Source organism: Methanobacterium congolense (assembly GCF_900095295.1).
GTDB classification, from domain to species: Archaea; Methanobacteriota; Methanobacteria; order Methanobacteriales; family Methanobacteriaceae; genus Methanobacterium_C; species Methanobacterium_C congolense.
The window spans coordinates 749,729-795,000 of sequence record NZ_LT607756.1 but is presented as its reverse complement, the minus strand read 5'-3'; the positions used below and the strand labels follow the sequence as shown (position 1 = coordinate 795,000).

The 45,272-nt window shown below is 38.8% G+C and carries 42 protein-coding genes (2 of these 42 running past the window's edge); 14 read left to right on the top strand and 28 right to left on the bottom strand.

The genetic code is table 11. The features are described from left to right. Positions 1-761 carry the 3' portion of an FAD-dependent oxidoreductase gene (locus tag MCBB_RS03815; RefSeq protein ID WP_071906529.1) on the top strand. 439 nt of this gene lie to the left of the window's left edge, so the window shows 761 of its 1,200 coding nt (coding positions 440-1,200); its start codon lies beyond the left edge, outside the window; the stop codon is at positions 759-761. A gap of 278 nt (positions 762-1,039) precedes the next feature. On the opposite strand, the gene MCBB_RS03810 is transcribed toward MCBB_RS03815, so the two are convergent. The 3 genes from MCBB_RS03810 to MCBB_RS03800 form a co-directional block, all read right to left on the bottom strand. Continuing rightward, positions 1,040-1,645, bottom strand: coding sequence for an acetate uptake transporter (locus tag MCBB_RS03810; RefSeq protein ID WP_071906528.1), 606 nt, complete (start codon positions 1,643-1,645; stop codon positions 1,040-1,042). 60 nt (positions 1,646-1,705) lie between these two features. Further along, complete coding sequence (acs, locus tag MCBB_RS03805) at positions 1,706-3,607, bottom strand: acetate--CoA ligase (protein WP_071906527.1); 1,902 nt, start codon at positions 3,605-3,607, stop codon at positions 1,706-1,708. A 205-nt stretch (positions 3,608-3,812) separates the two neighbouring features. Next, positions 3,813-5,345 carry a M6 family metalloprotease domain-containing protein gene (locus tag MCBB_RS03800; RefSeq protein ID WP_071906526.1) on the bottom strand — a complete coding sequence of 511 codons (1,533 nt, stop codon included), beginning with the start codon at positions 5,343-5,345 and terminating at the stop codon, positions 3,813-3,815. 244 nt (positions 5,346-5,589) lie between these two features. Here MCBB_RS03800 and MCBB_RS12345 point away from each other — a divergent pair, with 244 nt between their 5' ends. From MCBB_RS12345 to MCBB_RS03790, 3 genes are all read left to right on the top strand, one after another. Continuing rightward, positions 5,590-5,724 carry a FliH/SctL family protein gene (locus tag MCBB_RS12345; RefSeq protein ID WP_269454995.1) on the top strand — a complete coding sequence of 45 codons (135 nt, stop codon included), beginning with the start codon at positions 5,590-5,592 and terminating at the stop codon, positions 5,722-5,724. A 107-nt stretch (positions 5,725-5,831) separates the two neighbouring features. Next, on the top strand, positions 5,832-8,069 hold the full coding sequence (locus tag MCBB_RS03795; protein ID WP_231916428.1) for a DUF4350 domain-containing protein: 2,238 nt from the start codon (positions 5,832-5,834) through the stop codon (positions 8,067-8,069). A 74-nt stretch (positions 8,070-8,143) separates the two neighbouring features. Then, positions 8,144-8,557, top strand: coding sequence for a hypothetical protein (locus MCBB_RS03790; RefSeq protein ID WP_071906524.1), 414 nt, complete (start codon positions 8,144-8,146; stop codon positions 8,555-8,557). A gap of 222 nt (positions 8,558-8,779) precedes the next feature. Here the strand turns inward: MCBB_RS03790 and thsA are convergent, their stop codons facing one another. The 18 genes from thsA to MCBB_RS12340 all read right to left on the bottom strand — a co-directional run bounded on the left by thsA (position 8,780) and on the right by MCBB_RS12340 (position 25,728). Next, positions 8,780-10,405: a thermosome subunit alpha gene (thsA, locus tag MCBB_RS03785; RefSeq protein ID WP_071906523.1), complete on the bottom strand. Its 1,626-nt coding sequence runs from the start codon at positions 10,403-10,405 to the stop codon at positions 8,780-8,782. Positions 10,406-10,591: 186 nt separating this feature from the next. Then, on the bottom strand, positions 10,592-11,464 hold the full coding sequence (locus tag MCBB_RS03780) for a transglutaminase-like domain-containing protein (RefSeq protein ID WP_171899080.1): 873 nt from the start codon (positions 11,462-11,464) through the stop codon (positions 10,592-10,594). A 563-nt stretch (positions 11,465-12,027) separates the two neighbouring features. Continuing rightward, positions 12,028-12,534, bottom strand: a complete 507-nt coding sequence (locus MCBB_RS03775) for a hypothetical protein (RefSeq protein WP_071906521.1) — start codon at positions 12,532-12,534, stop codon at positions 12,028-12,030. A gap of 5 nt (positions 12,535-12,539) precedes the next feature. Further along, positions 12,540-13,109 carry a phosphatase PAP2 family protein gene (locus tag MCBB_RS03770; protein ID WP_071906520.1) on the bottom strand — a complete coding sequence of 190 codons (570 nt, stop codon included), beginning with the start codon at positions 13,107-13,109 and terminating at the stop codon, positions 12,540-12,542. A gap of 321 nt (positions 13,110-13,430) precedes the next feature. Continuing rightward, on the bottom strand, positions 13,431-14,348 hold the full coding sequence (locus MCBB_RS03765) for a hypothetical protein (RefSeq protein WP_071906519.1): 918 nt from the start codon (positions 14,346-14,348) through the stop codon (positions 13,431-13,433). 148 nt (positions 14,349-14,496) lie between these two features. Continuing rightward, complete coding sequence (locus tag MCBB_RS03760; RefSeq protein WP_071906518.1) at positions 14,497-15,012, bottom strand: hypothetical protein; 516 nt, start codon at positions 15,010-15,012, stop codon at positions 14,497-14,499. A 141-nt stretch (positions 15,013-15,153) separates the two neighbouring features. Beyond that, positions 15,154-15,705, bottom strand: coding sequence for a hypothetical protein (locus tag MCBB_RS03755; protein WP_071906517.1), 552 nt, complete (start codon positions 15,703-15,705; stop codon positions 15,154-15,156). 542 nt (positions 15,706-16,247) lie between these two features. Beyond that, the gene (locus MCBB_RS03750) at positions 16,248-16,886 is read right to left on the bottom strand and encodes a hypothetical protein (RefSeq protein WP_071906516.1); all 639 of its coding nucleotides are present in this window, start codon (positions 16,884-16,886) and stop codon (positions 16,248-16,250) included. A gap of 207 nt (positions 16,887-17,093) precedes the next feature. After that, positions 17,094-17,774: a hypothetical protein gene (locus MCBB_RS03745; protein WP_145976005.1), complete on the bottom strand. Its 681-nt coding sequence runs from the start codon at positions 17,772-17,774 to the stop codon at positions 17,094-17,096. A gap of 443 nt (positions 17,775-18,217) precedes the next feature. Then, positions 18,218-19,264 carry an aspartate-semialdehyde dehydrogenase gene (gene asd / locus MCBB_RS03740; protein WP_071906514.1) on the bottom strand — a complete coding sequence of 349 codons (1,047 nt, stop codon included), beginning with the start codon at positions 19,262-19,264 and terminating at the stop codon, positions 18,218-18,220. A 5-nt stretch (positions 19,265-19,269) separates the two neighbouring features. Next, entirely contained in the window at positions 19,270-20,424 is a 1,155-nt protein-coding gene (locus tag MCBB_RS03735; RefSeq protein ID WP_071906513.1) for a phospholipase D-like domain-containing protein, read from the bottom strand. Positions 20,425-20,440: 16 nt separating this feature from the next. Continuing rightward, the gene (gene dapB / locus MCBB_RS03730; RefSeq protein ID WP_071906512.1) at positions 20,441-21,262 is read right to left on the bottom strand and encodes a 4-hydroxy-tetrahydrodipicolinate reductase; all 822 of its coding nucleotides are present in this window, start codon (positions 21,260-21,262) and stop codon (positions 20,441-20,443) included. 394 nt (positions 21,263-21,656) lie between these two features. Beyond that, complete coding sequence (dapA, locus tag MCBB_RS03725) at positions 21,657-22,547, bottom strand: 4-hydroxy-tetrahydrodipicolinate synthase (RefSeq protein WP_071906511.1); 891 nt, start codon at positions 22,545-22,547, stop codon at positions 21,657-21,659. Further along, on the bottom strand, positions 22,544-23,764 hold the full coding sequence (locus MCBB_RS03720) for an aspartate kinase (protein WP_071906510.1): 1,221 nt from the start codon (positions 23,762-23,764) through the stop codon (positions 22,544-22,546). The genes dapA and MCBB_RS03720 overlap by 4 nt, the downstream gene beginning before the upstream one ends. 198 nt (positions 23,765-23,962) lie before the next feature. After that, the gene (locus MCBB_RS03715) at positions 23,963-24,151 is read right to left on the bottom strand and encodes a 30S ribosomal protein S17e (RefSeq protein WP_071906509.1); all 189 of its coding nucleotides are present in this window, start codon (positions 24,149-24,151) and stop codon (positions 23,963-23,965) included. Next, on the bottom strand, positions 24,144-24,449 hold the full coding sequence (locus tag MCBB_RS03710) for a chorismate mutase (RefSeq protein WP_071906508.1): 306 nt from the start codon (positions 24,447-24,449) through the stop codon (positions 24,144-24,146). Before MCBB_RS03710 ends, MCBB_RS03715 begins: the two co-directional genes overlap by 8 nt. Next, on the bottom strand, positions 24,442-25,362 hold the full coding sequence (locus tag MCBB_RS03705; protein ID WP_145976004.1) for a shikimate kinase: 921 nt from the start codon (positions 25,360-25,362) through the stop codon (positions 24,442-24,444). Before MCBB_RS03705 ends, MCBB_RS03710 begins: the two co-directional genes overlap by 8 nt. 240 nt (positions 25,363-25,602) lie before the next feature. Continuing rightward, on the bottom strand, positions 25,603-25,728 hold the full coding sequence (locus MCBB_RS12340) for a hypothetical protein (RefSeq protein ID WP_269454994.1): 126 nt from the start codon (positions 25,726-25,728) through the stop codon (positions 25,603-25,605). Positions 25,729-25,885: 157 nt separating this feature from the next. Between MCBB_RS12340 and sppA the strand changes: the two genes are divergently transcribed. The 9 genes from sppA to MCBB_RS03660 all read left to right on the top strand — a co-directional run bounded on the left by sppA (position 25,886) and on the right by MCBB_RS03660 (position 33,488). Then, positions 25,886-26,806, top strand: coding sequence for a signal peptide peptidase SppA (gene sppA / locus MCBB_RS03700; RefSeq protein WP_071906507.1), 921 nt, complete (start codon positions 25,886-25,888; stop codon positions 26,804-26,806). Between the two features lie 70 nt (positions 26,807-26,876). Next, complete coding sequence (locus MCBB_RS03695; RefSeq protein ID WP_071906506.1) at positions 26,877-27,134, top strand: MJ0307 family thioredoxin; 258 nt, start codon at positions 26,877-26,879, stop codon at positions 27,132-27,134. Positions 27,135-27,271: 137 nt separating this feature from the next. After that, positions 27,272-28,399, top strand: coding sequence for a cobalt-precorrin-5B (C(1))-methyltransferase CbiD (gene cbiD / locus MCBB_RS03690; RefSeq protein WP_394327147.1), 1,128 nt, complete (start codon positions 27,272-27,274; stop codon positions 28,397-28,399). A 328-nt stretch (positions 28,400-28,727) separates the two neighbouring features. After that, the gene (gene moaC, locus MCBB_RS03685) at positions 28,728-29,204 is read left to right on the top strand and encodes a cyclic pyranopterin monophosphate synthase MoaC (protein ID WP_071906505.1); all 477 of its coding nucleotides are present in this window, start codon (positions 28,728-28,730) and stop codon (positions 29,202-29,204) included. Beyond that, positions 29,201-29,494 (top strand): hypothetical protein, encoded by a 294-nt coding sequence (locus tag MCBB_RS03680; RefSeq protein WP_071906504.1) that lies wholly within the window; start codon positions 29,201-29,203, stop codon positions 29,492-29,494. Before moaC ends, MCBB_RS03680 begins: the two co-directional genes overlap by 4 nt. Before the next feature lie 124 nt (positions 29,495-29,618). Continuing rightward, a complete protein-coding gene (locus MCBB_RS03675; RefSeq protein ID WP_171899079.1) occupies positions 29,619-31,694 on the top strand; it encodes a DEAD/DEAH box helicase in 2,076 nt (691 codons plus the stop codon). Continuing rightward, on the top strand, positions 31,691-32,206 hold the full coding sequence (locus MCBB_RS03670) for a DUF2115 family protein (RefSeq protein ID WP_171899078.1): 516 nt from the start codon (positions 31,691-31,693) through the stop codon (positions 32,204-32,206). Before MCBB_RS03675 ends, MCBB_RS03670 begins: the two co-directional genes overlap by 4 nt. Before the next feature lie 99 nt (positions 32,207-32,305). Further along, positions 32,306-32,824: a DUF2115 domain-containing protein gene (locus tag MCBB_RS03665; RefSeq protein ID WP_231916396.1), complete on the top strand. Its 519-nt coding sequence runs from the start codon at positions 32,306-32,308 to the stop codon at positions 32,822-32,824. A gap of 130 nt (positions 32,825-32,954) precedes the next feature. Further along, the gene (locus tag MCBB_RS03660) at positions 32,955-33,488 is read left to right on the top strand and encodes a DUF2115 domain-containing protein (protein ID WP_071906500.1); all 534 of its coding nucleotides are present in this window, start codon (positions 32,955-32,957) and stop codon (positions 33,486-33,488) included. 249 nt (positions 33,489-33,737) lie between these two features. On the opposite strand, the gene MCBB_RS03655 is transcribed toward MCBB_RS03660, so the two are convergent. Next, on the bottom strand, positions 33,738-34,292 hold the full coding sequence (locus MCBB_RS03655; RefSeq protein WP_071906499.1) for a LabA-like NYN domain-containing protein: 555 nt from the start codon (positions 34,290-34,292) through the stop codon (positions 33,738-33,740). A 286-nt stretch (positions 34,293-34,578) separates the two neighbouring features. Between MCBB_RS03655 and MCBB_RS03650 the strand changes: the two genes are divergently transcribed. Then, positions 34,579-35,571, top strand: a complete 993-nt coding sequence (locus MCBB_RS03650; protein WP_071906498.1) for a hypothetical protein — start codon at positions 34,579-34,581, stop codon at positions 35,569-35,571. Positions 35,572-35,668: 97 nt separating this feature from the next. Here MCBB_RS03650 and MCBB_RS03645 read toward each other — a convergent pair whose 3' ends face one another. The 6 genes from MCBB_RS03645 to MCBB_RS03620 all read right to left on the bottom strand — a co-directional run. Beyond that, a complete protein-coding gene (locus MCBB_RS03645; RefSeq protein WP_071906497.1) occupies positions 35,669-36,664 on the bottom strand; it encodes a tetratricopeptide repeat protein in 996 nt (331 codons plus the stop codon). A 466-nt stretch (positions 36,665-37,130) separates the two neighbouring features. Continuing rightward, the gene (locus MCBB_RS03640; RefSeq protein WP_071906496.1) at positions 37,131-38,321 is read right to left on the bottom strand and encodes an MFS transporter; all 1,191 of its coding nucleotides are present in this window, start codon (positions 38,319-38,321) and stop codon (positions 37,131-37,133) included. Between the two features lie 162 nt (positions 38,322-38,483). Next, complete coding sequence (locus tag MCBB_RS03635; RefSeq protein ID WP_071906495.1) at positions 38,484-39,971, bottom strand: class I SAM-dependent DNA methyltransferase; 1,488 nt, start codon at positions 39,969-39,971, stop codon at positions 38,484-38,486. Next, positions 39,965-41,182 (bottom strand): restriction endonuclease subunit S, encoded by a 1,218-nt coding sequence (locus MCBB_RS03630; RefSeq protein ID WP_071906494.1) that lies wholly within the window; start codon positions 41,180-41,182, stop codon positions 39,965-39,967. The genes MCBB_RS03635 and MCBB_RS03630 overlap by 7 nt, the downstream gene beginning before the upstream one ends. A 52-nt stretch (positions 41,183-41,234) precedes the next feature. After that, positions 41,235-43,358, bottom strand: a complete 2,124-nt coding sequence (locus tag MCBB_RS03625; RefSeq protein WP_071906493.1) for a KAP family P-loop NTPase fold protein — start codon at positions 43,356-43,358, stop codon at positions 41,235-41,237. 66 nt (positions 43,359-43,424) lie between these two features. Further along, positions 43,425-45,272: the 3' portion of an endonuclease NucS domain-containing protein gene (locus MCBB_RS03620; RefSeq protein WP_071906492.1), read on the bottom strand. It continues 60 nt past the right edge of the window; the window shows 1,848 of its 1,908 coding nt (coding positions 61-1,908); its start codon lies beyond the right edge, outside the window; it ends in the stop codon at positions 43,425-43,427.

The following is a 45,272-nucleotide window of genomic DNA, read 5'->3' as shown; positions in this document are numbered from 1 at the left end:
GTCCAAAGGATGCTAAATGGACAAGCCTTGAATATATTGAGGATGCAAAGAAATCAGGTACAAGGGTGGTTGAGAACACAGAGGTCACAGAACTGATCATTGAAGATGGTGAAGTTAAGGGTGTTAGAAGCCGTGAAAAAGAGTTCTACGCAGATGAGGTTGTTTTAGCTCCAGGTGCAGTTGAAACACCACGTATTTTGAGAAGAGCTGGACTCGATGCAGGTGATAATTTCTTCGTTGACACCTTCGTGACTGTTGGAGGTATTCTGAAGGGTGTGGAGTTCAACAAGGAGGTTCAGATGAACGCTCTCATTAAAAAATCTGATGACGTTATCCTGGCCCCCCACTTCTCTGAGATACTGGTTGAAAAGCTCAGTTCCCATGGTGCCCGGACCAGGGACATAATCGGACTGATGGTCAAAATAAAGGACGAAACTTCAGGTAAGATCCGGGAAGGTTCTGTAGTCAAGTACAGCACTGCAAACGATGTGGCCCTTCTAGCAGAGGGTTCGGCACTTGCAGGTTCCATACTCACGGAGGTTGGTGTTGATCCAAACACATTAAAATCAACCCATGCACGTGGAGCCCATCCCGGTGGAACAGCTGCAGTTGGTTCAGTTGTTGATAAAAATCTTGAAACAGAAATTTCAGGGCTCTTCGTTGCAGATGCAAGTGTTCTGCCTGAAGCTCCTGGAGCACCACCTGTACTGACCATAGTGGCCCTTGCAAAGAGGTTGGGTAAGTATTTGGGTCAGAATTAGGGAGTTAAACATTTAATAATCATTGATCCATATCATTCATTTTACCCTTTAAATTTTGATTTTTTGATTTAATAATGAATTTAATTTTAATAAATTTCATTACAGGATTTTTTTATTTTTTTGGATACTTAGACAATACAGTTTCAGTGATCTAAAAAAAGATGAAATTAAGTGATCCTGAAAAAATCAGGACCACTTTTCTGACTGTTTTTAAAGGAGGCGGTTTTTACAGCCGTTATTTTAAATTAAGTTGGAATATTCTCTTGGAATTTTTAAGTTTACACTGGAAGAACCTTCCTACCGTACTCTCCATTTATAACCTCTGCAAGTCCAACGTAAACTGCACTGAGCCCTGTGAATATACCCTCGTAACCTGCGATCACTGTTATGGTTTTTATACCTGTGATTTCCCCTGCTGTGAGTAAGAAAAACAGCACTGCAAGGCTTATGAATACTACTTGTAATCCTCTTCCTTTTTTCAGTGTTGCGAAGAACATCACCATGGTAAAGAGGCCCCACATGAAGAAGTATGCTGCAAGGGAGGTGGAGTCTGCTGCCTGAACCGGTGATTTTCCAGCCATGTTGAAGAAGGTTGTCTGGGGTATCATGAGGAGAAGGACAAGTGACCACCAGAAGAGGCCGTAAGATCCAAAGGCCACCAGTCCAAAGGTGTTGCCCTTTTTGTACTCCATCCAAGCTGCCATTATCTGGGCTATTCCTCCATAGGCAAATCCCATTGACAGTACCATGCTGTTCAGGGGATAGAACCCTGCATTGTGGAAGTTCAGAAGCACCGTTGTAAGTCCAAATCCAAGTAGTCCCAATGGTGCAGGGTTTGCAGTTATATCCCTGAGTTCTACTGCCTTTTCTTCTTTTTCAGCCATAATTCATACCCCAAATGTCTTAATTTCATCTCCCATGATTATATCCTTCAATATTTTAAGTTATTCTTCTAGGGTGGATGTGTCTCCAACATCTTCTCCACTTTCCCGTGCTCTGAGAACCCTCCGCATGATCTTTCCGCTTCTGGTTTTTGGGAGGGTTTCAACCTGTTCAATTTCTCCAAGAACTGCAACTGGTCCAAGTTCATATCTAACGTGTTTTTTCAGGTCTTCTATGAGTTTTGTTTTAAGCTGGTATCCTTCTTTAAGGATTAAAAAGGCTTTTATCACCTGTCCTTTAACTGGATCTGCTTTTCCTATGACTGCTGCCTCTGCAACTGCAGGGTGGCTTACGAATGCGGATTCAACCTCTGCCGTACCTACCCTGTGACCTGCAATTTTCAGGACGTCATCGGATCTTCCCTGTATCCAGAAGTATCCATCTTCATCCTTACGTGCCATGTCCCCTGCCTTGTAGACACCAGGTATCTGGTTCCAGTAAACATCTTGGAATCTCTGCTCATCTTTGTAGAGTGTTCTGAACATGGATGGCCATGGATTTTTTATGACCAAATAGCCTCCCTTTCCAAGGGGTACTGAGTTTCCATCTTCATCCACTATATCTGCATCTATACCTGGGAATGCCATGGTTGCTGAACCTGGTTTTAATGGGGCTGAAGGTAACGGAGATATGAGGTGCATTCCGGTTTCTGTTTGCCACCATGTGTCCATTATGGGTGCCTTTTCCTTTCCAATGTTTTTGTAGAACCACATCCATGCTTCTGGGTTTATTGGTTCTCCAACCGTTCCAAGTATCCGGAGTGAGGATAGATTGTAAAGGCGTGTGTATTTGCTTCCAAACCTCATAAGATGTCTTATAGCTGTTGGTGCTGTGTAAAATTTGGTTACACCATACTTCTCAATGATACTCCACCATACACCTGGGTCTGGATAGTCAGGTGCTCCCTCGTAGATTAGGGTTGTGGTTCCAAGGAGCAGTGGTCCGTATATTGCGTAGCTGTGTCCTGTGATCCATCCTATGTCCCCTGTGCACCACCAGAGATCATCGTTGTGTATGTCGAATATATATTTGGTGGTGGTTGCAACTCCAACCATGTACCCCGCTGTTGTGTGGAGAACTCCCTTTGGTTTTCCTGTGCTTCCTGATGTGTAGAGTATGAAGAGTGGGTCTTCGGAGTCCATTGGTTCAGGATCGCATTCTGCTGGTTCCCCCTCTATGAGTCGTTCATAGAATATCTCTCTTCCACTGAGTTCTGAGATTTCTATTGGCGTTCCTGTGTGTTTAACCACAATAACCGTTTCTACAGATGGGCACTGGAGAATTGCTTCATCTGATATTTTCTTGAGGTCTATGACCTTTCCCCTTCTGAAGGTTCCATCTGCAGTTAAGAGAACCTTGGCCTTGGCATCGTTTACACGTTCAACAAATGCTCCAACACTCAGACCTGAGTAAACAACGCTGTGTATTGCACCTATCCTTGCACATGCAAGCATTGAGATCAGGAGTTCAGGGCACATTGGAAGGTACATGGATACCCTGTCTCCCTTTTTAACGCCAAGATTTTTGAATGCATTGGCGAGTTTGTTGACCTCCCTGTAAAGTTCGTAGTAGGTTATCTTTCTTTCATGTCCCCTCTCGTTGGTGTAAAGTATGGCCACCTGATTCCTTTTATCTGTATCAAGCCATCTGTCCACGGCGTTGTAGGTAAGGTTTATCTTTCCGTTGACGAACCATTTGTAGAAGGGTTTGTTGCTTTCATCAAGTACTTCATCCCACTGCTGGAACCATTCGAACTGTTCTGCCTTTTCAGCCCAGTACTTTTTGAAGTCCTTTCCCTTTTCAAGTTCGGTTTCCCAGTTTTTCACATGTGCCCTTTCAACGGTTTCTACACTAGGTTTAAATATACGTTTTTCATCCAAAAGGACATCTGTATCGCGCCTCATATTCATCACACCGCTTGAAACTCTATTTTTCACATTAAAGCCTATTTTTCATATCTAATTTCTCAAAATATTCCTTCTCCATTACTTCCTAAGTTCTTTTTGTTATTTATATTTATCTATTATTAATCATTATAAATATTGATTAATCATGATAAATAATGTGTTGGGGATCCAAATGCAAGGTTAAAAATCAGGGTTTTACAGTTCAATGGCCCAAACGTTCCCTGAAGCCATCGGAGTAGCCTGATCTGTAACCTGACTTGAAAGCTTCCAAACATTCTTGTGCATTTTCATGTTTCAATTCTTTTATGGACTCTACTTTGTCAACATCACAAGAAACCCCCATTAAAGCTGTCATCATGTCCCCAGGATCACTGATTGATGTGATGGTAACACAGCTTTCACTTCCATCATAGGCCCTGCTGCTTGGATTTGAGTTGGAATCGAAGGTTCTTGTGTTGAGTTCACCTGGAAAAATATCCCCTGAATCACCTGTGTTACCACCGTTATCCTTGGATTTTTCTAACTGGCTTTTTCCATCTGCCTGTTCCAGTGCAACGCGAAAATTCGTTGGGTAGATGTTGGGGTAAGTATTGTAAATGCTGTTTTCATCCACATGCCATATCAAAAGTCCCTCTCCAGGTATGTGACTATCGAAACCTTTTTTCTGCCGGTTCTCAACTAAAAAGTATTCATTACCTTTCAAGCCATTTGTCCATAGCCTGTAGATCTTCCGGGATTCACTGTAGACCTCAGGTATCTTCACAGCTCTGGGGCCTCCTGTAAGGTTGGTTGGAACCGTCCATCCCAGTTCAACCTTGCACCATGCACTGAGATGTGCAGGTGTTTTTCCATCGTTGTTCCAGCTACCAAGGCCCATGAGGCACCAGTCACCGATACCTGGAGATATCCTGCTCATATCGTAGAGATCTGGAAGTCCCAGTAGATGACCGAACTCATGGCAGAAGCCTCCGAGATCGTGAGATGGAAGTTCTGGAACCGTACAGTAGTTAAAAACCTTAAAACCATCCATATCAACTGGTTCCTGGATGCGGCTTTGATGTGACACCATATCCTGGGTTGAACCTGTTCTCTCTGCACCCTCACCAGCATGTATGATCATGAGAAGGTCAATAACACCCTCCCCCTCGTTGTCGTAACGTGAAAATTCAAAGTCCCCAGTTTTTTTCACATCCTCCAAAAGATCTTCAACCAGTTTCTGGGAATTTTTGGGGTAAACTCCTTTACCGCTCATGTTATCCACATAGTAGGATAGATCTTTTTTAGATCTGTACCATTCATTTACATCACCGGTTAGGTCAAGCTGCCCCCATGATACCTCGTTGTAGTATTCCCTCAAACTACCGTTAATGGATTTTTTACTGAAGAGCAACTCCCTGAAATGCTCGGGTTCTGTTTTTGCAGGTTGGTCCTTGAAGTCAACAAGGAGAACAAGTACCCTTTTTTCACCAACAACTGATCTTCGTGGCAAATTGGGCCTTTCAAAGGTGTGTTCGCGGAACTTTTCAGTCCGTTCATTCAGGATGTAGAGGGTTCTTGGATCCAGAACATCCTGAGATTCATAACGCTCTGGATCTGCACCTTCCCTCATTAATTTGATGGTTTTTCTCATTTTAACCTGTAACTCCGGGTGATATGGCCTTTCCAGAGGATGATCCCTTGTTAATTCATTGATGGTCATCACCAGGGCGCCTTGGTTTAAAATGTTTGATCCCAAATAAAAATCCCCCTTGTTAATGTTATTTTTATTGCACTTACTATAAAATTTTTATTACAAATTCAATCATCAGAATAATATCCAGATTTAAGAAAAATCCATAAAATTTTCTATTTTTAAAAATCAGAGGGATTAAAAACCTTTTTTAAGGAAGGATTACTTGGAGGCATAGGAGCATTCCCCAATCTCGTAATAACGAAATATATTAATATAATAATGAATAGAAAGAATAACAGGTGTTAATATGGAGTTGGATGAAAAAACGAAGGAATACTTGGAAGGTTACAAGTCTGGTTACCGTGATGGTTTCAAGCAGGGCATGGATGAAGCAATGGACAGAATAGCAACTGAAATTAAGGAAAGGAAACGTTGGCCCTGATCTTCAACCTCCCCAAGCAAAGATATCACCAAAATCTTTTTATAAAGTTGATTTATTTTTTATAAAACTATATAATCCAATCCACTCCTTAGGTGGGACTAAAGTTGGTGATTGAAGCTAAATTTAAAATTTCTCCATGGATATTACTTACCCTAATCCTCACATTTCTCATTTTAATTCCAGGTGCCTGTGCATCTCAGAATCCAAAGGTTTTATTCGATGAAACAGGCCCCTATGGAAAATATTACACCATATATTCAATTGGACCCTATGGAGCATCGAGTTTTGCAAATTTACTCCAGGAGAATGGTATGGAAGTTTCAAGGTTAACTGATCCGCCTGTAACTTCTGAAAAACTTAAAGGATATGACGTTTTAATAGTTATGGCTCCTGAGCGTAACTACACAGATTCAGAGATCAACACCATCAAAGACTTCGTTAAAAATGGTGGAGGATTACTCCTTTTAGGTGACAACTGGGGACAGGAGGATGGTGGCGAGAGTTACGCATTCAATGGTCTTGCAAAGGCTTTTGGGGTGAGTTATGCAGATAAACTTGTTGTGGTGGACACAAAACATCATATCCTATTCTCAGATTACGTGAATGTTGTGGATGTGAAACCCAACACTGTTAATGGAAATGTTTCGGAGTTCTATTACCTGAAGGGGACCTATCTAAAAAATACTGGTTCTTCAGAGGTTTTAGCAAGTTCAGATGCTGATTCCTGGGCTGATAGTTACACCCTAACAGAAGAGGGTTTCTCTCAGAACAACGGTGTGAAAGAATCCGAGGAAACATCCGGACCTCTCCCACTTGTCTCTGCAATGGATTACGGTAATGGAAGGGTGATCTTCATGGGTTCTGTGGGAAGCTACGTGAACTCATGGATCTACAGAACCAACGGATGGAAACTTGGTTTGAACTACGTGAACTGGCTCGCAAAACGCCCGGTTCCATCAGAATATGATGCTGCAGGTTTGATACCCTACTCAGTTGCAGATATGGAGTACAGAATAGCTTTGATGGTGATCTTAACCCTTGCAATTATCCTTGGAATTGTAATGGCAGCCCGAAGGTATGGAAATGGATTTTCAGGTCAGATAAAGACCATCAAAAACTGGAAGTACAATGCACTCGTTGCTGTTAACCTTCTTTTTGCAGTTGGAGCTGTTTTGATCTTCATCCCCCCAAATACGTACCTCTTCGATATTACTAATCCTGATATGTATGATCCTAACTTCGCATATCTCATTATTTGTGTTGCTGCCCTATATCTGTTCTTCAGCGGCGTGGTACTTTACAACCTACTGGCTAGAAATAGAATAATCGCAGAATATTCTTACATGAACATGGCCATTCTTCTATTCTTTGCAGGGCTAACTTTCATATTTGGAGATGTCTTCTTCATCATGGATGTGGAGTTCTACAGCATCATGGGCATGGCACTCATCATTCCCCTAATTTTGAACCTAATGGTAATAAGAAATTATGGACCAGACCTTGTGATTGAGGGTAAAGAGTTCGATAGGTTGAAGAAGATATCAGTAAAATCACTTCCATACGAACTTCAGCCACACTACACAGACTCTGCATACATAGGGGAAGGAGGTTTTGGACGTGTTTTTAAAGCAACCCGTAAAGATGGCAGGGACGTTGCCATAAAGATACCTAAAAGCTTTGATAAACGCTCCGAGAAGACGTTCATCACCGAAGTTTCAAACTGGATACATCTGGATCATCCCAACATAGTGAAGCTCTACGATTTCAAGATACTTCCAATTCCATACATAGAAATGGAATTTTGTGAGGGGAAACTTGAAAAGGGTATGAAACCCCTAGATGAAGCTATTTCCGTTGTTTATGAGGTTGCAAAGGGTTTGGAGTATGCACACACTAAAAATATCATCCATGGTGATGTTAAGCTGTCCAACATAATGATAAAAAATGGTGTACACAAGATATCTGACTGGGGACTGAGCAAACTCAAGTTAGCAGAATCAGTTACCCTATCTGGAGCCACTCCACAGTACGCTGCACCAGAACAGATATCAATTGAATTTGGAAAAGCAGATGAAAGAACTGACATTTATCAGATCGGAAATGTTTTTTATGAACTTTTAACAGGCAGATTACCATTTGAAGGTGAAATCTCCCAGATATATAATTCTATTCTTCAAACAGAACCAATTTTACCTTCTAAAATAAATTCAAATGCAGGTCCTGTTGAGTACATCGTTATGAAATGTCTAAGTAAGATTAAAGATGACAGATACCCCTCAATGACGGAACTTCTTAAGGAGCTTCAAAAACATATGTCACCTGATGAAACAAACCTTTTTCCTTAATTGGAGGTTAGTTCATGAAGGAGTAATCTTAGAACACAGTTCAAACTTTAGATCACCACTACCCGGTGATGAACTTGAAGATAAGAAAATTTTCAGGATTGATAATGGGATTTATAATCTTCTCAATCCTTTTAATGGTTCTATGGAATTCAACTTCAAGTTTTGATGATGAACTGGTTCAAAGGGTTGACAGTGGTGTTTCAGCAGAGGATCTCATGTTGGACATTGAAGTAGAAAGGGAAAATGAAAGGTACAAAGCAAAAAAACGTTTAGAATCCCACGTGATGGCTGTTGAAATGTGGGGACATGGTGATTTGGTATCAGAATATGATTTGAAATATTATACCGATATATACAATGGGGAAACCCAGATAATCGATGATCATGCAAAGGTGCGAAGAGAATTCGTCAGGGAAGAAATATCCAAGGAGGATTTTTTAGAGGAAGTGGATGATCTGAATGGGGAAATGAGATGTGTTAAGTATTGAAGATATGAAATAAAAAATTTTCACATATCCCTGAATCAACGATTTTAATAAAAATTAGTTCAGAATAATTCAATTCTAAAATGATTCAATTTTAAATGTAAATAATTGTTTTTAAAGGTTTAGAAAAAGCTTAAATTAAATAGTATGTTTATAAATAGGATGTTTAACTTAAAAAAAGAAGGAATTTTAGAGAAAATATTTATTCTCTAATTCACGTGTTACTTACATCATTGGGGGCATTCCGCCCATGCCTTCCATTCCGCCCATGTCAGGCTCTTTTCCGGCACCGGATGATGCTATAACATCGTCGATCCTGAGGATCATTTCAGCTGCTTCAGCTGCAGATTGGATTGCCTGTTTTTTAACCCTTTTTGGCTCGATTACACCGGCTCTGTACATGTCGCGTACTTCGCCCTTGAACACGTCAAGTCCCATGTAAATGGATTTTTCGTGTGCAGCCCTGAGGTCCACGAGGGAGTCTATGCTGTCGAGTCCTGCGTTTTCAGCCAAGGTTTTTGGTACAACTTCAAGTGCTTCTGCAAATGCTGCTACTGCAAGCTGTTCCCTGCCGCTTATGGTGTCAGCGTATTCTTTTAAGCCTTTTGCTATTGATATCTCTGCTGCACCTCCGCCTGCTACAACCTGTTTATCTTCTGCTGTGGATGCTACAACACCTATTGCATCGTCTACTGCCCTTTCGATTTCGTCAACAACGTGTTTGGTTGAGCCTCTGACAAAGAGTGTGACTGATTTAGGGTCTTTACATTCTTCAACGAAGATCATGTCTTCGCCTGAGACTTTCTTCTCTGCAACGGATCCTGCTTGTCCAAGGTCGTTGAATGTCAGGTCTTCGATGTTGGTTACAACCTTTGCACCGGTTGCCCTTGAGAGTTTTTCTATGTCGGATTTTTTAACCCTTCTGACTGCCATGATTCCTGCCTTTGCAAGGTAGTGCTGTGCAAGGTCGTCGATTCCTTTCTGACAGAATAGAACGTTTGCTCCTGCATCTTCGATCTTGTCAACCATGTCACGGATCATCTGTTCTTCCTGTTCTATGAATGCCTGCATCTGTGCTGGGTCTGTTATCCTGATTTCTGCGTCAACTTCTGTTTCTTTGACTTCTATTGCACTGTTGAGGAGTGCGATTTTGCCGTCCTCTATTTTCTTAGGCATTCCTGGGTGTACCCTTTCCTTGTCTATAACAACACCGTTGACAAGTGCTGATTCTTCGATGGATGCACCGTCTTTCTTCTCGATCTTTATGTGGTCGGTGTCTATTTCGCCGTTCTCTTCAACCTGTTTAACAGCACTGACTATGAGTTCTGCTAATGGTTCTCTGGCTTTTTCGGTTCCTTTTCCTGTCATTGCAGTCATTGCAACTTTCAGGAGTGTGTCTCTGTCGTCTGCATCGATTGATATTACGTTGAGGATTTCCTGAGCTTTTTCAGCTGCCTGTCTGTATCCCATTGCAACTATGGTTGGGTGTATGTCCTGATCGAGGAGTCCTTCTGCTTTTTTGAGGAGTTCTCCTGCTATTATGACTGCTGTTGTTGTTCCGTCGCCCACTTCATCTTCCTGGGTTTTTGCAACTTCAACCAGCATTTTTGCTGCAGGGTGTTCGATGTCCATTTCTTTAAGGATGGTCACACCGTCGTTTGTTACAACAATATCTCCTAATCCGTCTACAAGCATTTTGTCCATTCCTTTAGGACCTAATGTTGTTCTGACTGTTTCTGCAAGTACCTTACCTGCTAATATGTTCATTCTCTGAGCATCTCTTCCGAGGAACCTGTTTGTGCCTTCGGGTAATATTAAAACTTGCTGGCCTTGTCCGCCTAACTGTGCCACATTAATCACCTCATTTTTTTATCTTATTTTATCGATGGGTTAGAGGTTCTATAAATAGTTTGCTATTGTGGTTCAGGTTGGAGGGAAAAATAGGTTGGATGTTAAAAATTTAGGGACTAAAGGGCTAGAATTTCAGTCACACTGCAAGATTTAGTTACATCCCACTCAAAAAAAAGAAAAAATAGATTAAAATGGTAACTGACTATATATTCCCTTCAAAGTCCAGGAATTAGTATTCCAATTTCTTATAACTCCAAATGAATTCATGTTGTTTGATGCATCTGCATTGTACCATCGACCATTCACGTAAAGTTGAGCCCAAACATGACCCATGGTTCCACTTGAGAACTTGCAGGATCCATAAACGTAACGGGCCGGAATGCCAATTGAACGAGCCAGGGCAACGATTGCATGTGAGAGATCACAGCAGTTTCCACTTCCAGATGTTAGGGTTCCCAATGCTCCTTTTCTTGTGTTGAAGTAAAACTGGTATTCAAGTTTATCCCTTGCCCAGTTGAATATTGCTTCTGCCTTTTCATAGGTTGAAAGGTTTTTTGTCACCAGGGTATAACTAACCTGTGAACTGTTTTCAGAAGCATTAACTGAACTTGAATCGGAACTTGTGGAACACGTTACAGTTGAACATGTGCCTGTTTCTGCCGACGAAGATGTTTCTGTACTGGAGTTAGTGGAGTTTGTCACGTTTGTTGTAACGTTGTACACCACAGGTTTCGTTATGGAAGTGGCCAACAACTTCACCGTGGAAGATGTTGACTGACAATTTTTGGTAGCTTTGAGATACTGACTCATGGAAGAACTTGTTGATTTGGAACTCACTTTGTACTTTTTCCAAACATATTTTACTTTGTATACCCATTTGTATTTCCATTTACCATGATACCTGTATTTCTTTTTGTACTTGGTTACCACTTTTACCTTTTTATAAACATAGCTTGCAGCATATGTTGTAGGATTTTTGGCCACATTGTATTCTTGTGTATTCTGATTCAATCCTAATTCATAGGTTTTAATTGAATCAGATATTCCACCATCATACATAGTTGCAAAAGGTGAAACAAGAAGGCCTAAGCCCAATGCAAATAGCAGTGCAAAAATAGGGTTGCACCTAATTATACCGCCTCCTCATCCCAAAAAAGTTAACTTTGGGATTCATTAGGTGCATTTAATATCTAAATTGAAAACTTATAAATATTTTTATTTGATTTTCAAAAAAAAGAGATTAATGATTGCCTTATTTCGATTTAAAGGCTGTTTGGAAAGTTTTTAACATAACAACACCATGTTTCCATGGATATTCTGAAAAATAATATTCAAAAGAGCTTAACTAAAAAAAATAAGTATTATCTCCATTTTGTACAATCATACCCTCCACAATAGACATGACATTTAAATTTGAGGGCAGTGTGAAGGGAATTTTGATACAAAAAGGGTTATTTGTAGAGTTAAACCTCAAAAATTCTAATTTTACCCATGGATTCTTAATTGTTAACGTGAAAAAGGTTAAAAGATATGGGGTGTTGAACCTAGGAATCATTCAAAATTTTTATCCCTTGAAACCAAAGGGAATATAATAATGATTTGTTCAAAAAAAACAATTAAAACTACTTATCCATCTTTTTCCAGGAGGTTTCATGGTCAAGATCAATGGATTCAAAGTATCCTTTTCTTTCAAGGTTTCTTAAAGCATGGACAAAGTTTTCCTTGGACAGTTCAGTGAAACCCACCTTCTTTATATGTTCGTACAGATCTTCAGTACTGCTCTCCCCATAGGGCAGAACTTGATATATCTGTGACTGGAAGGAGGTTAGATCCTTTTTTGGTTTGGCTGTGAGTGCTTTGAAGTACTTCCTGGTATTTTCAAGGTCTGCTATGACCTCATCCTTTTCACTGAGCCTCTGCTTCAGATTTCTGATCTCATTCTCTTTTTCAATGAGCTGTTTTTTGAACTCATCGTTAAGGACTCTCTTCTGAATACCTTCTGCATTTTTGGACCTCAAAGATTCCTTCTGACATTTTTTAAGTTCGATCTTGAGTTTACTGATTTCAAGTAGACATGCCTTAACAAGCTGTCTCAACTGTTCCCTCTCTGTATCCTTTAACAACGGCATTCTTATCACTCTACCAATTTATGGATAATTTTGTTCTTAGCCTTTAATATACTCTCCTCAAAGTGGAGCACCATCAGGGCACAGAACACCCCAACAAGGGCACCGAATACCACATCAAATGGATAGTGCACACCTATGTAAACCCTTGAAAATGCAATGACACCTGCAAGTAACAGGAACAGAAAGAGGTGCCCGTACTTCACACCCAGTATTGTGCAGCCTGTGAAGGCAGCAACTGAATGACCTGATGGAAAGGAGTAGTCAGCCATGGTTGTGAGAAGATGCACGTTACTCAAAACAGTGTAGGGTCTGGGTCTTGCAATTTCATATTTTATAAATTCAGAGAGGACGTAACCAAATAAAAGTGCAATCATGCCCAGAATAGCAACATTCCTCCCCTTTTCTCCCCCAAAAATGAAAAGCCCAACACAGACCATTAACCAGAAGGCATCTGTTCCTGCGTTGGTTATTAGTGGCATTGTAACGTTGAAAACCGTGTTCTGAAGGCCGTGGTTTATCATGTAAAAGAGTGCCACATCCACGTGGTTTATTGAAACTATAAAACTTTCCAGCATGCCAACTCTCCAAAACAGGTATTTTAAAAGTTATATCTTCATCATCCATGATAAAGTTTACATACCTGGGTTGGAATTTTCAGAGAACATGCAGATACATTAATACAGATCATTAGAATCATTGAAATTTATTCTTAAGATTATAATCGATTGAAAGACTGAGAATCTTAAAAATATCAAATTATCAATATCTTTTAAAAAATTGATCTTTTAAAAAATTGAGTTATTTTTGTTTACGGGAGTTATTGAAATGTTTTTTATAAGTTTTTAATGAATTTAATGATTTAAAAAAAAAGTTAATGAAAAAATAGAGGTATAAAATTATTTCTTCTCTATTTTTATTTTAATTGGGGATTTAATATCCTTCTTCCTCACGACCCATACTGTGACACCCAGAACAATAAGTACAATGAGCCATACCGGGAATACAAATATAGTATCATCTGTTGTCAGGGTTTGGGTTGGGGAGTACCTTCCATATTTTATGGTTGTCTTGGCATCGTAGATACCGAAATCCCAGATACCGGGGGTCCAACTTGTATTGAGGTAGTATTGGTCGTCAGGGTAAACTCCACCATTGAAAGTGACGTTGTGACTGTTAAACCATCCTTTTAGGGCTATGTTACCCGTCATGTTGGCGTAGACAGTTCCGTTGTTTTTAACGTGGTAAACGAAGGATCCTGTCATGAAGTTGAAGAGGAATGATGGTGCACTGTGCTCTTTAAGCTGCAGTGACTCTATGATCTGCCCTGGAAGACCCACAGTTATTGGTACAACGATCTCTGGAACCTGCTGAACCTGCATGGTTGGCAGGTTTTTATTGGACTGACTGGTGGTTTGATTCACAGGATATCCTCTCACAACAAGTGCACCCATTGCATCGTAGTAGTTCACGTTTGAAGGTACACTCACTGTGAACTGAACTTCTTTCTTTTGATTTGGTGCAAGGATGAAGTTGGTTTGATTTACTGATATCCATGTTGCTATTCCCACGTCTGAGAACAGGAGGTTCACATTGTCCATCTGAAGCCTCTTCTTATCGATGGTAACGTTCAGGGTGTTGGAACCAATGTTCTCCACCGTCAGCGTTCCCTGATAGGTCTGGGGTGCCGTCATCTTGAGGTGAAACCCACCTGGTGATGCCAGAATTCCTGTGGCTGATACTGAGCCTAAACTCGTTAACAGGACTAAAACTAAGAATATAAAGCTGAAATTTTTGATACGTCTCTTTGAATCCATATACTTCCTCCAAACTAGAGTAATCTATTGATGATGTTGGTTTAATGTTATTTAGAAATTAGTTTGGTAGGTTGGTATATATATTTTTTAGATGGAGACGATTTGTGATATTTGGTCTTATAATGAAAAAAAGATTTTTAAAATTAAGTTATGGTGTTGTTGGAGTCCCTGCATTGTGTTTAACTGCAGAGAAATATATTGTTGTCTGGTAACTGCCGGGATTTGTTCCCAGTGGCACATTTAAGTATAAAGTTATGGGGGCAACCCTTGAACCACCCTGCGGTGCTTTCTGCCAATTATCATAGATCTTGTAGTAGTTCGTTGTGAATGCTCTGGCTGTTGTAACTGAACCTCCCATGTAACGGAAGTTCGTCAGTGCTATGCTGTTAGAACCACCAGTTAATGGTCCTGAAGCTTTTGTGTAAACATCTATCATGACACTGGAGTAGGTGAATAACTGTTCACCACTAGTTCCACCAGTATATGTATTCTGTGATCCATCAGGAAGTACCGATCCTAAGTTTATTGCAGAATTATTAGCACCGGAATTCCATGTTGCTGAAATAGCCACTGCATCGTTAATAGTTACTTGCACAGGCTGTGTTGAAGAAGTAGATTGTACTGCAAATGCTGGAGAAGCACATGAAACCAGAAGGAATATCAATATCGTTAATAATATAAAGTTTTTATTTAACATTTCTCGTTATTGACTTAGTACTCCTTGAATTTGTAATTGTTACTCACAAAAATTTCAAGAACTTCAGTTCAATTTAAAAATTTAAAAAATGGAGAAAAAAGTAGAAATTTATGGTGTTGTTGCTCCAGTTGCGTTACCAGCATTAACTGCAGAGAAGTAAACTGTGTTCGTGTAGTTACTTGGTGCTGTTCCGAATGGTACTGTTAAATCAAGTTCTATAGGTGCTACGTTGTAACTACCTTGTGGTGCTTTAGCCCAATTGTTGTACATTTTTGCATAAGTAGTTGAGAAAGCTGTGGCTGTTCCAGTAGATCCTCCTTTGTAAAGGAAGTTTGATAACGCTATTGTGTTTGAACCATCAGTTAAGTCTCCAGATGCCTTTGTGTAAACATCTATTGCAACGTTTGAGTAAGTGTATAACTGTTCTCCACTAGCTCCACCTGCGAAGGTCTTCTGTATTCCATCAGCAGTTAATGCACCTAAGCTTATGGTTGAATTGTTTCCACCACTAGCCCATGTTGCTGCAATTGCAATTGTTGGATCTACACTAACAGTAACTTGCTGTGTTGAAGAAGCACTACTTGCTGCAAAAGCAGGGCAAGCTCCTACGATCATGACCAATGCAAGTGCCATTACTCCAATTATTTTTTTATTCATCATATTCTTGTCACTCCAATTATTATCAATACTATTATTGGGGTTCATAACAAAAATCGCCAATAACGGGAACATTTTTGTGAACTCTGTTCCAGTATTAAGAATATTTTGATATATATAGTTTGTGCATTTCTTCATTCAGAGCCCACCCACAGTATGACAGTACTTCAGGGAAGTCATGAAAACTGGACGTTTAAAAAGAGGTCATAATGCTTTAAATTCATTATAAAAAGTTTTTTCAAACATTTAACAAATTTAAACACTTTTTGTGATGATCATCACATAAAGATCGATTCAATAAATTTCATGTTAAAATTTTTTAAAAAATCGTCTAATATAGTCATCAATACAAAAATAAAAGTAAAAATGTTTCAACATGAATTTTTAAGTATTTATAAAGATTAAATTTGAAAAAAAATGTAAAATGAATAGGTTATCAGAAAAATAGGCAACAAATGAGGAGTTATTTCGTTAGATAGTTCAAATTTTAATGTTGGGTTTTAATGAAAATTAGGAGATATTTAAGGCTTCAATATCAAATCTTTTCACTGTTGTTGTATCATTGCAAGATAATAAACCGTAGTCTTGTATGTTCCCGGTGAAACTCCTGTAGGTACTGTTAAATAATAATTACCACTGACGTTGCCAGAAGCAGTCCAATTGTAACGCAACAAAAAAACCCATGATGGAGAAAATGTCCATGATTCAATTTTTACATAATCAGTAGTGAAAGAAGTTTTTGAATTTGAAAAACCGTTATATTTGAGGTTACTTAACGGTATATTATCGGAGGATCTGGTTAAGTCTCCTGAAGCTTTAACATAAAGATTTAGTTTATCATTATTTGAGTCCCAAATGTAGGTGATTTCACTTGCACTTGCATTAACTTGAGTTGCAGAAGGATAAGAATATTCAGAGCCATCTGCAATTACATTGCCCAAGTTTACCTGTGAATTAACACTAATTGAAACACTGGGACTAGTACCAGTCGTTGAGGGAGTTGGATCAGCCACTGCAGTTACAGATGGACTGCTAGCCAACTTGGCAATATTGCTTTCTGTGGTCATATTGGTGGTGTTGGTATCATTTGCAGAACTTGAAATTCCAAGGGATCCGAAAAAGGTGCTGAAACCTATTGTAAATAACATGAAAATTATCATAAGAGTATTTTCAAGTTTTACCATGAAACCACCATAATATCAGATGTTACCCATTAATTTCATCAATTAAGTTCATATTTATATGGAAATTATTAAATAACTGTTAAACCTTTTTAAAGTAAATATCTTACGTTAACTGTTATTCGTTTTTCTTTGATTATAGGATAAATTAATTTATTGATTAAATTTCTCATTCCTTTAAAGAACTCATTACTTATTCTTTGAACTTATTCAAACAGGCTGGGTTGCAGTATCGAAAATAGCAAGATACGTAACGGTAACTTGGTAAGTACCAGGGCTGGTTCCAAATGGAACAGTGAGATAATAATTTGCAGTGGTGGTAATGGGTGTTAAATAAATTGTTCCACTACCATATGAAATTCCACTTGCAACGTAATATACACCATACCAATAATCATATTGAGTCTCCCAAGAGGTGACCAAATGATAACCTGTAGTAAAAGATGTTTTTTGCAGGGAACTATCTCCAAACCCATCATATTTTAAATTACTAACAGGTATAGTGCCAGTGCCACTGCTCATAGCTCCACTTGCCTGGACATATAAATTAAGACTATTGAATGAATTAAAATCCCCGGCACAAGTTTCAACAGTTGTCGCAGCTGGATAAGATCTTTCAGAATTATCAGCCAGTGCAGAACCTAAGTTCAAAGTACTTGGAGTTACACTGAGGTATGTGAATGAATTTTTACTTGGTTTTGCAGCTGCTGGAGCCATCAAACGACCAGTTGTACCACTATTACTACCAATTTTTGTAATTTTAGTCACGTTTGCATGGGTAGTGTTGGTATCGTTAACCGAACTTGCAGTTCCAATGTATCCAAAAAAACTGCTGAAACCTATTACAAATATTATTACTAATATTAAAACACTGTTTTCTATATCCAACATCCCAACCATCTTCAAATATCCTTAAAACATCATCACATTAAACTAATTATTATCTTTTGTGGTTGTGAACAGTATAAACCTTACGGATAATGAAAAAAATTCACATCAATAATATAAGTCTTTTTAAGGAATTTAAATACAAAATAAATTAAATTATTGACTTTAAAATAAAATAAACATTAAAAAGACAGTTATATCTTAATACATACTCATTTTTACCTTAATTTCCAGAAGTGTTCTTTGTGAGCTATATCACAAAACTTTGATCATTGCAACATCGAGATGAATTTAACATATGGATAGATCAACTTAAACACCAAAAACTGATAAAAAATGTCAACATCCTGTTTTAATGATGAAAAAAGTTTGAATAAAAAAATAATGAGTTTTAAGCATTTTAAAAATTTCAGCTAAAAAAATAATAAAATAATAATGAGATAATTTCACATTATCTCATTGATAAGCTCAGCATTGAGTATTGACGCTCCTGCAGCCCCTCTTATGGTGTTGTGACCAACAAGCACATATTTAAGGCTTTTGGAGAACACTTCATCCTTACGGATCCTACCGACAGACACTGCCATTCCGTTGCCAGTGTTACGATCCATACGTGGTTGTGGCCTGTTATCTTCTTCCCTTATGACCACTGGTGCTTCTGGTGCTGAGTGGAGGTTGAGTTTCTGGGGCATTCCCCTGAAGGATGCGAGTGATTCTTTAATTTCATCTACTTCAAAGTCATCCTCCATCTCTATGAAAACTGCCTCTGTATGGCCGTCCAGTACTGCAACCCTGTTGCATGATGCACTGAGTCCAAAGTTTGCAGGTACAACAGATTCTCCATCGTACTCTCCAAGGAGGTGAAGGGTTTCAGATTCCATTTTCTCCTCCTCCCCACCTATGAATGGCACCAGGTTGTCAACTATTGCCATGGATGGAACACCGTTGTATCCTGCCCCTGATACTGCCTGCATGGTGGATACGTAGACCCTTTTGATGTTGAACTGGTCGTAGAGTGGTTTCAGGGTTAGGGTGAGTGCTATGGTTGAGCAGTTGGGATTGGTGACTATGAATCCATCCCAGCCCCTGTTTTTCTGCTGGGTTTCTATGAGTTCCAGGTGGTCTGGGTTGACCTCTGGTATGACAAGGGGCACGTCTGGTTCCATACGCATTGCACTTGCATTGGATGCAACTTTCATGCCTGCAGCTGCAAATTTAGGTTCAACCACTGCTGCTGTATCTGTAGGTAAGGCTGAAAACACTATTTCAACATCTTTAACCTCTGCAGGGTCTGTGTCAACCACAGTTATATCTTTCACTGATTCTGGTATTCCAGTGTCTAAATGCCAGGTCGCTGCATCTTCGTATCTTTTGCCTGCTGATCGTTGGGATGCAGTCAGGGCAGTGATCTCAAATTCGGGATGATCCGCCAGTAGCTGGATGAACCTCTGCCCAACCATTCCAGTTGCTCCAAGAATTCCTACGTTTACCATTTTTCTCAACTTCCCCTTATTATTTCAATATTTCCATCTTTTCTGAGACCTAATCTCAATTCTCCGTTGTATATTTTTGTAAATCCATTTATTACTTCTACTATTGAACCTTTTTTAATCTTTTCCCTTGGAATGTTGTCGTCCCACAGTTCTAAAGTTACGCTTCCAGTATCATCGACGAGTTTAATCAGAACCAAGTAAACCCTTCCAGATTCATCTTTAATTTCCCTAGGAAGTTTTGAAACCATTCCAATAACGTTAACTCTGGCCAGGTCACTCTTCAACTCACTTATCTTAGCGTAATTATCATCCACAAGGTCTGGATCCATCAAAGTGAATTCACAGCATCCTTTAACATCCATGAGCTTTCCAGATACTTCTAGGGGTTCACCAATATGTGAGGTCGTTAAATTCTCAGTATCTCCTATGAATTTCACTGCAATATCCTTTCTGGTATTTCCAAGTAGATACATCTTGTTTTCGTCATAGAAGGCAAGGTTTCCCTTGAAATCAACGATTCCATTATTTGAAAATGTGATGTCTTCCCTTTTGGTTATCTTGTTGAATTCTCCCTTGTAGTTCTGGAAGATTCCCGAGAGGTTGTGGGACTTGCATGATAGTACGTATTCATCTTCAGCATACTCCTTTGATGTTTCATGGTTCCAGACATCTGCAAAGAAGTTTGAACCCCCAGCCACAGCACTTGGATCGTCTGTGTAAAGATTTGCCTCTATCTGGGGATGTCCCTCATTTTCCCTGGAGGATCCCAGACCGCTTCCAGTTAGATTAGAGGAGCCCAGGATCATCTCAGAGTCATCTATTACAATGATCTTGGAGTGTACATGGTTGTTGTACTTCACAAACAGTCTGTCCCCGAAGATACTTTTCCACTGTTCAACATCATCCAGTTGATGAATACGCCTGAAAACATCCTCCCTTTGAAGTTTGGTTATTAAATAAACTTCAAGGTTGGGATTGTTGGATAAAGCATTTTCAAACGCCGTTACAAGTTCTTCACCCAGGGTTATCCAGGGGTATATGATGTAGATGTAGTTCTGGGCGTAGCTTATCCTTTCATGGATCTTCCTGAGGTAGGACCTGTCTTCCTTTAAAAACGTTGGGAGAAACTCTGTGACGTAGTCATCACGCTGAAAAAGCATTTACTCACCTTTACAATCAGTTTAAACCTAAAACATCTCCCATATCACTGATCCTTCCTTCTTCTGCAGTTACAACATATCTAACTGCCTTTATAACTCCATTTACAAATGATTGTCTGCTTTGGGCCCTATGAACAAATTCTATTCGTTCTCCTTCACCTGCAAAGAGTACTGTGTGGTCTCCCACAATGTCTCCTCCACGCACGGCATGTATGCCTATCTCATCTGCGGTTCTCTCACCGACCAGTCCCTTTCTGCCGTAAACCCCAACGTCGTCCATGTTGCGGTTGAGCTCCTCTGCTATGATTTCAGCTGCCCTTACTGCTGTTCCAGATGGTGCATCCTTCTTGTGCTTGTGGTGGGCTTCGATGATCTCGACATCGTAGTCTCCAAGTATCCTTGCAAGGTCACGCACAACCTTGAAGAACACGTTGACACCAACGGCCATGTTAGGAGCTATTACTGCCTTGATACTGTTCTTTTCTATTGTGGATCTGATACTTTCCATCTCTTCATCTGTGAATCCTGTTGTTCCAACCACCAGGTTCACACCGCACTCTGCACATGTCTTTATGGTGACCATTGCAGCCTTGGCTATTGTGAAGTCAACGAGCACATCTGGTTTCTTCGCTTCAAGCTCTTTTTTGAGGTTTTCAGCCCCTGTGACCTTCACACCAATTTCTCCAATCCCTATGGTCTCCCCAACATCCTTACCTTCAAAGGGAGAGTTTGGAGCCTCTATTGCTGCCACAACTTCCATATCATCCTGTTGAAGTACTGTTTTGATTATCTTTGAACCCATCCTTCCGCATGCACCTGTTACAGCCACTTTTATCATTTTATCAATCTCCGTTTAAATAAGAATATACATGATGAATCTTTAAAGATTTTTATGTTGATCCATGTTTTTAAAATAACTTTTAAAGATTTATAGGGCATTATAAATATTTTTTTTGATAAGATTTCTTCATCGTGGAATATCAAGAAAAATTAGTTTTCGTTTTTGCACATCCTTTCAGGATAATTCATAAACTCAGGTCATTCCCCAATTCCGTTTGAATCAACGCAAACACCCTAAAAGAAGTAAAATATGTCCTGAAAGAATTAAAATACCTGAATTTCATGAATAAAAAAAATACAGAAATTGAGGTACCGGAATAGGTTGAATTAGGATTTAACTAAAAAAGAGACTTTAAAAAAGGTAAAGCCTTTAAAAAGGGTTTAGCTCAACCTTAAATCAGTCCAAGGTCGTTCAAGACTTCAGAGAGTTTGGCCTTGCTGTCCTCTTTAAGGGGTGCAAGGGGCATTCTAACATGACCTGCAGGTCTTCCCATCATGTTCAGGGATTCCTTTGCAGGAACTGGATTGGATTCTATGAAAAGAACCTTCATGAGATTGTAGAGTTCGTAGTGAAGTTTGAAAGCTGTTTTGAAGTCTCCTTTGAGACCTGCATCAACCATCTGGCTCATACGTGCAGGGTCAACATTTGCAACCACACTTATAACACCTTTTGCTCCCATTGCTATCATTGGAAGTGTTAGGTTGTCGTTTCCAGAGAGCACTGCGAAGTCCGTACAGTCAAGGTCCTGGAGTCTTTTTATGGTATGGGAAACCTTGTCCATATCAGGGTTTGCCTCTTTTATTCCAACGATTCCATCGAGCTGGGCAACTTTTCCTATGGTTTCAACGTCTATGTCGGTTCCTGTTCTGGATGGAACGTTGTAAACTATTATTGGTATGTTTGTGGATTCTGATAGGAGTTTGTAGTGCTGGTAAAGTCCGTGTTGCTGTGGTTTGTTGTAGTATGGTGTTATTACCAGGGCCGCGTCTGCTCCTGAGTCTTCTGCGTGTTGTACAAGTCCCAGTGCTTCTTTTGAGGAGTTGCTTCCGGCTCCGGCTATTGCCTTCACCCTGCCATTGACCTCATCAACGAGGATATCTATCATCTTCCTCTGTTCGTCATGGGTTATGGTGGCTGATTCACCGGTTGTTCCGGCTGCAAGTATTCCATTAACTCCATTTTCAATGAGATAGTTTATGTTTTCACGCATTCCTGTTTCATCCACCCCATCATCCTTGGTGAAGGGTGTTACCATAGCAACTGTTGTACCTTCAAAATTCATTCTAAGACTCTCCTTACAAGTTCATAAGCTTTTTTCCCATCGTTCCAATCCACAAAAATCACCACAGAAGTTTGGCTTGAAGAAATCTCAACGATATTGATCTTGTTTCTGCGCAGAGGCTCCGTTACCTTGGTTATTATTCCCGGCGTGTCTATGAAGTCCTGGCTTGTGACCGTTATCATAGCTATCTCCATTCCCAGGGACAACGAACTTAGGTATTCATTGTTAACAACCACTTCATGGAGGACTTCATGGGCCCTGTCTGCAACTGCCTTATCTATGAAAAGGGTTACAGAATTCTGGCCTGTTGATATGCCATATATGTTTATATCGTTCTCTGCAAGGGTATCTGTGAGTGTTGAGAGTATTCCTCTTTTTGTGAGTATCTCCTCCCCAACCACGGCAATAACAGATATTGGTTCAGAGTTAAGGGCAGTTGTTTTAAGCATCTGATCCCCTGCAGGACCTATTATCTCTGTTCCAAGGGCTGAAAGATCTCCATGCTCAAATCCTATTATCTTGGCATTTATCAATGGATCCTTGTATCTCAGTGCATGTGGATGGAGTACCTGTGCCCCGTGGGTTGCAAGGTCCCTCATCTCTTCAACAGATATTTTGTCAAGCTTCTTTGCACTCTGGAGCTTGTTTGGATCCGTTGACATAACTCCGCCAACATCCGTTACAATGATGACCTCCTCTGCACTGAGACAGTGGCCCATGAGGAAGGCTGTTATGTCACTGCCACCCCTGCCCAGGGTTGTGATGTTTCCAGTTTCATCCCTTCCAAGGAATCCACAGAGTACAGGTATGATACCCTGGTCAAGGAGGTTCATTATTTCCTTGGATTTTTCTTCGGTTAACTCGTAGTTGACCTTTGCATTTATATAATTACTATCTGTGATAACTGGCCAGTTGTCCATGTGAGGATCTATGTATTCAGATTTCACACCGAGAGACTCTATGGTTGCTGAGAAGATTCTGACACTTGTTGTTTCACCCATGGATACTATGTCTGCAAGCTGCTTCTCTGTTACAGCATCACCTATTGCCTCGTGGACTATCTTCAGGATATCATCCGTTGTCTTGTTTATGGCAGAAACCACAACAACGACCTTCTTACCCTTCATATACTCTTTTACAACAGATTCTGCTGCTTTTCTTATTCGTTCTCCATTTCCTACGGATGTTCCTCCGAATTTGGCCACAATTACTTCCATTAAATACACACCTTTAGGTTAAAAGTATTCTATAAAAATTAATATTAATTATAGTATATTTTTGTTTATAAGGATTTATAAAAATTTTATAAAAATATGTGAGAATTGTAAAAGCTAGATAAATATAAAAGTTTAAGTTTAAATCTTAAGATCGTGTAATCTTAAGAATGCAAACTTAAAATAGTTTTTTAAGATTTTTTAGGACTGCTGCCTAACTACTCTGGTTACGTATCCAGCTATCTTGTTTCTTAAATGTTTTGTACTGACTGTTGAGAACTCTTCAACTAATTTTTTGTTCTTATCAAAATCAGTTGTGAACTGGCCCTCGTAAGTTTCGATCAGCTCTTTAGCTGTTCTTTTAACGAATGATGTTCGTATGTTACCCATGCTTTCCCCTCCTTAAAATTTTTTCTTGTTCTCTTTTACTCATACTCGCGAGTATCTTCATTATACGGGTAAGGCTGACTTCATCAATTTTCTTTTCCCTTGCTATTTCTTTGATCTTTTCCTGAATAAATGCTTCTCTCTTTTTATCCTCAATTTCAATGCCCAGTACGATCTTGGCATTGAGTATGTCTCTTGCAAGGGATGTTCTTCTTTCAATGAGATTTATTATCTCTTCATCCATCTCATCTATCTTATTTCTTGAATCCTGAAGTAGTCTTAAAGCTTCTTCCCTATCCACTGCGAACCACCTTTGTGCCTTCGTTGTCAACCCCTGTCCTTATGACCCTTCCAGGGTAGGAACTCCATGATTCCTCCACTTTGTCGGCATTTCTGTTGTTGGCTACTGCTACAAATGAGGGTCCTGTACCTGAAAGCCCTGCTGCTACTGCACCAGCGTCTAAAGCATCTAAAGCAATGTTTGAATCAAATCCAAGTGCTGAACAGTAAAGAAGTCCGTTCAATGTAAGGGCACTGTAGATTCTCCCATTCAAAGCTTCATCAAATGCCATTTTAACCCATGGAGCAAGGAGCTTCATACGCCCTACATCTGACTTTGCAGTGGGTGACTTTCTATCTGGCATATGTATTAATATATTTTGCTCCTCCATGTTTTTCTTCTGTAGAATCTTTCTCTTCATGTTGTCTGTGACTGTCAGACCACCGAAGAAGGATGCACTTGCATCATCAAAGGCACCTGTTATGGTAACCCCTGCCTCGAGGGATGCGTCTATTGCAAGGTTGAGAAGATCAAGTTCGTTCAAACCTGCATCTTCAAGTTCAAATCCATACTCATTCATGATTGCACGTGCAGTTGCCATGACCACTGCATTGGAAGTTGCACTGCTGCTTGAAAGCCCAGATGCAGCAGGGAGGGTGGAGGTTGTTTTAACGCTGACACCTGTCTGGAGGTCCAGGTACTTCAGTTCACCCCCTATCCTGAGGATTCCGAACCTTTCAATGACCTTCTCAACGCAGAGTTCCATGAGCTTTGTGTCAACGAAACTGTCTGTTTCACATAATATTGAAGATTTAGGACCTTTAAATTTAACTTCTGCATTAACATAAAGTTTTATGCCAAATGCTGAACCGTATCCTGTTGATATTGCATTTATTACTGTGGCAGAGCCGGGAGATCTGACTTTTGTGTTCAATAACATCACCATGGGCATTCAAAAGATTTATGTCTTGTTCAACAACCTTCAATTAAAGGTATCATATTCTGTACTACAAATTAATGGTAAAACACATTATATAATTAGGGATTGATAAGGATTTCTTTATCCATTAATTAAATTGGAGATATGTGGTTAAAACATTTTTCATAAAAGGAATTCTTTGAAACTTAAAAATGGTTTCAACCGTGCAAATTCTTATTATTCTAATTTTAAGTATTATTTGTACATGATGTTTCCCGTGCGTATTAAAGCCCCAATCAATATAACAATAAGAAGGAGCACCAACACTCCAATGATTATGAGCCTATTTATTTCCCTTTCTTTATCTTCCTTTTCACCCATGGAATTATTTCTATTTTTGATTTTATTTACATATTATCAAAGGGTGGCTCGAAGAGGGGGCATGGAAAAAAGTTTGATATAATTATATAGGTAAAAAAGGACTAATAAAAATAATAAAAATAGTATCACATAGTACTGAAGTTTCAAAGTGATGATCATGGACAAAAATACCAAAATAGTTTTAACAGTTATTGGTGGGGGATTAACGGTGTTGTTACTGCTTATGATAGTATTTGTTGCCTACATCGGCAGCTCCACCGATGGAAACCCCTTTGGAGACACAGTTGCAGTTATACCACTTCAGGGAGAGATCGGATACGCATCCTCAAGTGTGCTCAGCAGCGATGTTGTAACGCCTGAAACCTTTGACGATGAAATGTCCCAGGCAGAGGACGACCCTTCAGTGAGTGCAATCCTCGTTGAAGTTAACAGTCCAGGAGGCACCCCTGTTGCCAGTGAAGAGATCATGGAATCCATCAACGATTCAAAAAAACCAGTTGTGGTCTGGATAAGTGATGTGGGTGCCTCAGGTGCATACCTTGCATCAACATCTGCAGACAAGATCGTTGCAAGTCCATCATCCATGGTTGGAAGTATCGGTGTCATCATGGACATGACAGATCTCTCAGGACTCTACCAGAAGCTGGGTATAAACAAGTACTCAATAAAAGCCGGAGAATACAAGGATATGGGTGCAGATTACCGTAATCTAACATCTGAAGAAAGGAGCATGCTTCAATCAATGGTGGATCAGGATTACGCCCATTTCATAAGCATCGTTGCAACCAACAGACACCTCAACGAAACCTACGTTGAAAGTGTTGCAGGTGGAAAGATATATACAGGCACACAGGCTAAAGATTTAAAGCTTGTGGATGATACTGGTAGTAAGGAACATGCACTGGACCTTGCAGCCAAGCTGGGTGGAATAGATGGTGAGTACAACAAAGTGACCATAACTCCACCAACAAGCTTTGAAGACATGCTCAGCAGTGTTTCATCAAGCCTTGCCTACTCCCTTGGTAAAGGAATTGGAAGCAACCTTAAGGAAGGTTCAATCGAATATATATTCCAATAAGGGTATAAATTACAATACATTCATTTATGATTAGTAAAAAAAATTGAGGTTAAAAAAGAGGTGAATAAATATGGTAGTTAAAGTCGAAGTATTTACATCCCCTTCCTGCCCATACTGCCCAATGGCAATCGAACTTGTAAATGAAGTTAAAAAGGATATGGGTGACCAGTTAGAAGTTGAAAAAATTGACATATCCATCAACCAGGAAAAGGCCGTTGAATACGGATTGATGGCAGTACCTGCAATTGCCCTTAACGGTGTTGTGAAATTCGTGGGTGCACCAAGCAAGGAAGAACTCGTTGCAGCTATCAAAGAAGAAACTGGATGATCAAATAGGTACTGTGAGGTACCTACCCTTCATTTTATAATTTTTTTTATAATACGTGGTATTTTATAAACAGGGTAATTTTAAATTTTATAGGAATATTTGGTAATTTTAAATACTATTTTTTTTAAAGTAAGTCCATGGAAAACAGAGAGATTCCACAGGTTAACCTTCCAATTTCTGAGGAGGAGTACGGGATTACAACAGGCAGCGCTGCAACAGGAGCAGCCCTTGCAGCACTTCTATCCCTGAAGGGAGATGTGAAGGTTGTGAAGATCCAGACGCCCATCACCCATCTGGATATAGAGGTGGAAAGCTCCCAGAAAGTGACTGAAACATCTGGAAGGGCTTCAGTGATAAAAAGACCCTACAAAGACCCTGATGTTACAAGAAACCTGGAATTCTTTGCAGAGGTGACCCTGAAAAGGGAGCCAGGCATAACTGTGGATGGTGGTGAGGGTGTTGGAAGGGTTACAAAACCCGGACTCCAGGTTCCAGTTGGAGAGGCAGCAATCAATCCTGTTCCACGTGAAATGATACGATCCAACCTCCAAAGGATTATTGAAAGGGAATTTCAGGACTATAAGGGTGCTGAAGTTGTGATATCAGTTCCAGAGGGCAGGGAAACTGCTAAAAGAACCATGAATCCCCGTCTTGGAATCGTTGATGGGATTTCCATACTTGGAACAACAGGTGTTGCCCGTTCCATGTCGGTTGCCAGTTACAAAAAATCATTCAAGTGTCAGATGGACGTTTCACTGGCTGAGGGCTATAATGAACTCATCTTCGTGCCGGGGAATATCGGAGAGAAACTTGCATTGAAACTCCTGGATGTTGAGGAGGATGAGGTGGTTCAGATGAGCAACTTCGTGGGTTACATGCTCTCTGAAGCAGAATCAGCAGGTGTTAAGAAGATCACCCTCTTTGGACATGCAGGTAAGCTCATCAAGATCGCTGCAGGCATATTCAACACCAAGCACAGCATTGCAGACGGCAGACGTGAGGTTATAATGGCACATGCAGCCCTTCAGGGTGCAGATCATGGAGTTGTGAAGAGAATATTTGAGTCCAACACAACCGAGGAAATGATAGATGTTCTCAATGAATTTAACATGGTACTGCCTGTTTTTGACAGTATTGCAGATTCAATTAAAGAGATCTGCACTGCCAAGTATCAAATGGAAATTGATGTGGTGATACTGAGGATGGATGGAACTGTGCTTAACGATAATCATGAGATAAAGGTTGGATCTCGAGGGGATTCATAAAAAAACAGGACCCTAGATCATCAACTCAATGCCTTGCCTTTTTTAATTTTGGAAATTTTTTTTATCTGGGAATTTTCATAACTAAACCTTCTTTAACCCCGGGATTCAGATATCCCCACTTTTATGATAAAATTTTATATGAGATATACAACATGAAATGATAAGATTGAAATATTTACAAAATTCATTATAAAATAAATGATTAAAAGAAAATAATGATTTATAAGAGAGATACTGATTCAATAAAAATCTTCAAGTATTTGGTTAATTTGTTGAACATTCGTTAAACATTCAAGATCAAATCTTTTTAGAGTTGGAGGCAGATTAAATGGGTGAAAAAACGTTTACACATCTTACAGAGGGTGGTGTTCACATGGTTGAGGTTGGAGACAAACCAGTTGTGAGGAGAACAGCCACCGCAATGGGTAAGATCTATTTAAAGGAAAGTACGGTGGATCTCATCAAAAACAATGAAATAAAGAAGGGTAACGTGCTCACAACTGCACAGATCGCTGCCATCAGCGCCGTGAAATCAACCCATCACACCATACCCCTATGCCATGCCCTGAAGATAACAGGCATTGAAGTGGACTTCAACGTAGAACTTGACACCATCGAGATAGAGGTGAGTGTCAGGTGCGATGGAAAAACAGGTGTTGAGATGGAAGCACTTACAGGTGCAAGTGTTGGACTTCTAACCATATGGGACATGGTTAAAAGTGTTGAAAAGGACGATAACGGCCAATACCCATCAACCAGAATATCTGACATTGAAGTTGTCAAGAAGGAGAAGGTGGGACTTTGAAGAGTAGAATTGCCCTGCTTATTTTTGTCATGATACTGGTTTCCATGGTTGGTGCCGGATACTCACAGAACATTAGAATCAACAGGAACAGGACTTCAGATCTTGCAGTTGATGATGCAGACTTGAACATTCAAAGTGAAACCTTTCATCTATCCAAATCTCCCCTTGTGAATTTTCTGCCCCTTGGGATTCACATGCCAAAACCTGGACAGGTACTTCAGATATTTATCCTGGGCTCCATCCTTGGTTTGAGCTGGGTCATGGCCAGAAAGGGAGATATGGAGTTTTAACATAAGATCCAGTTGATTTTGAAATCAGTGCGGAACTTCAGTTTAGATGTTAAAAAACCTTCAACAATTTTTACAGAACCTAATGAAACATGGAAAAAGCTAAAATTTAATCAAACCCTACGATTTGATGGTCATGGAAACTATAAAAAAGGAAATCAGAGAGATTATAAAGGATTCTTATCCCAATATAAATGAGTTGAACCCTGCACAGAAGGCCGTGGTTGATTCTGGATATTTGGAGGATGAAACCAACTACATCATAGCCATTCCAACTGCCAGTGGAAAAACCCTACTTGGAGTTATGGCAGCCCTGAACACTGTGTTGAAGGGAGGTAAGGCAGTTTATGCAGTTCCATTAATATCCATCCAGAACGAGAAGGTTAAAGAGTTCAAAGCCTTTGAGAAGTTTGGAATCAAGGTTGGAAAGCATCCTTCATCCTCTGATATTGCGGTTATGGTTTTTGAATCCTTCGATGCAGTGACACGTTTCTCATGGAATACCCTCAGGGAGATTGATCTCCTCATCATCGATGAATTCCACATGATAGGGGAGTACTCAAGGGGTCCAACCATTGAATGTGCAATAACCCGTTCAAGGATACTGAACCCGAGTATGAGGATGGTTGCACTTTCTGCAACACTCCAGAATATGCCTGAACTTTCCTCATGGATGGATGCACATGTAGTTCAGCACGATTACCGTCCGGTGCCACTTTACAAGGACGTGCTCACAACCGAGGAACTTGGACTTAAGAACAAAAACGATGTCATCCTGAAGATACTGAACCAGTCCATGGAGGAGGAATCCCAGGCCCTTGTCTTTGTATCAACACGAAGATTCACAGAATCCCTTGCAAACCACATAGCGGGCAAGATCAAACGGAAGTTACCTGCTGAGAAGAAGAAGGTCTTCAAGGAGGTTGCGGAGAAGATACTGGACGTTCCAAAACGCAGAGGAACCCTTCCAACAGCTGTCTGTCTGAAGCTTGCAGAGTGTGTTGAGAGCGGTGTGGCATTTCACCATGCGGGTTTGTTCGACAAACAGAAGGAGATCATCGAGGATGAGTTCCGTGCAGGAAACCTCCTCATGATAACTGCAACCCCCAGCCTCATGTACGGTGTGAACCTTCCCTCAAAGAACGTTGTTATAAGGGATTACACACGATGGACAGGGCAAGGCCCCCAACCAATACCTGTATTCGACTACGAGCAGATGTCTGGAAGGGCTGGAAGGCCAGGCTACGATGATGAGGGATACTCTTACCTCATTGCCAAGAGTGTTGATGAGGCATTCAACCTCAAGGACCATTACATCTACGGTGAGATAGAAACAACCAATTCCAAGCTCATTGAGAACAGGGATGCGGTTTACAAGCAGATAATAACTCAGGTGGCTTCCAGCCTTGCAAAGAGCCCCCAGGAGATTTTGGAGTTCTTCAACGATACATTCTACGGTTTTCAGATGTCCCACAACGAGTACATGTCTGCATTTTCAGCCGAATCAATGGAGTACGATTTGAAGGAAGCCCTTGACTTTCTCATGCAGAACGGTATAATCCGTGCAACACCTGACGGGCTTAAAGCAACTGATTTTGGAATGCTCATTGCCAAGAGCAACTACACAGTTGAAACAGCAGTTAAACTCAGGGAGTTTGCACGTTCCGGTGACATCGAACCTGAAAAATTACTGTATGAGATTGCAAGAACCCCTGACATTCCAGTTATCACATTCAAGGGCCGTAAGAGTAAGGATCCTGTCAGGGAACGGTTATCCAAGGCAGGTATCTTTGCAGTGGACATGGGATTGGCTGAGGCAACGGCTGCAACCCTCATGGAGTGGCTGGATGAACGCAGTGAGTACGAGATAGAGAATGCCTTCAACGTCTACGCTGCATCAACCAGGAGAACATCCTACGAGGCTTCGCTCCTTGTGAAGTTCTTCAGGAAGATATGTGAAGTTCTAGGGATCTACACAGGCCTAAACGAACTTGACACCCTATCTGCAAGGCTTTACTACGGTGTTAAGGAGGATCTGGTGCCAATGGTACTATCAATTAAGCGTCTGGGACGTAGAAGGGCACGTGCCCTTGTTGATGCCTTTGGAACGGATCTTCGATACGTTTCACGTGAGGAACTCCTGCGTATTGAAGGTATAGGTCCAAAAACTGCGGAATCAATACTCAAATGGTGCAGGGAATGAAATTTGACTTTGAAAAGCCCCTTAAGAAGGTTGAACTTGTGGAAATGCTCAAAAATGAGGCTGATGAAATTTCAGTACAGGATATAATGGAGATCTACACTGAGATGAACCGGGAAGGAAAGTACGTTCAGAAGAGCTACCAAGATGAGTACATCAAATTCTACATAAAATCTTATTTAAAATATTTAAAGGATTTAAAAACAGATGAAACTCCATACAATTCTTACGTTGATATGGAAAAGTTGAAGTGCACAGTGGACCATCTGGAAAGCCTGTTTGAACACCATGAAAAATATTCAAAGCCTCGTTTAAAAAAGGTGCTCTATGTAACAACCCTGTATCCAACATTTATACTGGAAGAACCTATACACATCATTGGATCACAGTTTCCAGGGGGTTTGAAGATTAAAAAGAATGGTGAAACCTATTTATGTCCTGTCAAAGAGAAACAAGAGGAAAGCCCCAATGCCCTCTGTAAATTCTGTATTGCAGAACAGGACGAGGATGTTTGAAAATTCATCTTTTACCATAATGAGAATTAATTCGAAAATTAAGGAATTAATTCATAAAATGGAATTAACTCTTAAATTTATATTTAAATGGTGCAGGGAATGAAATTTGACTTTGAAAAGCCCCTTAAAAAGGTTGAACTCGTTGAGGCTCTGAAAAATGAGGTTCATGATATCTCTGTGATGGATATCATGGAGGCCCACAGCTACCTGGTCAGTGAGGGTAGGTACGTTCAGGAGAGCTACCGCGACGAGTACCTGAAATCCTACGTAAAGGCCTTTTTAACACGTTTGAGGGACCTAAGAAATGACAACATCCCCTATCCTTCCGATGTGGATGTGGATGAACTGAAGGATGCACTGGATAACCTGGAACATCAGGAGAAGAATCTCGTTGAAGGCGAGTTCAATCCATGCTTCTGGAGGATATACAGTGTTATGTCCATTTACACGAGTTTCGTTCTGGAGGAACCCATACACATTGTTGGAACACCTTTTCCTGGTGGTTTCAAGGTTAAAAAGGTGGGCGATGATTATCTATGCCCGGTTAAGGAGAAACAGAAGGACAATCCAGGGGCTGTGTGTGGTTTCTGCATTGCAGAGCAGGACGAAGATGTTTAAAAGTTGCCAAGACTCTAATAAATTAAAATCATTAAATTATTGAAATTGATTCTATATGATCCTATTTCAAGATATTTACCCAAAATTGATATGAATAAGGATGTTGATGTAAATAAATGGATGTGCCCCGATGCCTGAAAGTTTTCTTGATACTCCCCTGAAGGAGAAAATGACCAAGGAGGAGCTTCTGTCCCTTCTCAAAAAGGAAGCCCATAACCTTCACATGAAGGATATCATGCTTGCAACTGCATTCTTCCAGGAGGATGCCCAGTTCATGCCCAGAGGCTACAGGGAGGATTACATCAAAACCTTCTCAAAGGCATTTTTCACACGAATCAAGGACATAAAGGAGGATGATGATCACTACCATGGTTTCGTGGACATGGTTAAGCTTCGAGGATTCTTCAAGCTCCTTGATGAACAGAAGGAAAATGCTAAAAGTGACAGGGAGCTCTGCTTTCTGAGGATCGCCCGTATCGTTGCAACTTACACAACCTTCATACGTGAGGAGTCCATACATCCCGTTGGAACCAAATTTCCAGGGGGTTTCATCCTCAAGTTCCAGGGTGGAGAGTATCTGTGTCCTGTGAAAGACAGGCAGAAGAGAAATCCCAGTGCGCTTTGCAGGTTCTGCGTGTCGGTGCAGGATGCGAATGCGATTTAATCATGAATTTTAAAGTTTTTATCGATTTTAATTTCTTATTTTAAAATAAATCGCATATTTAATAGAACTTTTTTAAAATAAGGAGTTATAATGATTTTTTTTAAGTTTTGAAATTAAAATCTCGAATATTCTTGTTAAAATTAAAAAGTAACACTTCATTGAAATTTAAAATGAAACTTTCATTAAAATTCTACAGTAGAACCATGTTTTGGGGTACAGAATCTGAGCCTTCAAAAAACTCAAAACAAATCATTCCTTAGTGATCTTATCTGCAATTCCATTTAAAGAAATGAAGTTATCTGCAACCTGTATGAATTCCTCTGTTATTCCCTGGATAAGGAAGTAGGCTATTTCAACCTTTTTACCCCTTCTTTGAACCTCTTGAATGGCCCTGAAGTAGTCGTAGTCACCTGAAACGATTATGGCTGTGTCGTACTGGTCGTCCATTGCAAAGGATATGAGATCAGTGGCCAGTGCAATATCCACACCCTTCTCAACCTGTTCAGTTGTATGGTTCTCCATTCCACAGTAGTCGCACTTCACAGTCACCCTGTGAGTTTTGAGGGGAACCGCTGTTACGTTGAAGCCGTTGTAACTTAGCATGTCCAGAAACCTTTTCTGGGCTGGGAACTGGCTTGAATTTTCCCTTGGAATTGCAGCGTAGTAATGGGAACTTACAAGCTTCCTGCCTCCAACCAGTTCATCCCGAAGTTTCAGCATATCAATTTTATAGCCCTTCTTGTAGTTGCTGCAGCCATGGAACAGGTTTGCACCATCTATGAATATCATTACGCGTTCTTGCATCTTGGAACCTGTATAATGTTTATTTTTTTATTTTATTTTTTTAATTATATTGCTTGTGTGAATCTGATATTAATAATTGAGGTATTTAAACATGGTTATCCATGGAGTCATTTAACGCAGCTTCAGTATTTTGGGACAGTTTTACAGAAATAAAAACTTAAAAAACTGATTATAAATAATTAAAACTTCATTTTAAAACTATTCTTGAATATGGGATTTTTAAGAATTTTATTTTGGAAAATATTAAATATACGATTGCTCTGAAAATGAAAAATAGAGGTGAAGTATGCTGACAGAAATCTTTGGAAACCACCCCCAGGTCAAGGTTATAGAATTCCTTCTATCAAATCCCCACTCAGAATACAGCGAAGAAGACCTTCTCGAATGTGCAGAAATTGGCGGAAACTCCCTTCAGGAATTTTTCAACAAGCTAAAGGATTGTGGTTTAATAAAGCCCACAAGAATGGTTGAAGATGCACAGTTCTACAGTGCAGATATGGAATCCCCAACCATGCGGGCCCTGAAGGCATTCCAGGCTAAATTGAAGCAGATAGACGTTGAAAAAGAAGTTGATACTATGGAAGGTGGAGCTGGAAGTGAGGAAAACCCTGAAATTTCCAGTGCAAATGATCAGCCGCTCTCCAAAAGTAAGAAAAACAGAGTTATAGCAGAACACCTCACGGCAAATGAACTGACCCGGAAAGAGATCTTATCAGTTGTTGAGTCCTACTACTCAGATGATGATGATCTGTACAACATCTTTAAGAACACACTGACCTTCGCATTCGCATCAGATGAACCCTTCAAAACTGCAAGCACCTACCTGAACAACGTTTCCAAATTTTATCCCCACTTCAAGAAGAGCATATTCTACGGCTCCAACGCCAGCATGTTCAAGAACATGATCATGGAGAAGAAGGGATCCCACATAAAGGTTAAAAACCGCGAAGAGTACCGCAGAGCACAGGAAGAATTCAGCAGGGAGCTTGATCTTAAACCACCAAAGTCTGTGAACGTTTTAAACGCCATAATGGATGATAAAAACGGTATTCAGAAGATAATGTACGATCCAGACTACTACCTGCGGATCAAAAACATATTTCCCTCATACGTGTCAGAGCTTCAAAGGCTGAAGATCATAGTCCTGCGTAGCTTTGAAGAGGAAATTGAAGGCCTTGAGGCCAAGAAACAGCCGGAAGTTATGGGAGAAGTTATTGAAAGTGCAAACAGGATTATAAAGGAGCTTGAAGCAAAGAAGGAGATTTTGGAAAGGGGTTGAGGATGATCCTTTAAATCCCAACATCCATTCTAAACCCTTAAATTATTTCTAAACTCCCATCTTCCAATCCAGTTATTCTACTTTAACTCAATGATCTTTATGGTTTTACAGTTTTGAGGTAGTCGCGAACTCTACCAACTTCAAGATCCCAATCAGAAAGCTCATTTTTCTCGACAACCTCAATGAATTTCTCGTATGCTTTGATTGAATCCTCTTTTTTCTCAAGATCCTTCAGAACGTTTCCCATACCCAACCATGCCTCAGGGTCATCTGGATCTATTTCTTTTACTGCTTTGTAGCATTCCAGAGCATCTTCTGGCCTTTCAAGGCCCATGTAGATTTCAGCCTTCAGGGTGAGTGCACTTGTGAATTCCGGCTCAACCTCCAAGATGTCAGTTATGCAGTTAATTGCTTCATCTAATTTGCCCATATCTGCCATGGCACAGGTTTTGTAGTAGATTATAGACGTGTTATGTTCATTTATATCTAAAGCTTTGTTATAAAATCCTATTGCTTTATCAAGCTTGTTTAAAGATGCTGATGCCAATCCAAGGTACAGTAATATGTCTTCATCTTCAGGTTCCATTTTTAAAGCAAGATTCAAATATTTTAGGGCATCCTTATAGTTTTCAAGCTCAAATAAGGTTATTCCCTTATTTTTCAGGGCTAAGAATGAGTTGGGATCCATACTGAGTGCATCATCGAAGTAATTCAAAGCCAGAGTCTTTTTACCCAAAGAAGCCATTATCAAAGCTTTTAAGATGATTGCGTTGATGTTTTCTGGTTCAGATTCTAAAAATTTGTCTATGGATCGTTCTGCCTCGTCAAGATCATCCAGGTATAACAATGCCAGAGCCTTGTTGTAGTGAACATCAGTGTAACCTGGATCCAGTTCCAAAACTTTATCAAAACACTGCAATGCTCTTTCATCATCTCCAAGTTCTATCAAGCCCGTTCCCTTAAGGAAAATTGCTGTAACATTATCTGGTTCCAATTCCAATGCCTTTTCAAGGAATTCTATTGCTTCAGCAGGTTCATTTTCCCCAAATTTCTCATTTGCCAGTTCAATATAGTTTGATACTTCTGAAGTCATCTTTTTTCACCCTTTTATTCCTGTAAATTGTTTTTAAAACTAATCAGAACTCCTGGGCCTTGGAACTGCCTTAGAAATATGGAATCCCTGTTTTTTGACTGGAAGTTCTCATAGTTAATAAGGTAGGATATCTTTATTTATAATTATCAATCAGATTATTCAGGATTAAATACTTAACTCTATGTCTGCAAAATAAATTTAAAAAACAATCCACAAGCAAGACCACATTTTATGAATTTCCATTCTTCGAATCGGGTTAAAGGTTAAATAAAACTTTGGAATATTTCCTAAATTATTAAAAGAATTTCTAAAAAATTCCAACCTGAGAGCAAAACTAAAAAAATTCCTTTTTTATAAATATTTATTCACTACCTGACATTTTTAAAGGAAAAAACGAATAAAGGGCACATTAATTTACTTTATCAATACGATGCGACCTTAGTTTCATACTTCCCAGCATCATTATCTATTTAACAGTTATTAATTGCTTTTCCTTCCTCCCATGTAGAAAATAGTAAAGAACAATGGTTGCAAGTATCACCATGACCATGGTTGAATATGAACCGCGGTATCCTAGGAATGGAATGAAAAATCCGAATAGATAGGGTCCTACTCCAAATCCCATGTCATAAAACATATAATAAGTGGCTGTTGCCAGTCCTAATTTATGTGGGGGAGCTACTTGTATGGCAATTGCCTGGGAAATGGATTGAAGGTTACCAAAACCTAACCCAAACAATGCTCCGGCTAATAATAAAGCAAGTCCAAAGTTTGCTTGACTAAATAAGAACATGGCAATTGCGAAAATGAAAAAGCAAGGATACATCACGATATTTGCACCTTTAGCATCCATTAAACGACCTGAGAATGGTCTTGAGACCACGACTGTAACTGCGAATACAATGAAGTAGAAACTTGCAGCATTTACTAAATTGATCTGCTCAGCATAGATTGAAATAAAAGTTAATACACCTGAATAAGCAAAACTAATGATTAAGGCAATGATTGAAATGGGTATCGCTTTAAATTCGAGGTAATTTGAAATTTTAAAGATTTTTGCACCTTTAATTTTGTCTGGTTTAGATATTTTATGAGCTGGTTCCTTAACTGCAAAGGACATGAAAAAACAGAAGATAACCAATATTAAATTAAAAATAAAAATCACGTTAAAATCTGCATACTCCGTTAAAAGAATTCCTATAAAAGGGCCTAGTGCTGTTGCCAATATTATACTTATACTAAAGTAACTAAGGCCTTCTCCGAGTCTATTGGCAGGAAGAATCTGGGCAACAATTGTTGCTATGGTTGTGGTTGCCACCCCAAAAGCCATTCCCTGTAAAATTCTGATGAATATTAACGATGGCAAACTGGTTGCCACAAAGTACAGTGCAGATGGGATGGCAAAGAATATTATACTTACAATTAAAATTTTCCTATTTTCCACATCATCAATAATGCGTCCAATTCCTAATCGACCAAACAAAGCTCCAATAACAAAAATGCTTGAAACAAGTCCAGCTACACCTGTTGAAGTATGAAATCTGGTTATGGCATAAGAAGCTATCGTAACCAACAATAGATAAAATATCAAAGCAATTAAAAAGTTAACCACAGATAATGTGATAAACTCTTTTGTCCATAATTTTTCCTTATTCATGTTATTATCCTTCTAAAAAAATTCAAAATATGTTTAGCTGCTATATTTAGCTGTAATTTTTAATTTTTTCAATGCTGTTTTCAGTAAAAAATTGATAATTATCATTTTTAGGATGAACCAAGGACCTTTGAAAATGAGTAAAAAAGGGAGATTGTGGCTTTTCTAAATCTCTAAATCCTTCAATCCAGTTAGAATTTTCTCTTCCAACTCAATTATCTTCCCTTTGATAACTTCTGGAGCTTCGTACTCAACTTCCTCGTACTCTATTTCCTTGTAGTTGGAGATTGAAAGTCCGTAGTCATTTTCCTTTATTTCTTCAAAGGGTACGAAGAAGCACTTGGCCTTTCTGTCTGTGAAGTCCTCATCTTCCCTGTTTTTGAACTTCTTAAGGATGTCTGGTATGTCTCCCTTACCATCTATGAAGTTTCGCTTGTCGTCTAATGAGTAGCCGTCTGCCTCCATGTCGTAGAACCAGACCTTCTTGGTTGGTTCTCCCTTGGTGAAGACCAGTATTCCAGTTGAAACTCCTGCGTAGGGTTTGAAAACACCTGATGGCATGGATATCACAGCGTCCAGTCTGCAGTCCTCTAACAATCTTTTTCTTATGGATTTATGTGCCCTGCTGTTACCGAAGAGGACTCCCTGGGGTACGATAACTGCACATCTTCCACCGCTGACAAGGATGTTGTACATAAGCTCCAGGAAGAGTATCTCTGTCTTGGTGGTTTTGATTGTGAAGTTCTGGTTTATCTCAGCCTTGTCTATGCTTCCCTTGAATGGTGGGTTGGCAAGGACAACATCGTAGCGTTTGTCCTCGTTGTAACGGTTTGATAAAGTGTTTAGCTGCTGAATGTTTGGGTCCCTGATACCGTGCATCATGAGGTTCATTAGGGATATCCTGGTCATGGTACGGTCAAAGTCATAGCCGTAGAAGCTTGATTCCCTGAGAAGCTTCCAGTCCTCCTTGTCCAGCCTGTCTCCCTTGAAGTTGTACTCGTTGCCCTCATCGTCCAGTTTTATGAATTCCTCTGATGTGTTGTTTCTGAGTATGTAGCTGTAGGCGTTTATCAGGAATCCTGCGGTTCCACAGGCTGGGTCACAGATGGCATCACCGATTTTGGGGTTTACAAGTTCCACCATCATCTTGATGATGTGCCTGGGTGTTCTGAACTGGCCGTTTTTACCTGCGGTTGTGAGTTCTGAGAGCAGGTACTCGTAGAGGTCTCCACGTGTGTCACGGTTCTGTTCCTTTATGTGCATCTTCTCAATTATTTTGGTGGCTTCTGTAAGCAGGCTTCCTGTTGGAATTGCAAAGACTGCATCGTTCATGTAGCGTGAGTAGAGGGAGTCCTCATCCCCCAGGTTTCTGAGAAATGGGAAGACCTTGTCCCTCACGTGGCTAAGCATCTCCTCTGAGGAGTACTCTGACCATTCCGACCATCTGCACTCTGGACATTCCTGGAAGATGGATGTGAAATCTTCACCTGCAAGTCTGGCATTGTCCCGCTTGGCATTGTCCTGGTCTTCAAGCTGTTTCATGAACAATAAATAGGACATCTGCTCTATTGCCTGGAGGGGATTGCTGATACCCCCACTCCAGAACTTATCCCATAACTGATTTATCTTGGACTTTAAATCTGAATCTAACATGTGAGTTCTCCTTTGAAAGCTTTCTGCATTAGGGCGTTGAAGAGGTTGTCTATTTCCTGTTTGGATTGTTTTTGATGTTTTTTTAGTTGTTCTACTTTTTTGACGATTTCTGCGAATTGGTTTTGGAGTGCGATTGGTGGAAGCAAGATATTCAAGGAGTTAACATCTTTTTGGTTTATGCTGGCTTGATTAACAGCTTTTTTTGCTTTATTAATGATTTGGTTGTGCACATAATTAGTACACAAGAATTTGGTCAAATAAACTGGATTAATAAGAGATAAATTGAGTTCTATTTGCATCATATTTGATTCATACACAGTTTCTTCTAAAAGATCTTCAACCAATGCGCATTTACCCAAATATTCAATGCTGTTAACTCTATTAATAACAATATTTTGATTTTTTAGTTTAAATCTGTTTATTTCTTCATTTGTGCAAATAATACGCTTTAAATTTTGAATATTTTCTATTTTACCATCATAAAATGAATCTATTCTTAAAATTGGAAGTCCATCTTCTCCTTCAGTATAATAAGAAGAATTTTTATATAAGCCATTTTGAGGGGTTCCTACCATCAAATCTTTGAATTTTTTCAAAGGCCATTTTTTGGGATTATTAGCAGGATCCCCAAACATCTCCAGGAAAACACTTTTCAAATATTCATCAGTCAGTACATCAGCTTCAGCCCGGTATTCCTTGAGCTTTTCAGCTTTTTCAAGGACTTCAACTATTTTTTGCTGGGTTTTAAGGGGTGGGAGTGGGATTTCATGATTTTTTAAAATTTTTAAGTTGATATTATCTTGAGTAGCACGACTTTTCTTGGCCACTATGTTCTTTTTTTCCGATATCAAACAATAATACAAATATTTTGTATCAACAATCTCATTATTTGGAATTATCCCCGCAATTGCTTGATTTGTAGCAGATTCAAAATTTAAAATCCCAATTGCACCTAAGGTAGCAAAAATCGAATATAAAATTGTTCCTTCTGGAAATAACTTTGCTGAGGAATTATTCAGACCTTCTTCTGTTACTTTTTCCTCAGAAGAGATTATATAAGTGCTTTTTAAATCGGAAATTTTTAACCAAGGAATGTTTCCATTTTTCCAATACTCATCAACTGTCCTCTTTGGTGTGCCTCCTGCTTTAATACTTTGAGCAACCTCAACTAATTTAACTTTTTTCCATTTATTCCATGAATGAGCTTCCATAACATATCCTCTTATAAAATGTTAGATTAAAACTTAAAAGGCCATATATCACTTAAATTTCATCATCAAAGATAATAGGGCCATCATATTTTTCCAAAATTTTTTCAAAAAGTACTAAAAAGTCTTTATGATCCTTTTTAAGATCATCAAAATCACTTGAACTTTTTATATCATTCAATTTATTTTTTATATCATCAATCATATCATCTATCAAATTATTACGTTTTATTCTGTCTAAATTCTCTTCAACGCTTAGCTCATTTGAAATGATATCTGAAAATAAGATAATAAAATTATCAACGTCCAAAATTGAAAGGATAGAACCTGCAGATTTACAGTTGATTTGATAGAAGTATAGAATATTTAGAGGATTTTTAAGGTTTCTGAGAGAAAATCTGAAAATATCATAAATTTTGGAACACATAAATTTTAATAATGTATCTTTTTGATCAGAAGTTAATTTTGGATCTAAAGATTTTCGATCCTTAATTAAGCTATCTGAAAATCCACATGCTGTGTAAATAGTATCACTGGCTATTTTTGTTTTAAATATCTTCAAAAAGGATTCATAACCAATTTTATTATATAATGCTATCAATATTCGGAGTATCTTAATTTTTTCACTTGCTCCAAATGTAAAAGGATCCTCCAAAATTAGATCACCATATCTTAACAAACTTCCAATTACAATATCAATTGTTTCATCATTCATTTTGTTTTTTTCTACAAACCAATGCAGCTCAGATAGTATTATTCCACTTTTTTCGTTATTTTCTAAATATTTCACAAAATCTTGCTCATTAGGCATCCCCAAGAACTCAGACATTTCTGCATCTGAAAAATCCCACTCTGGAACAGAAAATTTGAAATACCTATGGAAATAACTTTCATGGCAAACTCTTTTTTCTTGAGCCCATTCAGGAGCATCAGAACGTGCATCGTAGTTATTATAAATTAAACGAAGTTTTGGGAATATATTTTTTAGATATTCAAGTATATTCTTCTTTAAATCCGGAGATAAATTATCATTTAGATCATAAACTATCTCATTAATATTCCTTATTATTTCATCTCTATCTCTGAAATCAGATTTCCAACTAGTGAATAACTTTTTATTATTCTTTATTTGTTTGTAAAGATCCGGTTGAAACATTTGCAACGCTGTGATTGCCACAAAATCTGCAAAGTAAACATCATCTTTAACAGGAATATAAGTGAAGTATAAAGTGTTAACAAACCTTTTTAAGTCTCTTAAATTATTGAAAAAATGAATTAAACCAGAATCATATAAGTTACTCAATATACTTTCTTCTTCTCCAGTTAAATCTTTAATTTCAGTAATTTTCTCAAAAAATTGATCTTTAAGTTCGCTTTTATCTATATTTGGAACTTCAAACATCACAGGTATGATCTTTTTAAGATATTCCTCTCCAGAAATGCCCTCTTCTTCCAATGCTTTTTCAACAACTTTCCTATCAAAAGATACTAAATAAATAGTGTTAGGAAAATTACCAATTAACCTAATAAGTTTAAATATTTCTTTAATCTCTTTTTTATCAAGTCTATCAATATCATCAATAGTAATCAATATTTTTACTGACTTCTTTTTAAGAGAATCAAATAAATCATTTTTTAAAGACTGAATATCCTCAGTTTTATCAAAATGACCTATTTTATCCAAATAGCCTACTGTAGCTTGCGTTTGTTTAGGGAAAACAACTATTCCAAGTACTGTGAGTAAATGAGAAGAGTATGATTTCAACTTTTTTGTAATATCTTTAAATCCTTCAATTTTATTAAGTTGGTTATTTAATTCTAAGAAAAAATAAGATAATAATTGATCTTTCTCAGAAAAATACCATGGATTAAATTTAAAGAGTATGATCCCCTCTTTAACATCATTCGGGAATACAGTTCTAAAAATCTTATTAAAAAATCTTTTTAGTCTTCCTTCATCTTCAGTTTTAATTACATTTGGATCTATCTGTTTTAAGATCATGTTGATAAGAGTTGTTTTTCCAGAACCCCATTCTCCAGTTATTCCCACGACAAGACTTTTTTTAGATTTATATGCAAGAATAGAATTAGCAACTGAAATTGCAAATTTATGACGGCCTAATTCATCTTCTGGAAAATATTCTGAAAATAGTTCGATTGGATCATCATCATAAATCATTTTTTCCCACCTTAAATCATTATTATAATCTTTTTAAGTAATTGCAAAGGATAAAAATTAAAAAAATTATTTAAGCTTCATCCCAAGCTCTGAAACAACATCCACCAGCTCGATATGGTCAATATTTGGATTTGTCTTGAGTGCAGATTGGAACTTCTTATCGTAACCTCTGCTTATCACAATTCCCTTAACAGCTTCACCATTGGCTTTGTGATCCATGACCCAGCCCATGTATCTGGATACTTGTCCAAATACACTTGTATGGGCTTTTGTTATTTTAAGCTCAATTACAACGTAGTCATTGTTAGTTTTATCCCTGCAGAGTAAGTCCATATACCCTTCATCACCAACACAACGCTCCTGACTGCTTTCAACTTTTAGATCAAATCCAAATTTCTTCAGAACATGGATGTTCTCTTTCAGGTTATCTTCAAATTCTTTTTCTGTTTTTATATTGGCAATGACCTTCTTCCTGTCGAATGTATTCCAGAATTCTGCAAAATCAGGATTTTTCTTCATTAAAAGATCAATGAGATATTTCCAGTACATATCCTTGGTTTTGTAAACTTTCCTGTGGAATTTAGCACCTAATGCATTCCAACCTTTGAGATTTGGTTCAGCTTTCATTTCACTGAGTTTCAGTGATTTTTTAAACTTGAAAAGTGGAATGTAATCGCACCCATAGTTCCATCCATCCTCAACATCGAGATCATCCAGTGGGTAGGCATCACTTCTGGCCATCATGAGGTATTTAATGTCCATGTACTCCCTGCCGTTCTTTTTACCTGCTCTGTAAAGCAGGATTAAATCTCCTGCAAGGGTGTCCTTGTGGCATGTCCAAAAGCTTCCAGGGTCGTAAATTGAATCATTTGGTTCAAGGGATTTTTTCTCACTTCCATCCCATTCAAGGAAATATTCTGGTCTTGTGGACCACTGCCAGTATTGAGGTTTTTCTTTAGGTGAAAAAGTTATGGTTTTACCACTTTTAACCCAATTAAGATACTCACTAACTCTTTTAGATTGAAGATCAAGATCTGAACGTTTATTTTTCTTAACAACTTGGATAAATTTCTCGTAAGCTCTAATTGAATCCTCTTTTTTCCCTATATCCTTCAGAACATTTCCCATGCCGATCCATGCATCAAGATTTTCAGGATCTATTTCTGTTACGTTTTTGTAGCATTTCAGGGCATGATCTAACTTTTCGAGACGCCTGTATAATTCTGCTTTCAATGTGAGTGCATTTGTGAATTCTGGTTCGAAATTTAGAATTTCATCTAAACATTTAATTGCATCTTCTTCTTTGCCTATATCAGCTAAAGCACAGGATTTATAATATAAAACCCAAGAATTATGTTTATTTACATTTAAAGCTTTGTCATAGAAGTTAATTGCTTCATCAAATTTGTTTAAACAAGCCAAAGATAATCCTAAATAGAATAATAAATCTTCATCTTCAGGTTCTAATTTTAGAGCAAGTTTCAAAGATTCTATGGCCTCTTTATATTTTTCAAGCTCGGATAGTGTTATTCCTTTATTTTTTAGGGCTAAAAATGAATTTGAATCAATGTTTAAGGCATCATCAAAATAACTTAATGCAACAGTTTTTTTGTCAGATGCTGCAAGTATTAAACCTTTTAAGATGATTGCATTGATATTTTCAGGTTCAAATTCTAAAAATTTATTTATATATCTTTCTGCTTCCTCAAAATCATCCAAATAGAGTAATACAAGACTTTTGTTGTAATAAACATCAGTATAATTTGGATCCAACTCTAAAACTCTATCAAAACATTTTAATGCTTTTTCATCTTCTTGAAGATCTACCAAACCAGTTCCCTTCAAGAAAATCGCTTTGGTATTATTTTGTTCCAATTCAATTGCTTTGTCAAGGTATTCTATCGCTTCAAGAGG

Excerpts from the sequence above, each read along its gene's own strand:
- MCBB_RS03780 (WP_171899080.1), bottom strand. The coding sequence starts at position 11,464 with ATGTATGATGGTGGAATATCTGATTCAATTAAAACCTATGAATTAGGA.
- MCBB_RS03735 (WP_071906513.1), bottom strand. The coding sequence starts at position 20,424 with ATGCTTTTTCAGCGTGATGACTACGTCACAGAGTTTCTCCCAACGTTT.
- MCBB_RS03810 (WP_071906528.1), bottom strand. The coding sequence starts at position 1,645 with ATGGCTGAAAAAGAAGAAAAGGCAGTAGAACTCAGGGATATAACTGCA.
- MCBB_RS03660 (WP_071906500.1), top strand. The coding sequence starts at position 32,955 with ATGCCTGAAAGTTTTCTTGATACTCCCCTGAAGGAGAAAATGACCAAG.
- acs (WP_071906527.1), bottom strand. The coding sequence starts at position 3,607 with ATGAGGCGCGATACAGATGTCCTTTTGGATGAAAAACGTATATTTAAA.
- MCBB_RS03665 (WP_231916396.1), top strand. The coding sequence starts at position 32,306 with ATGAAATTTGACTTTGAAAAGCCCCTTAAAAAGGTTGAACTCGTTGAG.
- MCBB_RS03655 (WP_071906499.1), bottom strand. The coding sequence starts at position 34,292 with ATGCAAGAACGCGTAATGATATTCATAGATGGTGCAAACCTGTTCCAT.
- cbiD (WP_394327147.1), top strand. The coding sequence starts at position 27,272 with ATGGAAAACAGAGAGATTCCACAGGTTAACCTTCCAATTTCTGAGGAG.
- MCBB_RS12345 (WP_269454995.1), top strand. The coding sequence starts at position 5,590 with ATGGAGTTGGATGAAAAAACGAAGGAATACTTGGAAGGTTACAAGTCT.
- MCBB_RS03650 (WP_071906498.1), top strand. The coding sequence starts at position 34,579 with ATGCTGACAGAAATCTTTGGAAACCACCCCCAGGTCAAGGTTATAGAA.
- MCBB_RS03670 (WP_171899078.1), top strand. The coding sequence starts at position 31,691 with ATGAAATTTGACTTTGAAAAGCCCCTTAAGAAGGTTGAACTTGTGGAA.
- moaC (WP_071906505.1), top strand. The coding sequence starts at position 28,728 with ATGGGTGAAAAAACGTTTACACATCTTACAGAGGGTGGTGTTCACATG.
- MCBB_RS03720 (WP_071906510.1), bottom strand. The coding sequence starts at position 23,764 with ATGGAAGTAATTGTGGCCAAATTCGGAGGAACATCCGTAGGAAATGGA.
- MCBB_RS03640 (WP_071906496.1), bottom strand. The coding sequence starts at position 38,321 with ATGAATAAGGAAAAATTATGGACAAAAGAGTTTATCACATTATCTGTG.
- dapA (WP_071906511.1), bottom strand. The coding sequence starts at position 22,547 with ATGAATTTTGAAGGTACAACAGTTGCTATGGTAACACCCTTCACCAAG.
- MCBB_RS03770 (WP_071906520.1), bottom strand. The coding sequence starts at position 13,109 with ATGCTGGAAAGTTTTATAGTTTCAATAAACCACGTGGATGTGGCACTC.
- MCBB_RS03715 (WP_071906509.1), bottom strand. The coding sequence starts at position 24,151 with ATGGGTAACATACGAACATCATTCGTTAAAAGAACAGCTAAAGAGCTG.
- asd (WP_071906514.1), bottom strand. The coding sequence starts at position 19,264 with ATGGTAAACGTAGGAATTCTTGGAGCAACTGGAATGGTTGGGCAGAGG.
- MCBB_RS03635 (WP_071906495.1), bottom strand. The coding sequence starts at position 39,971 with ATGTTAGATTCAGATTTAAAGTCCAAGATAAATCAGTTATGGGATAAG.
- MCBB_RS03645 (WP_071906497.1), bottom strand. The coding sequence starts at position 36,664 with ATGACTTCAGAAGTATCAAACTATATTGAACTGGCAAATGAGAAATTT.
- MCBB_RS03775 (WP_071906521.1), bottom strand. The coding sequence starts at position 12,534 with ATGCCGTTGTTAAAGGATACAGAGAGGGAACAGTTGAGACAGCTTGTT.
- MCBB_RS03695 (WP_071906506.1), top strand. The coding sequence starts at position 26,877 with ATGGTAGTTAAAGTCGAAGTATTTACATCCCCTTCCTGCCCATACTGC.
- sppA (WP_071906507.1), top strand. The coding sequence starts at position 25,886 with ATGGACAAAAATACCAAAATAGTTTTAACAGTTATTGGTGGGGGATTA.
- MCBB_RS03750 (WP_071906516.1), bottom strand. The coding sequence starts at position 16,886 with ATGGTAAAACTTGAAAATACTCTTATGATAATTTTCATGTTATTTACA.
- dapB (WP_071906512.1), bottom strand. The coding sequence starts at position 21,262 with ATGATAAAAGTGGCTGTAACAGGTGCATGCGGAAGGATGGGTTCAAAG.
- MCBB_RS03765 (WP_071906519.1), bottom strand. The coding sequence starts at position 14,348 with ATGGATTCAAAGAGACGTATCAAAAATTTCAGCTTTATATTCTTAGTT.
- MCBB_RS03745 (WP_145976005.1), bottom strand. The coding sequence starts at position 17,774 with ATGTTGGATATAGAAAACAGTGTTTTAATATTAGTAATAATATTTGTA.
- MCBB_RS12340 (WP_269454994.1), bottom strand. The coding sequence starts at position 25,728 with ATGGGTGAAAAGGAAGATAAAGAAAGGGAAATAAATAGGCTCATAATC.
- MCBB_RS03755 (WP_071906517.1), bottom strand. The coding sequence starts at position 15,705 with ATGATGAATAAAAAAATAATTGGAGTAATGGCACTTGCATTGGTCATG.
- MCBB_RS03625 (WP_071906493.1), bottom strand. The coding sequence starts at position 43,358 with ATGATTTATGATGATGATCCAATCGAACTATTTTCAGAATATTTTCCA.
- MCBB_RS03630 (WP_071906494.1), bottom strand. The coding sequence starts at position 41,182 with ATGGAAGCTCATTCATGGAATAAATGGAAAAAAGTTAAATTAGTTGAG.